We start from the raw sequence: 57,671 nt of genomic DNA, 5'->3' as shown, positions 1-57,671 counted from the left end.
CACGCATCCGGTCGCGAGCGTCGTGCGGGTCGGCGGCCCGTACCAGGGCTACCGGTTCCTGCAGTGCGGGCTGTGCACGACCGAGTGGCACATGGTGCGCACGAAGTGCTCGCACTGCGATTCGACCAAGGGCATCGCGTACCACGGGATCGAGGGCGGCAGCGAAGCCGTCAAGGCCGAGTCGTGCGACGAGTGCAAGACCTATCGCAAGATCGGCTATCAGGAGAAGGACTACGAGTTCGAGCCGCTGGCGGACGATCTCGCCAGTCTCACGCTCGACCTGCTGATGAACGAGGCCGGCTATCAGCGCAGTTCGCCGAACCCGCTGCTGTGGCCGGACGTCGCGCGGGAAGCGGACTGACGGCACGGGCCGGGGGCGGCGCGCGAGCGCCGGCGCCGGCCGACTGCGAAGCATGAGACTGGAGCCACAACGACGTGACCGAACCGGGTGTGAATGAATTGAATGCGGTGCTGGCGCGCGTGCCGTCCGTCGAGCGCGTGCTGTCGTCGGCACCGTTGCAACCGCTGATCGCGGACTATGGCCGCACGCGCGTATTGAACGCCGTGCGCGCCGAACTGGAGCGTTGGCGCACCGCCGCGCAGCACGATCCGGCCGCGGCCGAGCCGCTCGACGAGCCGCGCATCGCCGCCACCCTCGCGCGCACGCTGGCCGCGCAGAGCACGGGCGCCGTGCGTGCCGTGTTCAACCTGACCGGCACCGTGCTGCACACGAATCTCGGGCGCGCGCTGTTGCCCGACGACGCGGTGCGCGCGGTGGTCGACGCGCTCACGCAGCCCGTCAACCTCGAATTCGATCTCGCCACGGGCCGCCGCGGCGATCGCGACGACCTGATCGACGCTTTGCTGTGCGAACTGACGGGTGCGGAAGCCGCGACCGTCGTCAACAACAACGCGGCGGCCGTGCTGCTGACGCTGTCGGCGCTTGCGACGAAGCGGGAAGTCGTCGTGTCGCGCGGCGAGCTGGTCGAGATCGGCGGCGCATTCCGCATTCCCGACATCATGAGCCGCGCCGGCGCGAAGCTGCGCGAGGTCGGCACGACCAATCGCACGCACCTGCGCGACTACGCGGACGCGATCGGCCCGCGCACGGCGCTGCTGATGAAGGTGCACTGCAGCAACTACGCGATCAGCGGCTTCACGAAGGAGGCGACGCTCGCCGAACTCGCGCCGCTCGCGCGCGAGCGCGGCGTGCCGGTCGCCGTCGATCTCGGCAGCGGCACGCTTGCCGACCTGTCGCAATGGGGACTGCCGCATGAGACGACCGTGCAGGAAACCGTCGCCGCCGGGGCAAACGTTGTCACGTTCAGCGGCGACAAGCTGCTCGGCGGCCCGCAGGCCGGTCTGATCGTCGGCGACCGCGCGCTGATCGCGAAGATCAAGAAGCATCCACTCAAGCGCGCGCTGCGCGTCGGCAAGCTGACGCTCGCGGCGCTCGAACCCGTGCTGCGCCTGTACCAGGCGCCCGAATTCCTGCGCGACCGGCTCACGACGCTGCGTCTGCTGACGCGGCCGCAGCGCGAGATCGCCGAAGCGGCCGAGCGCGTGCGCCCGGTATTGCAGGCCGCGCTCGGCAGCGGTTTCGACGTGGTGGTCGAGCCGATGTTCAGCCAGATCGGCAGCGGCGCGCTGCCGGTCGACCAGTTGCCGAGCGCCGGGCTCGTCGTGCGCACGGCGGACGGCAAGCGCGGCGGCCGTGCGCTCGTGCAGCTCGAGAAGCGGCTGCGCGAATGGCCGCGTCCGGTGATCGGCCGCATCGCGGACAACGCGCTGCGGCTCGACCTGCGCTGCCTCGAAGCCGCCGACGAAGCGGCGCTCGTCGCGCAATGCTCGCCGCTGGCGGGGCCCGCTGCATGATCGTCGGGACCGCGGGACACATCGACCACGGCAAGACGACGCTGGTGCGCGCGCTGACGGGCGTCGATACCGACCGCCTGAAGGAAGAGAAGGCGCGCGGGATTTCGATCGAGCTCGGTTACGCGTATACGCCGCTCGACAACGGCGACGTGCTCGGCCTGATCGACGTGCCGGGCCACGAGAAGCTGATTCATACGATGGCGGCGGGCGCGTGCGGGATCGACTTCGCGCTGCTCGTGATTGCCGCCGACGACGGCGTGATGCCGCAGACGCGCGAGCATCTCGCGATCCTGCAATTGCTCGGCGTCACGCATGGTGCCGTCGCGCTGACCAAATGCGATCGCGTCGACGGCGAGCGTGTGGCCGAGGTGCGCGACGAGATCGCCGCGTGGCTGCACGACTCGACGCTGGCCGGCGTGCCGATCTTCGAAACGCAGGCGACGGCAGCGGACGATCCGGGTGTCGCCGCGTTGAAGCGTCACCTGGCCGACGCAGCGATCGCGTGGCGCGCGCGCCGCGACGACGGGCTGTTCCGGCTCGCGGTCGACCGCGTGTTCACGCTCGCGGGGCAGGGCACGGTCGTGACGGGTACCGCGTTCGCGGGCCGCGTCGCGACGGGCGACACGCTCGCGGTCGTGCGTACCGGCGGCGCGGCGCGTGTGCGCAGCATCCATGCGCAGAACCGGCCGGTCGAGATCGGCCGCGCGGGCGAACGGTGCGCGCTGAATCTGGCCGGTGTCGACAAGGCCGACGTCGAGCGCGGCGATACCGTCGCCGATGCGCGGCTCGCCGCGACGTCGCCGCGTCTGGACGTCGAGCTGACGCTGCTCGCGGATGCAGGGCTGTCGCTCACGCACTGGGCGCCGCTGCACGTGCATCTCGGCACGCTGCACCGCGTCGCCCATGTCGCGCTGCTCGACGGCGACACGCTCGCGGCCGGCCAGCGGATGCGCGTGCAACTGGTGTTCGACGAACCGGTGTTCGCGCTGCCGGGCGACCGGTTCATCGTCCGTAATCCGCAGGCGACGCGCACCGTCGGCGGCGGCCGGGTGCTCGATCCGTTCGGGCCGGCCCGCAAGCGTCGTACGCCTGCCCGCCGCGCGTGGCTCGATGCGCTGGCGGCGTGGCTCGACGAAGGGCGTCTCGATGCGCTGCTCGCGCAGGCTCCGCTCGGCATTGCGCGCGCAACGCTCACGCATCTGACGGGCTTCGCGCCGAATGCGCTGGCGTTGCCGGAAGACGCGCGGGCGATCGGGCAGCGCGACGCCGCGTCGAACGACGGCGCGGTGATTTCGCATGCGCACTGGCGCACGCTGCAGACGCGGGCGATCGACACGCTGCGCACGTATCACGAACGCATGCCCGACGAGCAGGGGCTCGACGCCGCGCGCCTGCGGCGGATGGCCGCGCCGCTCGTCGGCGATGCGCTATGGCGCGCGCTCGTCGATGCGCTGGTGGCCGACGGCGAAGTCGCGCGCAGCGGGCCGTGGCTGCATCTGCCGTCGCATTCGGTGAGCCTGGAGCCGCGCGAGGAAGCACTCGCGCGGCAACTGTTGCCGCTGATTCAGGCGGGGCGCTTCGATCCGCCGTGGGTGCGCGACCTGGCGCGCGACACGGGCGCGGCCGAGGACGCGGTGCGCGCGTTGCTGCGCAAGCTCGCGCGGCGCGGCGACGTGCACCAGGTCGTGCGCGACCTGTTCTATCACGCGGACGTCGCGCGCGAGCTGGCGGCGCTGGTCGCGCATCTCGCGCCGTCGCGCGGCGGCGGGCTCGACGCCGCGACATTCCGTGATGCGACGGGGCTCGGCCGCAAGCGTGCGATCCAGATTCTCGAGTTCTTCGACCGGGTTGGGTATACTCGCTTCCACCGCGATCTTCACTACCTGCGGCCTGACAGCGGTTGGGTGGGTATTCAGGCGTAGGCGCTCGTTGTTCTTGGGTTCTTTTCCCACGGAAGGCATTCGTATCCGGTGGTACGGCCGGGCTTCAAACCCGGTTGGGGGTGTCAGACACTCCCGGGTCAGTTCGACTCTGGCTGCCTTCCGCCACTGCGGTTCCCCGCGATCGGCGCGCGCCGCACGGCGCATCGCGTCTTGATCCGCTCGTCTTGAATCGTCCTCGTGGGAACGTCACGCATCTAGCAGCAAGCGGTGACGGCAAGGCGGCGTACGCGTTGCTTGTCACGAACGAGGAAAATCCATCCCTGCTGTCGCGGGTCCGCAGAATTTTTCCGATTCGAATTCCGAAATAAAAGAAGGGTGAATTGCCGTGGGCCCGGCCTGTAAAGCAGGATTATCTTTCGTGGACTGAAGCGGCGCGCGTCGATAATTGAATAAGTGAAGAATATCGCAATCAAAACGCTAATGGTGATTGTGCGATTTCCAGAAACTATCAAACTGATTTTGATCCCGATTCCGATCGGACCGGTTTTGTGACACGGGTTTGCAAGCTTGGCCGGGCGCATTGTCGGACGTCGGGCGGACAGGATGCCAACGCCGTCGCGCCGTGCGTGCCGCGCTGCTCGACCCTTCAACTTTTCCGGAAAACTGTCGACAATGTAAGGCGTTGCATTCCGAAATCGAGAACTGATTATTCCGGTTGCTGTGCGTGGTTTTATTTGGCAGGATTTTCATCACGTTGCCCGGTCCTAAAAAACAAAGCGGTCGATAATTCAATTAACGTAAATGACACGTTCCGGATGAGCGACGGTTTGACGGAAAGACGACAAGAAAAGTGAAGAGGCGGCGAACAGGCGGCATCGTTCGCAATTGATGAATCAATCGCTTGCCCGGCAATGTCGATGCGTCACGCCATCGATCCGGGTGAATCCGACACGGGGCGGTCATGGCGATACTCAAGAACGATTCTTCCGGGGAAGCGTGCCTGCTGCGCGCGTATCACGTGTTCGGCCGCGATGCCGCGCGCTGCGACACGGTCATCCGGGACGCATCGGTGTCCCGGGTCCATGCCCATATCCGCTGGAGCGGCGGTCTGTGGGAACTGCACGATCACAGCAGCAACGGCACGTCGGTATCGGGCGTGCCGTTGCGCGACGGCGAGCACGCGGTGCTGCGGCCCGGCGACGTGATCCGGTTCGGCCAGGCCGGTACCGCGCCGTGGCGCGTCGATGCGCTCGACGATCCGGCCGATACGCTGTGGCCGATACGCGGCGCCGCGCCGCCGATCGTGCTTGCGTCGAGCCAGACCCTGCCTGCCCGTGCCGCGCGGCCGGTCACGATCGTCCGGTCGGCGGCCGGCGAATGGCTGTGCGACGATACGTTGCCGCCACGCACGCTCCATGACGGCGACGAAGTGTCGAGCGGCGACTGCACGTGGTGCGTGACGCTCGTGAGCCGCGGCTCGACGATGATGCTCGCCGCGCCCGCCGATCCCGCCCTGCCGGGGCATCTGCTCGAATTTTTCGTCAGCCGCAACGAAGAGCACGTGCGCATGCTGCTGCACGTGCGCGGCGGCGTGGTCGACCTCGGCGAACGGGCTCATCACTACAGCCTCGTCACGCTTGCGCGTGCCCGCTCGGCCGACATGCAGGCCGGCTACGACGCCGTGTCGCAAGGCTGGATCGACCTCGGCCGGCTGGCGCACATGCTGGGTATCGATCCGTCCCATGTCAACGTGCAGATTCACCGCGCGCGGAGCCAGTTCGCGGCGCTGCCGGGGCTCGACGCGAGCCAGCTCGTCGAGCGCCGGCGCGGCAGCGTCCGCTTCGGCGATTTTCCGTTCCGCATCATGCGCGGCGAGCATCTCGAATGCCAGTCGGTGCCGGGCGTCGCGCTGCGTATCGGCGCACTTCGTCCCGTGTCGGGCCCGGTCGTCCATTACTCGTGAACGCGGGGGAACAGGCCATGTTGCCGACCGTGTCCCGCACGCCCGAATCGCGGCAGCCCGTCGCGCCTTTCGCCGAGCTTGCCGGCAAGCGGCACTACCGGCTCGGCCCGCTGCTTGGCGAAGGCGGCAACGGCGTGGTGTTTCGCGCGACCTGCGGCGAAACGGGGCAGGCGGTCGCGATCAAGCTGATGCGCGACGATGCCGCGCGGACCGCGGCGGAACGCGCGCACCAGCGCGCGCGCTTTCGGCGCGAGACGAGCCTGTGCGAAGCGCTGCGGCACCCGAACATCGTGGCGCTGCTGGACCGGGGGGAAGCGCCGGACGGGCGGCTGTTCGCGGTATTCGAGCTGGTGCAGGGCCTGACCGTGCGCGACCGGCTCGCGGCGCAGGGGCCGCTGTCGGCCGTCGACACCGGGCGCCTGATGACGGAAGTGCTCGACGCGCTCGCGGCCGCGCATCGGCGCGGCATCGTGCATCGGGACCTGAAACCGCAGAACATCGTGATCGCGATCGCCGATGACGGGCCGCACGCGAAGCTGCTCGATTTCGGCATCGGCGCATTGCTGCCCGGCGCCGAAGACGTCGCGCGCCAGACCGCGACGCTGGCGACCGAGGTGCTCGGTTCGCCGTCGTATTGCGCGCCCGAGCAACTGCGCAACGAGCCGCCGACGCCGAGAAGCGACCTCTATGCATGGGGCCTGGTCGTGATCGAATGCCTGACGGGCAATGTCGTCATGCACGGCGCGAGCGTGGCCGACATTCTTTATCAGCAGCTCAGCCCGGTGGATGTCGCGCTCCCGCCGTCGATCGCGTCGCATCCGCTCGGCGCGGTGCTGCGGCGCGCACTGAACAAGAATCCGGAGCAGCGCGCCGCGTCGGCCGACGAACTGGCGCGGCAGTTCCGCGCGCTGAACTTCGCGGCGCTCGTCGGCCAGTTCGACGCCGGCCGTGCAGGCCGGCAGCTGCGCCCGCACCCGTTCGCGCCGCGCGGCGACACGATCGCGGCGGCCGGCGAGTACCGGCAGGTCACCACGCTGTGCTGTTGCGTGGCGATTGCCGGGGAGGGCCGGCAACGCCACGCGGGAGCCGATCATGGCGACCTGCTCGACGGCTACGAGGAGCAATGGCTGACCAAGTGCGCCGACATCGCCATCGGCTACGGCGCGCACGCGGGCGGGCGGCTCGGCGATACGCTGCTGTTCCATTTCGGCTTGCAGGGCGACATCGACCGGCCCGCCCGCCGCGCGGCGCGCGCGGCGCTCGACATGGTGCGGGTGGCCGAGCGCGCGCGGCTGCCGGTACCGGCGACGGCCGGCGGCATCGGCGGCGGCGGTGACGGCTGGCGGGTCGAAGTGGCCGCCGCGATTCACGTCGGGCAGGTGCTCGCGCATGCATCGCACATGTCGGGCGTATCGACGCCCGCCGCGGCATCGCGATTGTTGAGGCTCGCCGGACCCGGGCAGATCCTGGTCAGCGACGATGCGCGGCTCGCGCTCGATCGGCATGCCGACCATCGGCCGACCGCGTTGCGGCTGGCGCGCGCGGGCCTCCTGCCGCAGCCGGTCCATGAATTGCTCGGCGAGCGCCGCGCCGATACGCCGTTCGATTCGCTCGACACCGGTGTGCGGGTACCGATGGTCGGCCGCGCCCACGAGCTCGACGCGCTGTTGCGCCATTGGCAGGAGACGCTCGCGCGATACCGTCGCGCGATGCGCGGCGAGCCTGCGCCGCACGGCGTGCCGCGGCTCGTCGTCGGTGAAGCGGGAATCGGCAAGTCGCGCCTCGTGCACGAGCTGTGCGAGGCCGTGCGGATCCAGGGCCACGCGTTCGCGCATTGCGGGTGCCTGCCGGAACGCGAGAATCATGCGTTGTTTCCGGTCCTGCGGTTCATCGGCGCGCATTGGCATATCGACGCCGACAGTCCGGCCGGCGGCGCGCTCGACGCGATCGACACGATGATCGCGCCGCTCGAGTGCGATCATGCGGCGGCCCGCGCCGCGCTCGCCACCTGGCTGGGGCTGCCGTGCGATGCGAAGGGGTTCCTGTGGTCGAGCGTACGCGAACGGCACGCGCTGTTCGACGTCCTCGAACAGTTGATCGTGTCGCTCGGCAACGGCGCGCCGGTGCTGCTCGTCGTCGAGGACGTCCAGTGGATCGACCGCGCGACCGAGGATTTTCTCGCCTACCTGCAGCGCTCGCCGCGCGCGGCGGCGCTCGCCGTCGTCTTCACGTCGCGCCCCGAGAAGCTTGGCCGGTGGCGCGCCGCGACCGAGCGCCTGGTGCTGCGCCGCCTGCCGCGTGCCGACGCGCAGCGCCTGATGTCGGCGTACCTCGGGCAGGGCGTGCCCGATCCGGCCTGGCTCGACCCGCTTGCCCGCCGCACGGCCGGCATCCCGTTGTTCATCGAGGCCGTCGCGCGCGAGTTGACGACGAGCGGCGCGGACGGCGCGCTCGCGGGGCCGCGGGCAACGGATCCCTTTCCGCTTCCGCTGAGTCTCGGCGGCATGCTCGGTCTCGCGTTCGACCGGATCGACGATGCGCGCGACACCGCGCAGCTCGCCGCGACCATCGGGCTCGAGGTGGATGCGCAATTGCTCGCCGATGCATCGCCGCACGATCGGGCCACGCTCGACGGGCATCTGCGGCTGCTGCTCGAAGAGCGGATCGTGTACGCGCAACATCGGCGCGATCGGGTGTTCTATGCATTCCGCCACGCGTTGATCCGCGACGCGGCCTATGAATCGATGCCGCCCGCCGTGCGGCGCGGCAACCATGCGCGGGTCGGCCGCGCATTGATCGCGGAAGCCGATCGGGGCGCCGGTGCGCACACGTTCGGTGTCGCCGGGCACTTCGCGCGCGCGGGCGCCCTGGCCGACGCGATCGCGCACGGCATCGACGCGGCGCGCCGTGCGCTCGAGGGCGCGCGGTACGACGACGCGATCCGCTACGGGCAAGCCGTGTTCGAATGGCTCGGCAATGCCGACTACGCGCAACGCGAACACGACAGCGCACGCCTCCGCACGACGCTGACGCACGCGACGATGGCACGGTTCGGCTGGGCGGACCCGCAGGTGCGCGAGCATGCCGAGCTGCTGCTGCGGCAGGTGCGGACGCTCGACGACCCGGGGCTCGAGATCAGCGCGCTGTGGACCTTGTCGACCTACTACCACGTCGCGGGCGACCGTCCCACCGTGCGCGGGATCGGCTTGCGGCTCGACGCGCTCGCGACCGAGCGCGGCGATGCCGGCGTTCAGGTCGCGGCGGACGCGATGCGCGGCATGAGCCTGTGGGTCGACGGTCACTATGCGCGCGCCCGCGCCGCGTTCGAGGCGGTGCTCGCGGGCTACGACGTGCGGCGCGACGCGAACCACCGGCGCATCCTCGGGCTCGATACGCGTGCATGGACGATGGCGTCGCTCGCAAGCGTGCGCTGGTGCATGGACGACGATCCGCGGGCCGCGCTCGCGATGGCGCACGACGCGGTGTATTGCGCGACCTGCCTCGACCATTTGCCGACGCTCGGCGTCACGATGATGTACCTCGCGCGCACGTACCAGCTTGCGGGCGATCGCGATGCGGCGCTCGCGCTGTCGGACGCGATTCTGCGCCTGTCGGAGATTCACCGGCTGCGCGCGGTCGAGCACTACGCGGCGATCATTCGCGCGTGGGCGACCGGGGATCGCGCGGGTGTCGTCGAGCATCTCGACGCGCAGCGGCAATCGGGCGGGCGGCTCGGGCTGACCTACTACGCGTCGCTGCTGGCGGAACTGGATGCCGCGCGCGGCGAGTACGGCGCCGCGCTTGCCCGGATCGACGAATGCCTCGCACGGTGCGAATCGACCGGGGAGCGCTATTACGAAGCGCAACTGCTGATGAAGAAATGCGAATACTTGCGCCTGGCCGATCCGCGATGCGGCGGCGTGGCCGCGCTGGACGCGTGCCGGCGCGCAGTCGAAATTGCAACAGCGGCGGGCATGGGCCGCGTCGCCAGGCTCGCCGGAACGCTGTTGCAGTCGTTGCCGTAAGTGGTTCCATTCGTCCATCAGGAGAACAGAGAGATGAGCAAGGATCTTCGACTACCGACGTACGAGCAGTTTCTGGAATACCGCGCAACCGTCATCCGGGCGATCGCGCTGGCGTGGCATTCGCCGGCGTTTCTCGACGAACTCGAGGCCGACCCGATCGAGGCGCTGCGCGAGCATTTCGACTATCACTTTCCGTTCCGGCTCGACCTGAAGGTGCAGCCGAAATCGTCCGAGTGGACGCCGACCGTCAACGGCGACTGGACGGCCGGCCGGAGAAACAAGCTCACGCTGTACCTGCCGCCCGCGCCGGCGGACAAAGCGCAATTCGCGCAGGCGCTGGCCGCCTACAACGCGAACCACATCACCATCATGGAATGACCGCGGGGAAACCGACATGGCCAACAACAACGCGAATCCGACGCTCGAATCGATGCTGGAGTTCCAGAAGGTCTATCTGCGCGCGATCGCGCTCTCGTGGCGGGATCCGGAATTCAAGGACGAGCTGCTGGAGCGGCCGCTGGAGACGCTCGCGAAATACTTCGGTTACCAGTGTCCGTGGATCGTCGACATCGAGGTCGTCAAGACCCATGGCGATCATGGCTGGAAGCGCCATGCCAACGGCGGCGGGAGCTGGCAGCTGCCGCGCAACGTGATGACGGTCGGCATACCGGAGCAGCCGTTGAGCCTCGACGAGGAGGCCGTTGCGCTCGCGGCCTACTGCGACGCCGGGCCGAGTTACCTGTTCACCTGCTGCTGACGCGGCGCGGCCGCGCCGTGTACCGTCGCGCGGCCCCGGCGCCGCGCGACGTTCGTTTCCCCGCCGCATGGAACCCGACGATGCTCGATGACCCTTCGCGCGTGTTGCGCTTCAAGCCGCATTTGCTCGTGCTCGATGCCGGGCCCGAGACCTTGTTCGTCGTCGACGAATTCAAGCGCGTGATGCTGTCCGGCGCGATTTTCGTGCGGATCGCGGCGTGCCTGGGGGCGCGGATGACGATCGCGGAGACCGTGACGTCGCTTGCCGGTGCGTTCGGCGAATGGGACGTGCTCGCGCGTCTCGATCAACTGGTGCGTCGCGGGTACGTGCGCGCGGACCTGCCGCACGACGACGATGCGGCGCGCGGCTTCTTCGAGCGTGCGGGGCTCGACGGCGACGCGGCTTGCACGCACGTCGCGCAACTGCGTGTCGCGATCGAGCGGTTCGGTGTCGACGATACGGCGCTCGGGCGCGCGCTCGACGCAGCCGGCATCGACGTCGTGACGGAGGCCGGGCTGACCGTCGCGATCGCCGATACGCACGATCGCGACGATCTCGCCGCGTGCGCCGCCCGCGTCGCGGCGCGCGGCGGGGCGTTGCTCGTCGTGACGACGGGCGGCGTGCAGACGCTGATCGGACCGTTGCTGGCCGGCGGCGACGCGCTCGCCGACGCGCCGTGCATCGAATGCGTGCGCTACTGGATTCGCATCAACCGGCCCGTCGAAGCGCTGCTCGCGCGCCATCACGGCCGCGACGCGGCGCGTCTGCCGCCGGCGGCGTCGCGTGCGGCGGCCTTTGCCGCGGCGGCGCTCGTGGCGGCGACAGTCGAGCAGATCGCCGTCAACCCCGCGGCGTCGGCACGGGCGCAGACCCATATCGTGGCGCAGCGCATCGACACGCTGGCCGCCGAGCGTCACCGCGTGCTGAAACGTCCGCAATGCCCGTGCTGCGGCAATCCCGGGTGGATGCGCGAACAGGCGGCGCGCGCGCCGCGTCTCGCCGATCATGAACCGCTGGCGCGCTCCGACGGCGGCTACCGCATCGCCGATCCGCAGCAGGTGTTCGCGCGTCATGCCCATCTGGTCTCGCCGGTCAGCGGCGCGATCGCTTACCTGCATCCGATGCCGAAGCGGCACGCGGGCCTGCGCAAGGTCTACGCGTCGGGCTTTCTCGTGTGCCCGGCGGCCGTGCCGGGCAGCAACCGCTTCGACAGGATCTGCGCCGGCAAGGGTCGTACCGACGATCAGGCCCGCGCGAGCGCGCTGTGCGAGGCGCTCGAGCGATTCAGCAGCGTGTACCAGGGGGACGAGGCGACGCTGACGGGAAGCCTCGAAAGCCTGCTCGCCGATCCCGCATGCGACGCCGCCCCGATCCACGTGAACGCCCTTCAGCAGTTCAGCGAACGGCAATTCGACGCGCGCGACGCGATCAACGCGTTGACCCGCGATGTCCGGAAACAGGTGCCGCCGCGCTTCACGGCGCACGACGTCATCGACTGGACGCCGGCCTGGTCGCTCGTGACCGGCCGGCGCCACCTCGTGCCGCTGAGTTACTGCTATGCGGAAACGCCGGACAGCGCGCGGGCGCCGGCCGCGTGCGTGCACAACCCCAACGGCTGCGCGGCGGGCTCGAGCCTCGACGAGGCGATCCTGCAAGGCATGCTCGAATTGATCGAGCGCGATGCGGTCGCGATCTGGTGGTACAACCGGATCGCGCGGCCCGGCATCGAATTGTCGAGTTTCGATGATCCGTATTTCGACGCGCTCGTGCGCGAATACGCGACGCTCGGATGGCGTTTGTGGGCGCTCGACATCACCGCCGACCTCGGGGTGCCGACCGTGGCCGCGCTCGCGGAAAATCCGCAGGACGGGCGCTTCTCGATCGGCTTCGGCTGCCATCCGGACGGCGCCATCGCAGTGAACCGGGCGCTGACCGAAGTCAACCAGTTGCTCGATGTCGCCGCGGATGCGCCGGACCCGTGGGATCGCGGCAAGCTGGCGGACACCGGATTCCTGTATCCGGCGGCCGATTTGCCCCGCACGAGCCGCTCGACGTGGCAGCCGATCGGCGCCGCGTCGCTGCCGGCTGCGATCGCGCAGGGTGTCGGGCGCATCGCGGCGGCCGGCATGGACGTGCTCGTCGTCGACAAGACGCGACCCGACCTCGGCCTGTCCGTCGTGCAGGTGATCGCGCCGGGGCTGTGCCATTTCTGGCCGCGCTTCGGCGCGCAACGGCTCTATTCGGTTCCCGTTCGACTGGGTTGGCGGGGCCAGCCGAGCCGCGAGACGGAGTTGAACGAGGCGCTGCTGTTTCTCTGACGGGCCCGTCGCCGCGGCACGACGGTTCGCCACCGCGTCGACCGCGGCCGCGCGGCGGCCTCGGCCCGCCGGGCCGGATGCCGCCGCGCGCGGTCGCTTTCATGCCGTCGCGCTGCCCGATCGTGTCGCGACGACCGGCCGGCGTCACGCCAGCGCCTGGGCGGGCAGGCGCCGCGCGACGGCCTCGTCGGATTTCAGCGACGCGGCCAGATGCAGCGCGGTCGTCGTCATGCCGCCCAGGCCGACGATCACGAGCAGCGCGAGGAGCGAGATGCCCTCGGTCGCGGCGACCACCGCCTTGACGCCCAGGAAGCGGAACACCTGACCGGTGATCGTGTCGACGAACGCCTCCGCCGCTTCGACGCCATCCAGTTCCTCGCCGCTCTTCACGGCCCACACGATCGTCAGGGCCAGCCGCGCGCAGCCCCACAGATTCACCGTGACCTGATCCACTTCCGCGGGGATCTTGTACTTCTTGCCGGCGATCTTGAGCGCCGCGGCCCGTCCGTACCCGACGACGGTGTTCAACAGCCAGAGCAGGTTGTTGAGCCCCTTGCCGTCGTTGCACGAGAAGCCGCCCGCGTCGCTCGCGATCATCCACGGCACGCTGAAGAACGCGGAGCCGAAGCCCATGAACAGCGAGCCGGTGCCGATCGCCTCGACCTCGACCTCCTCGGTCTGCAGCGCGATCTCGATGGTGTCGAGAATGGTCGCGGCAAAGATGCAGACCGACGCCGATACGCCGAAGAAGACCGCGATGGCCGATTTCTGCTCGGCGCTGACCATCAGCGAAACCTCGGACTTCGGCGCGATTCCGCTCTGCTCGGCGAGCCACTGCGCGGTGAACGACGACTTGAAGCGGGTGACGCTCGCGGCGTCGGGGAACGGCGCTTCATGCTTCACGAGCTTGTACAGCAACGTGCCAGGGATGGCGACGACGTACGAGAACAGGTCGCGCACCTTGAAGCTCAGCGACGAGCCGGTGATCAGCTTGTAAAGCTGCGACACGAACGGGATTTCCCATTCGGTGTCGAACAGGTCCTTGACCGCGCCGATCACGTCGGCGACGAGGTCGAGAATCGTCAGGACCAGGCCCTTGGCCGCGCTCAACGCGAACTGGGTGACGGCCTCCATCACCTTGACGGTGCCGGCGAACAGCAGGTCGAGCACGCGATCGGGCGTGCGGCCGATCTGTTCGAAGTAGGCGGCGGCGTCGTGGAACGCGTTCTTGCCCTGGCCGAACTCGAAGTTGTCGGCGACTGCCTTCAGCTTTTCGCACAGGCCCTGGAGCGGATCGGCGGCGACGGCCAGCGCATCGCCACGGGACAACACGCGCGTCGATTTGTAGTTATCCGAAAAGGCGTTGAGCAGCACGTTGTGGCTGGTCGACTCGCCGATGCGCGGGTCCGGGCGATCGACGTCGTCCGCGTACTGGCCGATCCCGAGCTTCGGGTCGAGTTGCGCGAGGAACGTGTTGACGGCCTTGTCGATCTCCGTCTGCAGGTGGTCGAAACCGGCCGCCACCTGGCCTTTCACCGCCTCGACCGCCAGGAGCAGGTAGTCGAAGGTCGCGTCGAACGTATGGCGGGTCGCCTCCGCCGATCGCTTGATGTCGCCCCACGCGAAGAAGAAGGCCAGCCACTCGTACAGTTCCTTGAAGAACACCTTGAGCTTGTTCCAGATGCCCTCGACGATGTCGAACGCCTGCTGGAAGAGCTTGATGGTCTTGTCGATCAGGTACGTCACGCCGTCGATGAGGAAGTTGAAGACGACCTTGATCTCGTTGACGAGGCGCGTGACCGGATCGACGATGGTCGTCACGACGAATTCCTTCAGGCCGTCGATGATGCGGCCGACGCCGTTCTTGATCGCGTTCCAGATGTCGCCCCAGTCAATGCCGAGAAAGCCGGCATTCGCCAGGGTTTCGTCGCCGGACGACGCGAGCGCGCGGGAGCGCAACAGGTAGGCGCCGGCCTGGTCCGCGGTCAGGTCGTCGTAGTGCACGCCGGTATCGGTGAACGACACCCGCCAGTGCTGGGCGGGCACGTCTTCCGGCACGAGCGCGAACGGGTCGGCCGTGCCACGCGTCGTGTGCCGCAGCCCGACGAGCGAGCGGTTGGCGCCGAGGTAGCGCAGGCTCCGGGCCGACGCGTTGGCCGGCATGCCGAACGACATCGACTGGCGCATGATCTTCGCCACGTTCTCGGCGTTTTCGCGGGTCCGGAAATCCCCGGCCAGCAGGTAGGCGCCGGAGGCGGTCTTCGCGTTCCAGACGGCGTCGGTGTCGACCGCGTGCATCTTCTCCTGCAGCGCGCCGTTCGGCTCCACGGTGACGCCTTCGCCCGGCTGCATGAACTGCGTGCGGACGTGGTAGCTGGGGCTCGCGAGGCTGTTGGTGAAGCGCTCGATCACCACCTTGCCGCCGCCGCCCGACAGCACCGGGATCGTGTAGTCCGGGCTCGCCTGGTAGTAGAGGCCGTTGATGCGCAGCGGCACCATCGACGCGGCATCGATCTGCACCCGGGCGTTGACGGCAAGCTGGCCGGCGTCGTCCAGCACCGTGATCTCGGTGGCATGGGTCGGCACCGACGTCATCTCGCCCGTGCCCTGCAGGCGGATTTCCTCGTTGGTCCACTGGGTCGTCTTCGGGTCCTGCCAGAAGCGGTACAGCCTGCTGTCCGACGACACGGAATACGCTTCCGAGTAGCCGGCGGCGTTGCGGCCGACGGTGAATTTCGTGTTGGGCACCGGGTTGCCGAGTTCGAACAGGCTCGACCAGCTCACCTTGTTGAGCCCGCTGCTGATCTGCCGCGTATGGTAGAGCCGCTGATCCTTGCCGATCGCGAAGACCTCGAGCAGGCCGCCTGCGTTGATGACCGCCCGCAGGCCCGTGACCGGCGCCGCGTTGCTGACCAGCACCCAGTCGTCGAACTGGATGCCCGACGTGCTGTATTTCTTCTCGCGCTTTTGCCAGATGCCGAAGTCGGTATCGACGATGAAGATGTTCAGGCGCTTCTCCTGGTCGGCCACGACGGCGAGGTCGATCGCCTTCTTGTAGCCGAGCGTCGTGAAGTAGGAGAAGCGGAAGTCGCTCTGCGCGAACAGCACGGCGTTGTCCGGACCGATGGCGAATAGCGACTGCTGCACCGGATCGTTCGCGCACATCGCGATGCGCTTGACCGTGGCGTTGTCCGGGCTGCCCTGGCTCTTGCGGATCGGTACCCAGTCGGTCGACCCCCAGGTGCCGTCCGGCCGCAGATAGCTGCTGCCGACTTCGTCGTTGTCGAGCACGACGTTGACGTAGACGTTGCCGAAATTCCGGGTCGACAGCATCTGCTTGAGCGGGCGTTTCGCGCCGGCGGGCTGGCAGTCGGCCTGCGCGTAGCGGCCGTCCTGCCATCGGCTCAGCGTCAGCTTGCCGCTGGCGCCGATGCCGAGGAGATTCGGGTTGTCGTAGTCGTTGCTGCGCGCGAGACAGGGGCTGATCTGGCTCGCGGTGACGCCGAGGTCGGTTTCGGTCCAGCCGGTGTCCGACTGGTTGTCCGCGCGGATCCGGTAGACCTTCTGCGCGGTGCCGGACGAATAGATATCGAGGCGCCCGGCGGCATTGAGGAACGTCGAGATGTCGCTCGCGCCGGTGACCGGGCGGATGATCTCGTAGCTTTCCATCAGACGGGTGCTGACCTGCAGGCCCGATTTCGGATCGGGTGCGTTGCCGTAGAGCGAAGCGGACAGCGACGGTGGGACGGTATGAACGCCAGGCATGGGATCTCTCCAGTGAAAGGGTGGGCGGTGACGGCTAGGGCGTGTCGCGCGTGAGCGTGCGCGCCGTTTGCAACAGGGGCGCTGTCCAGCGCCAGCGCATGTCGGTGGACGAGCAGACCGTGGCCTGGGCGCCGGCGTGGGGGCCGAGCATCCCGGCCAGCTGCGCGGCCGCGCGCGCGAAACCGGCGACGCCGTGCCGGGCGCCGCGGCGCAGCGCATGCACGAGTTCCCACAGGTCGGGGTAAAAGGCGGTCAGCCGCGCGCGATGCGCGGGGTTCTCCGCGACGAACGCGATGGCGTCCAGCACGGTGTCGCGCGCCGCGCGGCAGGCGGCGTGGCCGGCGCCGCCCAGCGAGGTCAGCGCCGTCGCGACGTTCGCGTTCACGCATGCATCCACCGGATTGGGGGCCGCACGGCGGTCGAGCCAGGTCCGGCACGCCCCTTGCGCGATCCACGTATCGGCGGACTCCGGGCGGTAGTGCAGCCGCCACGGATGCAGCACACGCTCCAGCGCGTCGCAGGCCTCGGCCGCGGTGCGCCGTCCGAAGCGGGCAAGCAGCGTCAGCGCGAGCGCGGTATCGTCGGCATCCGCGGGCAGGTCGACGCCCAGCCAGGACGGCATCCGGCCGGGCGGATAGAAATGGAACGCGCCCGGGCAGGTGAGCGAGGCGCAGCTTTCGAGGAAGTCGAGGCCGCGGGCGATCGCGCGATCGGCCGTCCCGGCCGGCAGGCGCGCAAGCGCGTCGAGGATCAGGGCCGTGACGAAGGCGTTCTCGTCCGCGTAGCGCCGGTCGCCGACGGTCACGCGCGACGGGAACGCGCCGCCGGGCGCCTGCGCGGAGAGGAGCGCATCGAGCGCGTGGACCGGGGCGCGGCTCGCGCGGGCGGGCAACGCGGCGCTCATGACGACGTCTCGGGATGGTCCGGCGTCAGTCCGATGGCCACGGTCGCCGGCTGGTCCGATGCCACGACGATGCCGAACATCCCGTGCCGGGTCACGAAGCCGCTCGCGCCGGCCAGCGGTTCGCTGAGCGCGCGATAGAAGTGCGTGTCCCATCCGCGGGCGGCGGCCACGCGCAGCACCGTTTCGCGGATGCGGCCGTCGCCGCCGAACAGGTCGTTGGCGACCGCATACAGCGTGAACGTCGACGCGCCGTCCGGGCCGGCACCGATGCTGACGCCGAAATCGGCCGCCGGCAGCGCGGCCTCGATCGCGCTGCAGCAGGCATCCTGCAGCAGGCCGAGCACTTCGTCTGCGCGGTGCTCGAGTCGTGCCGCCGCCATCAGCAGCGGCACATCCGCGCGGAACAGCCGGCGCGTGCGGAGGTAGAGCTCGGCGCGCCGGCCCGCCGGTTGCCAGCCGGCCATGACGGGCCACGCGCCGCGCCGGACGATGCCCGACAGGTCGCCGAGATGGCGGGTGCCCCAGGCCAGCGCGTGCTCGGCGCCGCGCCCGGGCACCTCCGCATAGAGCTTGAAGCGGGGCTTGCCGTCGCCGTGCCGGCCGCCGATCCATGCGCCGTAGGCGAGCGCCGCGTTGTCCTGGAACGACGCGATCGCCGCGAGGTCCGCGGGTTCGATCGACTCGTCCGACAGGGCGGCGATCGCGGCACCCGCGCGACTCAACCGGCGCGCGGGCGGCGTGTCGGGGCCGGCGGGCTCGACGGTATAGCGCAGTTCCGGGCGGCCGAACGCGATGGAGATTTCCACCGGAAAGCCGCTGCGTCCCAGTTTGCTGTCGTTCCAGGCGGCGGGTTCCGCCGGCGAACGGTCGCGCAGCAGGTGCCGCAGCGCGGCGTCCGGCGCGGGCGCCGCGGCCTGGCGTGCGGGCGTCCCGTGCGAGGACGCCAGCGCCAGCGCTCGCTGCACTGCCGGGTGGAGTTCGGCCATGGGCATGGTGGGCGTTCGTGCGTGAAGGCCGCGCTCAGGACAGCGTCGGCGGCAGCGACAGGCGCGGGTTGTCGCTGGACGTCGGTGCCTTGTGCTGTGGCGACGTGCCGTCGGCCGGATAGTAGGTCGCCGACCATCGGAACGACGGGCCGTAGGTTCCCGATGGCGGCAGGTAGGCCCACCACGCATCGGCGCTGTTGCGGTCGAACGAGATCGTCTGTTCGTTTTCACGTGCGGCATCGCTGCCGGTCCACAGGCTCGCTTCCACGCGCACGTAGCGCTCCCAGGAGACGGACTGCGCCGATACCTGGACCGTCGCGAGCGCGATCTCCGGCCCGGCGGGCGTCAGCTCGAATGGCGATCGGGTCAGCGCGATCGGCTTCGGCCTGCCGCCGCCGTCGGGCGTTGCCGTGCCCGCGAAGCTCAGCACGACCCGCTCCGGCTCGACCGCGGCGACGCGCGTTTCCCAGGTCGGCGCGCTCGGGGTGAGGTTGATCTGCGGCAGGCCGGTCTGGAGTTGCCAGCCGGAGCCCAGTTCGAGCGTCTGGACCGACGTGAGGCGCATCGCGCTGTAGAGCGGCGGCGTGGTCAGCATGCCGGGCGCAAAGACGCGCACCAGCCGCGTGCTGAGCGGATAGGGCACCTCGAAGCGGCCCTGCGGCACGGCCTCGCCCTCGAGGTTCGTCGATCCGCTGGACAGCACATAGGTCAGGCCGGCCACCAGCGGCCGCGCACGATCGTAGTCCTGGCCGGGGCGCAGCAGGACCGACCGTTGCGCGCGGGACAACTCGGCCGTCTTGGGTTGGTTGTCGTACTGCCAGGTCAGCGTCACTTTCTCGACCACGTCGAAGTCGATGGCGTCGCTGGCCAGCAGGATGCGGCCGAAATCGTCGAGCACGATCGACCGCGCGCCGTCGCTCGCGCGGGCCGGCGCGGTCCACGCAGGCGTGCCGTCGGTATAGGTGACCGTCCAGTCGTAGACGAACCATGCCTGTTCCGGCGGCGCGAACGGCAGCGAGAGCGTCACGCTCGGGTGCGTCTTGGCGAGTTCTGCAGTCCTGACCACGCCGTCGTAGCCGGTCACGCGCAACGCGACGGCGGCCACCGCGAATGCGTTGACGTCGGCGGCGGCGATCGAGAAGCGAACGTCGGCCGGCGGCGCGGGGATGATGGCGATGCCTTGCGTGGCCACGCCCGTGCCGGATCGCCGGGTGCCGTCCGTCATCGCGTAGTCGGCGGCCCATTCGACGATGCCCGGGCCGGGCAGCGCGAAGCACCACGCATACGGCCGCTCGCGGGTGAAGGTGTGGGACTGTCCCCCGACGGCGACCTGTACCGAGGACACGGCCGTCCAGTCGAGCGCGTCGAGCAGCGCCGTGACGGAGACGGGTTCGGCGGCGCCGCCGATCGTGGCCTCGGTGCCGACGAAGGGGACCGGAGCGCGCGCGACCTGTTCGCCGGCCTCGTAATCGAGCACCGAGGCGTAGAACGCCTGTCCCGTGTCGGCCGCGGCCACGTCGATCTGCCACGTGCGCCGCGGCGTGTCGGTGTCGAGGACGAGCGTCGCTTGCTGGTAAGCGTTGCGTACCGGATCCTTGAACTCGAGCAGCAGCGTCGCCCGCCGGGGGGCGGGAGGCGATGCGGGGCCGGATTCGGTCGCCAGCTTGACGGTGTAGGTGAGCGTTGTCATGGTCGCGCGCTTGGGTCGGTCGGGAGGGCGGTCAGACCAGGTCGGTCTCGTCGGCCTTGTCGGTCTCGTCGAGGTCGCGGGTCAGGACGTCGCTTGCCGGCAGCCGTACCGAATAGACCGGCTTCGTCCCGCCCTTGGTATCGTGGGGCAGCACCAGCGTGTTGTTGTCGTAACTGCCCTGCGGCCCTTCGACGCCGCGGTTGGTCCCGGCTTCGAAGTAGGTCGTCGCGTACTGGAATTCCGTCGACGCATCGACTTCGCGCGCGAACGTGTAGTAGTAGGGCGACGGGAGGATCGTGGTGCCGTTCGACAGCGTCGTGGGCTTGAAGATGCAGGAGTCGATGTCGGTCTTGCCCGACCCCGACGCGCGGTACATCTGGACTTCGACCTGGATGTACGTCTTCCAGTCGACCAGCGACGGATCGAACGTCACCGTGAAGGGCAACTGGACCGGGAACACGTCCAGTGCGAACGACGGCGTATTGCCGTAGCGCACCTTGCGGACCGCGACGGATTTGCGCGTGTTGTTCTTGTCGCGGTAATAGACCGTGCCGTCGACCTGGACGGTCGAGGTGCTGCGCTTGACGGCCTGGTATTCCCACGTGCCGGTGTAGTAGTCCTCGATCCCCAGTTCGTGGAACTTGTGCGTCTGGCGATCCGGGCTGTCCGGCTGGTCGGTGTAGCCGGTCGTCAGCGAGACGCCGGTGATCGCCGGCAGCGCGATACTACCCCCCGGAATCGTGTCGTTCATGACGGTGACCGTGAAGTCGGCGGGGGCGATCATGCTGTAGACGGTCAGGGTCTGGCTGTTCACCACCGGGTACACCGACTGCGGCTGGTTGACGATGATGTCGCCGTTCGTCAGCACGTAGGTGACCGCATAGCTGTAGTTCGCGCCGCTCGGCTGATAGCTGTGGCTGCGGAACTGCACGGCCTGGGCGTTCTTGGTGACCTTGCGCTGATCGACGAACAGCTTGGAGCCGGCGGTCGGCAGGTACGTGAAGTCGATCAGCACGAAGTCGACGTTGTTGCCCGGTTTTTCCGATGCGAATGCGATGTTCGAGCAGATGAACTCGGCTTGCTGGTAGCCGAGGTCGGTGTTGGAAATCTGGAGCTGGTCGCTGCTGCTCTTGAATGGCGGCGACGTGAAGGCATCGCCGTCTTCGGGCTCGACCTGGTACCAGTACGTGTATTCCGATACGAATTGCTTGTTCGCGCCGAAGAAACCGTTGGATTCGTAATGCCAGGTATTGGCCGTGTCGGCGGTGAATGCGTTGGATTCCGGCTGGCCCTTGCCCGGATAGTCGATCGTCACGGTGACCTTCCTGATGCCCGCGTTCTTCAGGTCGGCCGACATCGTCACGGACACATCCAGCGTGCGGTTGTCGACCGTCTTGTCCAGCCGGCTCCAGACCGTCTTGTCGAAGGTCGGCAGGAAGCCCTGCGGCATGATCGTCCAGTCGATGACCTCGTTTTCCTGGTAGACGCGCTGGAACGAGCCGATCGAGTTGATGCTGAAATCGTCGGCCGCGCTCGCGCCGAGGCGGCGCGCGACATCGTCGGCGGCGGCCTGGACCAGCCCCTCGAGCGTCGTGAACGCCCAGTCGTGGACGCGTTGCCGGAACTCGTCCGACGGCTGGACCGACCACGCCAGGTCGACCTTGCCGGAATCGGACTTCTGCATGTATTCGCGGATCGTGGTGCGCCGTCCGGTCTCGCTGCCCCAGACGTTGCGGTCGATGTGGACGGTCTTCTGGTAGCTGGCGGCGATCGCGCAGTCGTAGGTCACGGTGGCCTTGACGGCCGGCAGCTGGCTCAGCGTCGTGGCGACATACTGGATCGACCAGGTCGACAGGCCGACGCCCGAGTCGAAGATGTCGCGAATCGCCTTGACGTCGGCGGCGGTCTTCAGGTCGATGATGAACGTCGCCGCGTTGCTGCCGAAATTGGACGGCGTGACGTTGAGCTGCGTATCGGGCGCCGTGGACGGAAGCGTCAGCGTCAGGAACGCCTGGGCGTCGTTCCACACGAACTGGCCGAATTCGATGCCCTGGCCCAGGACGTTCTTCACGGCCTGGTAGGCCTCCGGGTCGATCACGAGTTCGGTCGTAAACGTCACCGTGCCGGCCGAGCCGCTGTTCGTCCTGAACTCGGTCAGCGCGAACGCCGGAAGGGTGATGCCGTCGACGGTCTGGGTGGCGAGCTGGGGTTTCGGCACGATGTACCAGAGATTCGTGTTCGCGAAATCGCGATAGACGGTGACGCTCTTCCTGTCGTTGTCGTACTTGATGACTCGGGAGTCCTGAATATTGATCATTTCCATCTCCAGTTGAGAACGCGTGGTGTGTCATGCGAGTCCGGCGGAAATTCGCGCGCGGTGCGGCCCGAATCCCCGCCCCCGGACCGAGGGCCGGGTCGAGGTGCGGGGTTTCCGAACCGCGTTACGCCGGATATGTGCCGGTTCGAGGTCAAACGCTCACGGACCCTTCGGGCGGGCTTCCCGTATCGATGCGCCGAAGGTACAGGTGGAAATTAGGCAGTCTGGTGCGACGGTGCAATTACAGGCAATTACACTTGGCGCGATGGCGTGAGACCGATCGGTGCCGGGCGAGGAACGTGGGCCGCGGGCGGCCGCCTGGTTGGCGCCGGGAACGAACCGGAAGGGGCGCGCCGGGTGGCGCGCGGATCGTTTGTCGGCCCCCGGGCCGAACGGGGCACGATTTTCCCGGTCAAGCGGTCGCGACCGGTAAAACTTGATCGGTAAATGTCCGGACGCGCAGTGAATTATTTTCCGGCTATAGTGAAACCACTGAGGGTAGACGCGGCGCCTTTTGCCGATGCCGTTCAGGTCACGACTGTAGACGGGTGCTGTATGAAAAATAAAACCGACAAGATCACCGGACCGATCTGGGGCGTAGCAGCAGGATTGCTTCTTGCTGGGGCAGGATTGAGTCTGGGCATTCTCCCGGCGTCGCTGCGCGGCGCGGGAAGCGCAAACGACTTCATGGCGTCCGGCATCGCGATGCTCGGCATCTTTCTCGTCGTTTATTCCACGCACGAATTGCGAAGACAGCGCACGCACTGAGCGTTCGCGCGCCGCCGATCCACGAACGACGACCCGAGCGGGGCGACCGCACGCTCGCGCGCGGTGCGCTTACGCCTTGCGGATTTCGTGGTTGTAGACGAGTTCGACGATTCGCTTCGTCGGAATACTGGCGCGCAGCCCGTCGACACCGTCGATCGGAAACCACTTGCATTTCTCGATCTCGTTGCTCGCTTGCGGCGTCTGGTCCGGGCCGACTTCCGCGAAGAACACGTGATGGATCTTCGCGAGCCCGGTGAACTGCATCGAATACGTCAGGTCCTGGCCGGTCATGCCGGTTTCTTCGCACAGCTCGCGATGCGCGGCCTCGAGCGGCGTTTCCCCGCGTTTGATGGTGCCGCCGGGCAAGGCCCAGCGCGACGCCGTGCGCGCGACGAGCAGCACGCGCGCGTCGCGGTAGCAGACGATGGTCGCGCGTTCCTTGACCTGGACGGTCGTTGCCGCGGGGGCGTTGTTGGGGGCGGGGACTTGGGGCATATCGTGATTCTAACCAGCACGAATCGATCGACCAAGGTGGCCTGACCGGGTTTGACTTTTGATTGTCCTGGCCGGCGCGCCCAGGCGCCGTCGGGGCCATGCCGCGCCGGCTACCCGGCTGCGGCTCAAGCATCGGGTGCCGCGCGTGCTGCAACCGGCCAGGCCGCAAGTCATCCCGACCGGTTCCACGTCAGCGCTTCGGCAGAGCGGGCGGCCGGACGTCGCGTTCGGCGCGTCGAGGTTCGCGCGCAGCGGCGCCGCCTGTCAGGCACGCCGCGTCGCCCTGCGGCGCGTCCGGTCATTTCTTTTCCGGCAGGAACCAGTTCATCACGAGCGCGCAGATGCCGCCCGTCGCCACACCCGATTCCAGCACGTTCTTCAGCGCGTGCGGCAGGCTGTTGAGGATGTCCGGCACCTGCGACACGCCGAGGCCGAGCGCCAGCGACACCGCGATGATCAGCAGCGCGCGACGATCGAGCTGGACACCCGCGAGGATGTTGATGCCCGAGGCGGCCACCGCGCCGAACATCACCATCGCCGCGCCGCCGAGCACGGGCTCCGGCACGGCCTGCAGCACGCCGGCGACGACCGGGAACAGGCCGAGCACCACGAGCATCCCCGCGATCCAGATGCCGACGTGGCGGCTCGCGACGCCGGTGATCTGGATCACGCCGTTGTTCTGCGCGAACACCGAGCTCGGGAACGTGTTGAACACGCCGGCCAGCAGCGAGTTCGCGCCGTTGACGAGCACGCCGCCCTTGATGCGCTGCATCCACACCGGGCCTTCGACCGGCTCGCTCGAGATTTTGCTGGTGGCCGTGACGTCGCCGATCGCCTCGAGCGACGTGACGAGATAGATGATCAGCATCGGCACGAACAGCGACCACGAGAAGCCGATGCCGAAGTGCAGCGGCGTCGGCACCTGGAACAGCGCGGCCTGGTGCATGCCCGTGAAGTCGAGGCGGCCGAGGAACGCGGCCGCGAGGTAGCCGATCACGAGCGCGATGACGAGCGCGGTACTGCGTACCCAGACGACCGGCACGCGGTTCAGCAGGATGATCGTGCCGAGCACGAGCCCCGACAGCGTCAGGTTCTCCGCGCTCGCGAACGTGCCCTTGGCCATCGCGCCGTAGCCGCCGCCCATGCTGATGAGGCCGACCTTGATCAGCGTGAGGCCGATCAGCAGCACGACGATGCCGGTGACGAGCGGCGTGATCAGGCGCTTCACGAACGGCAGGATGCGCGACACGCCCATCTCGACGAACGAACCGGCGATCACGACGCCGAAGATCGCGGCCATCACGGTCTCGACCGGCGTGCCTTGCTTGACCATCAGGCTGCCGCCCGCGATCAACGGGCCGACGAAGTTGAAGCTGGTGCCCTGGACGATCAGCAGGCCGGCGCCCAGCGGGCCGAAGCGCTTGCACTGGACGAAGGTGGCGATGCCGGAAATCACCAGCGACATCGACACGATCAGGGTCGTATCGCGGCTGGGCACGCCGAGCGCTTGGCAGATCAGCAGGCCGGGCGTGACGATCGGCACGATGATCGCCAGCAGGTGTTGTAGCGCGGCGACGAACGCGACCATCGGCGCCGGCCGGTCGTTCGGGCCGTAGACGAGGTCGCGGGCCGCATCGGCGGCGTCGGCGCCGTGGGCGACGGGTTGGGCGGAGGAGGCGGGTTGCATGGCGAGCGGGCCGGACAAGGTGGAAAGTGCGGCATTTTAGCCGAAGGCCCCGCCCGCGCCGCCGGCGCGCGCTGCGCTGGTGGCGATTCGGCGGAGCGAGGAAAGGGGCTGGATCGGCGCCGGGCGGTCAGCGGGTTGGCCGCGCGTCAGCCGGCCTTGCGGGTGCCGGCGCCGCGCGCCGTCGCGCGCGGCGCCCGGGAATCCGGATACGCACGCTGGCAGACCGCGATGACCGCGTCGCGCAGACGGCGCTGCACCGGGTCGCCGTGCATGCGCGGATGCCACAGCGCGGACACGAGGATGGCCGGCAGGCGAACCGGGATCTCGAAGCTGCGCAGCCCGAGGGCATCCGTGAGCCCCGGCGAGAAGGCGTTGCCGAGACACGAGCGCGGCACGAGCGCGATCAGGTCGGTGCTGGCCGCGACGCGCATCGCGTCGGGGTAGCCGGGCACCACGACGTGCACGGGCGGGCCCGAGCCGGTTCGATCGGCCGAATCGCCGGCCGGCCCGCTGAAATCGCCGAGCTGGGCCGAGATGACGTGACGGCAGGCCGCGTAGCGCGCCGGCGTGATCCGGGCCGACGCGAACAGCGGGTGCCCGGCGCGCGCCACCGCGACGTGCCAGTCGTGAAAGAGCATGCGCGTGTGCAGTTCGGGCGCATCGTCGCCGCGCTTGCCGATTTCCAGGTCGACCGTGCCGTCGCGCAGCGCCTGCGGATCGCGGTCCGGCTTCGCTACGAAGCGGATACGCACGTGCGGGGCGATTTCGCCGAGCGCGGCGACCACCGGGCCGGACAGCATTTCCATGAACGACGCGGCCGCCCGAATGGTGAACGTCGCCGCGAGCGTCGCCATGTCGACGTCGGCCGTGGCCGGCCGCAGCACGGCGCGTGCGTCGCTCGCGAGCGCATGCACGCGATCGCGCAACGCGGCCGCGTGCGGCGTCGGCACGAGCCTGCGCCCGGCGCGGACGAGCAACGGGTCGCCGGTGGCCAGCCGCAGCCGCGTGAGCGTGCGGCTCATCGCGGACGTGCTCAGGCCAAGGCGGCGCGCGGCGCCGGTCACGCTGCTTTCCGACAGCAGCGCGTCGAGGGCGGTGACGAGGTTCAGGTCGATGTCTTCCATCCGGACAGGATACGCGCGTTGCGCGGCTGACATGGCGTTGGATGCAACGATGGATTGCATCCAGTGCGTCTGGCGCCTGCTGTAATGCCTGCCTATAGTGGGCGCATGACGCAATCCGGCAAAGGCGGACCCCATGCAATCGACCGAATCGAATCGAAACATCCCCGCGATCCTGCTCGTCGCGGCGTCGCGCGGCCTTGGGCTGGCGATGGCGGAAGCATTCCTGGACAAGGGCTGGAACGTGACGGGCACCGTGCGCGAAGGATCGGGACGCACGAAGCTGCACGACCTCGCGGGCCGGTACGACGGCCGGCTCGACATCGAGATGCTCGACATCTGCGAGCCCGCGCAACTGGCCGCGCTCCGCGAGCGCCTGTCAGGCCGGCGCTTCGACATGCTGTTCGTGAATGCCGGGACGACCAACGACCCGGGTGAAACGATTGGTGAAGTGACGACCGACGAATTCGTGCGCGTGATGATCACGAATGCGCTGGCGCCGATGCGTACGATCGAGACATTTCAGGATCTCGTGACCGACGACGGCCTGATCGGTGCGATGTCGTCGGGGCAGGGCAGTGTCGCGAACAACGTCAGCGGGATGCGAGAGGTGTATCGCGGCAGCAAGGCGGCGCTGAACCAGTTCATGCGCAGCTTCGCGGCGCGCCAGGCCGACACGCGGCGTGCGCTGGCGCTGATGGCGCCCGGATGGGTGCGCACCGAGCTCGGCGGGCCCGAGGCGCGCCTGACCATCGACGAGAGCGTGCCGAGCCTCGTCGACGTGCTGCTGGCGAAGCGGGCGCGGCCGGGGCTCGAATACCTCGACTATCTGGGGCGCACGGTGCCGTGGTAGCCGCCGTGGCGTCGGCGGGCGGAAAGGGCGGCCGGTTGCGATCCGGCTTGCGTTGAAAGCGTCGCGGAACCCGACGGTTTCAGCGCCCGGTCGCGGTACTGCGAACGCATGGCCGATTGAATACAATGCGACGACGAGCCAGTGATACGGTGCCGCGTCTTCGCGTTCGACGCATTGCGCGCGTCCCGTCACGGCAGGTTTCCGCAAACACGGAGCGCAGCATGAGCCAACCCTACCTGCAGGTCATCGCGCACTTCTTCGCGTCTCCCGGCAATGGCGGCCGCGTGGTCGAACTGCTCGCGGAACTCGCGACGGCGACGCGCGCCGAGCCGATGAATCTCGACTACGAATATTTCCGGTCGCCGGAGAATCCCGACCACATCGTGATCCTCGAGCGCTACCGCGAGGCGGACGGCCTCGACGTACATCGGGAAACGCCGCATTTCCAGCGGATCGGGATCGGTGCGATCTTTCCGTTGCTCGATCGCCGCGAAGTGTCGCGCTTCATGGTGCAGCCGGACACCGGCACGGCGACGCTACCGGGAGGCACCCGATGAATCCGTTTCAATTCCGTACCGTTCCGACGCAGATCGTCGAATTCGGCGCCGCGCGCCGGCTCGGCGCGCTGTTGCGCGAACGCTTTCCGGCGCTCGCGCGGCTGTGCGTCGTCACCGATGCGTTCCTGCATCGCAGCGGCGTGCTCGCGCCCGCGCTGGAGAGCCTCGCCGCGCACGGCTGGCAGGTGACCGTGATCGACGACGTGATCGCCGATCCGCCCGAGCACGTGGTGCTCGAAGCGACCGAGCGCGCCGTCGCGGCCGATGCCGAGATCGTGCTCGGCCTGGGCGGCGGGTCATCGATGGACGTCGCGAAGCTGATCGCGGTGCTCGCGCCGCGGCAGCAGGCGCTGGCCGACATGTACGGCGTCGACAAGGTCACGAGCGCGCGGCTGCCGCTCGTGCAGATGCCGACGACGGCCGGCACCGGCTCCGAGGTCACGGCCGTGTCGATCGTGACGGTCGGTGAGGCGCGCAAGATGGGTGTCGTATCGCCGCACCTGTTCGCGGACGTCGCGATCCTCGACGCGGAACTCACGCTCGGCCTGCCGCGTGCGGCCACCGCCGCGACCGGCATCGACGCGATGGTACATGCGATCGAGGCGTATACGTCCGCGCGGCTGAAGAATCCGGTGTCCGACATGCTGGCGACGCACGCGCTCACGCTGCTGTCGCGCAACCTGCTCGCGGCATGCGACGACGGCCGCAACCGGCACGCGCGCGAGGCGATGCTGGTCGGTGCGATGTTCGCGGGGCAGGCATTCGCGAACGCGCCGGTCGCGGCCGTGCATGCGCTGGCCTATCCGGTCGGCGGCATTTTCCACGTGCCGCACGGGCTGTCGAATGCACTGGTGTTGCCGCATGTGCTGCGCTTCAATGCGCCGGCCGCCGCGCCGCTGTACGCGGAACTCGCGGCGATCGTCGCGCCGTCGGCGACCGGCAGCGACGAAGCGCGCACGCATGCGCTGATCGCCGAGATCGACCGGCTGATCGTCGCGACGGGCATTCCGCGCACGCTGCGCGAAGTCGGCATCGGCGAGCGCGACCTGCCGCGCATGGCGTCGGATGCGATGCTGCAGACGCGCCTGCTCGTGAACAATCCGCGCGAGGTGACGGAGACCGACGCGCTGGAGATCTACCGGCAGGCGTGGTGACGCGGCGCGCGGCCGCCCGGCAGGTTCAGGCGCGCGACGCGTCGGCGCCGGCCGCCACCACGTACGCCGACGCCTGCTTCGTGCCGTCCGGCCGCGTCTGCAGGTACACGCCCTGGATCTCCGGCTCGAAGCCCGGCAGCGCGTTGATCCCGGCTTCGAGCGCCCGGAAGTAGTCGAGTGCCGGGCCGCCCCAGGCTTCGCCGGGCACCACGCAGAAGATGCCGGGCGGATAGGGCAGCGCGCCTTCGGTCGCGATCCGGCCTTCGATGCGCTCGAGCGTGACGAGCTCGACGTTGTTGCGGATCAGCTCGGCGTTCGCGGCCTGCGGCTGCATCACCTGCTTCGGAAACTGCGCGCGCCGGAACATCTGCTTCTGCAGGTGCTTCATGTCGTGGCTGCGGTAGAAGTCGTGCATGCGCTGGCACAGCTGCCGCAGGCGCATGGTGCCGTACAGCTCCGGATAGGCTTCGCACAGCGACGGAATCGCTTCGCGCAGCGGCGTGTCCTGGTCGAGATGGCGTTCGAACTGCGCGAGGTGCGCGACCAGATGCTGCAGCTTGCCGAAACTTTCCGACGGCGTGAGCAGGAACAGGATCGTGTACAGGTCGGCTTTCTCGGGCACGACGCCGTGCTCGCGCAGGTAGCGCGCGAGGATCGGCGCCGGTGCACCGAACGGCGCGTACTCGTGCGTGTCGCGATCGATGCCGGGCGTCGTCAGCAGCAGCTTGCATGGATCGACGAAGTACTGGTCGTCCGCATAACCTTCGAAGCCGTGCCACGTGTCGGACGGGTGGAAGCGGAAGAAGCGCAGGTCGTCGACGATCTGCTCGGTCGGGTAGTCGGCCCACGGGCGGCCGTCGATCTGTTGCGGAACGAACGGACGGATCTGGCGGCAGGTCTTCATCAGCAGCTTGCGCGTATCGACACCGTGTGCGACGCAGTCGCGCCACAGACGCTTGCCGGCCGGGCCCGCGTGCATCTGCGCGTTGACGTCGAGCGCCGCGAACATCGGGTAGAACGGGCTCGTCGACGCGTGGATCATGTACGCGTTGTTGAAGCGGCGGTGATCGCAGAAGCGCTTCTGGCCTTCGATGTGGCTGTCCTTCTTGTGGATTTGCGACGTTTGCGAGAAGCCGGCCTGCTGCTTGTGCACCGACTGAGTGACGAAGATGCCGGGATCGTCGGGGCCGAGCGTCAGCATCAGCGGCGAGCAGTCCTGCATCATCGGGATGAACTGCTCGTAGCCGACCCACGCCGAATCGAACAAGATGTAGTCGCACAGATGGCCGATCCGGTCGACGATCTCGCGGGCGTTGTAGATCGTGCCGTCGTAGGTGCCGAGCTGGATCACCGCCAGCCGGAACGGGCGCGGCAGGTCCGCGCGCTCGGGCGCGACGTCGCGGATCGCGTCGCGAATGCGCGCTTCGTCGAGCGCCGCGCTGTCGACGCCGCCGATGAGGCCCCACGCGTTGCGCGCGGTTTCGAGGTACACCGGCCGCGCGCCGGACAGCACCAGCGCGCCGAGGTGCACCGACTTGTGATTGTTGCGGTCGAACAGCACGAGATCGTCCGGCGCGAGCAACGCGCTCGTGACGACCTTGTTCGACGTCGACGTGCCGTTCAGCACGAACCAGGTCTTGTCCGCGTTGTAGATCCGCGCGGCATTGCGCTGCGCTTCCAGCGCCGGGCCTTCGTGGATCAGCAGGTCGCCGAGCCGGACGTCCGCGTTGCAGAGGTCCGAGCGAAAGATCGTTTCGCCGAAGAAGTCGAAGAACATCCGGCCGAGCGGATGACTGGAGAAGAACTGGCCGCCCTGGTGGCCCGGGCAGTCGAACTCCACGTAGCCGCGCTGCACGTATTCGCGCATGACCTTGAAGAACGGCGGCAGCAGGTTCTCGCTGTAGATGTCGGCGGCGGCGGAAATCTGCCGGCCGTAGTAGTGGCGGCCGCCGTGCCGGAGCTGGATCACGCCGCTCGCGCGCGGCAGCACCGACGGCGGCACTTCCTGGTCGGGCTCGACCGCGACGAAGAACGGAATCGCGAAACCGGTTCTTTCGACGGTATTCAGCACCTTTTGTGCCGAATCAATTCCGACGACGACTGCCGCGATATTCGTGAAATCGGTCTGGAATACGTCGACCTGTTCGTGCGTGGTGAGGAAGGCGCCAATCAGCGCCGGCTCGACTGCGATTTTCAACAGGCTCACGCAAACTCTCCCGTAAATGTGCGGAAGCGGGAGCCGTATTCGCACCGGCACGTCGCTCTGATCCGACATGCGCCGCAGCCGATTGAAACGCTCCCGCGAATGCCGAAGGCCGAATGCGCGCTGCGCGATGGAGCCTTGCGCGGCGCGGCACGGCCGCGATCGGGCCGTGCCCGGTGCAGCCGATCGTAGCAACAAAAGCGTGCGAATTCAATCGACCGGAATCGACAATGTCATTCAAGGATGAGAAGGATCAAATAATCGGGAATTGCCGTGCTGCATTGCACATAAAAATGATTCAATTATGAAATCCGTTTTGAAAGGCGCCGATGGTTTTACCGAATCGTCAGCTTTTCACCGAAAGGCATCTATGGCATAGTCGGCTCCGAATTGGATGGCGAATCAAACCGGAATTGCGAGCGTCTCACGCCGCGGACCGTGGCCTGCTGTTCGCGTGCTCGTGAGATGAACAACACAACAATCGAAGCATCGGAACCGCGAGGGCAACATCATGAATACTTCTGCCGGTGGCATTCGTCGGCTCGGCATGCGCGCGCTGCTGGTCGACGACGAGATCACGCAGGAAACGGCGACCGGGCGAGCGGTTCGCACGCTGAGCGCGGAGCTCGCGCAACGCGACATCGACGTGCTCACGGCGTCCTCCGCCGACGATGCGATCATGCTGATCCGTTCCGATCCGTCGATCCAGTGCGTGCTGCTCGACTGGGATCTCGGCGTGGACGGCCACGGGCCGTCCGAGGCCGTGGTCGACGCGGTCCGGCAGCGCAACGGCAACGTGCCGATCTTCCTGCTGGCCGACCGCAGCGTGGCATCGTCGGTGCCGTCCGCGGTGATGGGGCAGGTCGACGATTTCGTGTGGCTGCTCGAGGATACGGCCGACTTCATCGGCGGCCGCATCCACGCGGCGATCGAACGCTATCGCGCGAACGTGCTGCCGCCGATGTTCGGCGCGCTCGCGAAGTTCTCGCGGGTCTATGAGTATTCGTGGCATACGCCCGGCCATACGGGCGGCACGGGCTTCCTGAAATCGCCGGTCGGCCGTGCGTTCTTCGAATACTTCGGCGAATCGCTGTTCCGCTCGGACCTGTCGATCTCGGTCGGCGAACTCGGCTCGCTGCTCGATCACTCGGGCCCGATCGGCGAAAGCGAACGCTACGCGGCGCGCGTGTTCGGCGCGCATCGCACGTATCACGTGACGAACGGCTCGTCGACGTCGAACCGCATCATCCTGATGGCGAGCGTGAGCCGCGACCAGATCGCGCTGTGCGACCGCAACTGTCACAAGTCGGCGGAGCACGCGATGACGATGTCGGGCGCGATCCCGACCTACCTCGTGCCGACACGCAACCGCTACGGGATCATCGGGCCGATCGCATCCGAGCGTCTCACGCAGACGGCGATCCGCGAGGCGATCGCGTCGAACCCGCTCACGGCCGGGCTGGCCGATCGCCAGCCGAAGCACGCGATCATCACGAACTCGACGTACGACGGGCTCTGCTACAACGTCACGCGCGTGGAAGAACTGCTCGGCGCGAGCGTCGACCGGTTGCATTTCGACGAAGCCTGGTACGGTTACGCGCGTTTCAACCCGATCTACCGCGACCGCCATGCGATGCACGGCGACCCGCGCGACCATCATGCCGACCGGCCCACGGTGTTCGCGACACAGTCGACGCACAAGCTGCTGACCGCATTGTCGCAGGCGTCGTACATCCACGTGCGCGACGGCCGCAGCCCGATTCCGCATGGCCAGTTCAACGAAACATTCATGATGCACGCGTCGACGTCGCCGAACTACGCGATCATCGCGTCGAACGACGTCGCGGCGGCGATGATGGACGGCCCCGGCGGCGCGGCGCTGACGCACGAATCGATCGAGGAAGCCGTCGCGTTCCGGCAGATGATCGCGCGGATGAACAACGAATTCGGCGCGAAGGGCGACTGGTTCTTCGAATGCTGGCAGCCCGACACGGTACTCGAGGCGCGTACGGGCCGTACGCTGCCGTTCCACGACGCGCCGGCCGAGCTGCTCGCGAGCGACCCGTCATGCTGGGTGCTGCGCCCCGGTGCGCAATGGCACGGCTTCGGCAACATCGAGGACGGCTACTGCATGCTCGATCCGATCAAGGTGTCGATCGTCACGCCGGGCGTCGCACCGGCCGGCGGCCTGATGCCGGTCGGCATCCCGGCGAGCGTCGTGACCGCGTATCTCGACGCGCGCGGGATCGTCGTCGAGAAGACGACCGACTTCACGATCCTGTTCCTGTTCTCGATCGGCATCACGAAGGGCAAGTGGGGCTCGCTCGTCAGCGCGCTGTGCGATTTCAAGCGCGACTACGACGCGAACCTGCCGCTCGACATGGCGATTCCGTCGCTCGCGAAGGAGCATGGCGCGCGCTACGCGGGCATGGGGCTGAAGGACCTGGCCGACACGATGTTCGCGGCGATGGAACAGCTCGGCACGACCCGGCTGATGTCGGAAGCGTTCTCGATCCTGCCGAAGCCGGAGATGAGCCCGGTGCGCGCGTACGAGCATCTCGTGCAGGGCCGCGTCGAGCAGGTCACGCTCGACGAACTGGCCGGGCGCACCGTCGCCACCGGCGTCGTGCCGTATCCGCCGGGCATTCCGCTCTTGATGCCGGGCGAGAACGCGGGGCCGGCAGGCGGCCCGGTGCTCGGCTACCTGAAGGCGCTCGAGGCGTACGACCGGCGTTTCCCGGGTTTTGCGCACGACACGCATGGCGTGGAAGTCGAGGACGGCACGTACCGCGTGTACTGCCTGACCGCGTGAGCGCCCGAACGAACGAGCGACCGGCCGCGCGGCGGCCCCACATCGAAGGATCGACATCATGGAAAACGCAGCGCGCATGACCGACGCGGCCCCGGCGGCCGTGCAGAAGAACCGGATGAACGTCTGGCAGCTGACCATTCTCACGGCGGTCAACATGATGGGCTCCGGCATCATCCTGCTGCCGTCGAAGCTCGCGCAGGTCGGCACGATCTCGCTGCTGTCGTGGATCGTCACGGCCGGCGGCTCGCTCGCGCTGGCCTACGCGTTCGCGCGCTGCGGGATGCTGAGCCGCAAGCCGGGCGGGATGGGCGGCTACGCGGAGTACGCGTTCGGCAAGGCCGGCAACTACATGGCGAACTACACGTACGGGCTGTCGCTCGTGATCGCCAACGTCGCGATCGGCGTCACGGCGGTCGGCTACGGCACCGTGCTGTTCGATGCGACGCTGTCGCCACTGCAGACGGGCCTGTGGACGATCTTCCTGCTCGTGCTCACGACGGTCGCGAACTTCGGCGGCTCGCGCATCACCGGCCGGATCGGCTCGGTGACCGTGTGGGGCGTGATCATTCCGGTCGTCGTCGTGTCGCTGATCGGCTGGTTCTGGTTCAGCGGCGCGACCTGGGGCGCGGCATGGAACCCGGGCAACCTGCCGTTCGGGCCGGCCGTCGGCAGCTCGATCGCGGTGACGCTGTGGGCTTTCCTCGGGCTCGAATCGGCGTGCGCGAACTCGGACGCCGTCGAGAATCCGGAGCGCAACGTGCCGATCGCCGTGCTCGGCGGCACGATTGCGTCGGCGATCTTCTACATCGTGTCGACCAACGTGATCGCGGGCATCGTGCCCAACGCGATCCTCGCGAAGTCGAACGCGCCGTTCGGCATCGCCTTCGCGACGATGTTCACGCCGACCGTCGGCACGATCGTCACCGCGCTGATGGTGATCGCGTGCATCGGCTCGCTGCTCGGCTGGCAGTTCACGGTCGCGCAGGTGTTCAAGAGCTCGGCGGACGTCGGCTACTTCCTGCCGGTGTTCGCGAAGGCGACGCGCACGGGCACGCCGATCGTCGGCATGGTGATCCTGCTCGTCGCGCAGGTCGTGCTGGCGCTGATGACGATCAGCCCGGAACTGAGCAGCCAGTTCCAGAAGATCGTCGATCTCGCGGTCGTGACGAACCTCGTGCCCTACGTGATGTCGATGGCCGCGCTGATCACCATCCAGAAGGTCGCGAAGGTGCCGCCCGGCAAGGCGCTGGTGACGAACGTGATCGCGATGGTCGCCACCGCGTACAGCTTCTATGCGCTGTTCAGCTCGGGCGAGCAGGCGCTGATGCTCGGCGGCCTGTGCGTGTTCCTGGGCTGGACGCTGTTCGGTTTCGTCAGCGCGCGCTTCTACCAGATGGAGGTCGACGCGCACGTGAAGGAGCCGGGGAAGTCGCTGCAGGCGTGAGCGCGGCCGCCGGCGGCCGGTGACGGCTACCGGTGGTGCTGCGTGAGCCGCGGCGGGAGTGCCTGCTTCAGCAGGTCGACGACCGCGCGCACGCGCGGCGGCAGCGGCCGCTGCGCGTGCACGAGCACGTTGAGCGCGAAGTCGGGAACGGCGTATTGCGGCAGGAGCCGGACCAGCCGGCCGTGCGCGAGCGCGTCGGCGCACGCCGGCTGCTGGACCACGCCGATGCCGCCGCCCGCCGCGATCGTGTCGAACATCGGGCGCCAGTGGCTCGTGGTCATGACCGTCCGGATCCGCGCGTATTCGACCGCGCTGCCGTCACACTGCAGCGGCACCTGTTCGTTCGCGAACACGCCTTTCACGCGGATGAACGGGTGGTGCGCGAGATCGGCCTTCGTTTCGATCGGGCCGTGCCGGTCCAGATACGACGGCGCGGCGACGAGCTCGCGGCCGACCGCGCCGAGCGCGTACGCGACGAACCCGCCGTCGCCCAGCTGGCCGACCCGGATCGAAATATCGACGCCCTCGGTGACCGGATCGACGATTTCGTCGTTCAGCACCAGGTCGATATGCAGCTTCGGATAGGCGGTGCGAATCTGCATCAGCACACCCGGCATCACGACCTCGCCGAAGCATTGCGGCGCCGCGAGCCGGATCGTGCCGTCGAGCGCGTTTTCCGTCTTCGATACCGATGCGACCGCCATTTCGGCCGCTTCGAGCAGCGCCTTGCTGCGTTCGTAGAAGAGGCGGCCTTCCTCCGTGCAGGCGAGGGTGCGTGCACTGCGCATCAGCAGCCGCGTGCCGAGATGCTTTTCGAGTTTTTCGATGCGTTCGCTGACGGCCGGCTGGCCCATGTCGAGATCCCGCGCCGCGCCGGACATCGTGCCGCGCTCCACGACCCTGACGTAGATGCGCATCGTCGCCAACAAATCCATGAAGTCGCGCCTTTTGTCTTCCGGTTCGATTCCTGCCGATCGACGGATGGTACCAAAGCAGCGGCGGTGCGGCGGTGTGCGTGGCGCCGATAGTGACTATCGGCAAGAGGGCGGCCGGTGCCGAAGCCGCGTGCGTTCGGCGGCGTCGTGAGCGAAAATCGGCTTTCTTGCGCGCGACCGACAGGAGAGCACGACATGACGCAACCGACCGAAGCGATACGCACGCACTGCGTCGCATGGCAGATCGAGCGGACGTGGCAGGCGTGCGAATGGTGCCGGCTCGCCGAATCGCACTCGGGCATCGACCTGTCGGGTTCGGTGTCGGGCGCGGTCGACGGCACGCCGTTTCGCGTCGACTACGCGATCGCATGCGGCGCCGACTGGCTCACGCGCTCGGCCCGCGTGACACGCTGGGCCGGCACGACGCGGCAGCAGTGGGACATTGCCTGCGATGCCGGCCAATGGACGATCGACGGCGTCGAGGCGCCGGCGCTTGCCGGTGCGACCGATATCGACCTCGGTTTCAGCCCGTCGACCAATACGCTGCCGATCCGGCGGCTCGCGCTCGCCGTCGGCGAAGCGGCCGTGATCCGCACGGCGTGGCTGCGCTTTCCGGATGTCGACCTGGTGCGCGGCGAGCAGCGCTACACGCGCACGGCAGCGCGGCGCTATCGCTACGAGAGCGGCACGTATGCGGCCGATATCGCGGTCGACGACGCGGGCCTCGTCACCGACTACGACGAATGGCGCCGCATCGGCGCCACGGCCGCGCCGTGACGCGTCAGCGTGCGCTGGCGACCGACAGCTTGCCCGGAATCAGCTTCAGCGTGCTGAACGTGTCGGCGATGTTCTGCTGATACGCGACCGTCGCATCGGTGATGGGCTGCACGCCGTAGCCGGCGCGCTTGAGCGCGATTTCGAGCGTCGGCGCGTCGAGGCCGACGAGCGGCGACAGTTGCGTGGCGACCTCGGGCACGTGATCGCGGGCCCAGCGGTCGACCGCGTCGACTTCGTCGAGCAGCGTGCGCAGCACCTGCGGGTGGGCGGCCGCATACTTGCGCGCGGCGAGGTAGTACTGCGTGTTGCGCACGAGCCCGTCGCCGTTCGCGACCACGCGCGCGCCGAGCTGCCGCTCGGCGGCGGCGAAGTACGGATCCCAGATCACCCACGCATCGACACTGCGCTGCACGAACGCGGCACGTGCGTCGGCGGGCGTCAGGTAGATCGGCTGGATGTCCGCATACGTGAGGCCCGCGCGTTCGAGCGCCTTCACGAGCAGGTAGTGGACGTTCGAGCCCTTGTTGAACGCGACTTTCTTGCCGCGCAGTTGCGCGACGGTGCGAATCGGCGAATCGGGCAGCACGATGATCGCCTCGCCCTGCGGCGCGGGCGGCTCGTTGCCGATATAGACGAAATCGACGCCGCCCGCCTGCGCGAAGATCGGCGGCGTTTCGCCGACCGTGCCGACGTCGATCGCACCGGCGTTCAGTCCTTCGAGCAGTTGCGGGCCGGCCGGGAACTCGAGCCATTGCACGGCGACGCCCTGGCTCGCCAGACGCTTCTCGAGCGTGCCGCGTGCCTTGAGCACGACGAAGTTGCCGTACTTCTGGAAGCCGATGCGCAGCCGCGTGCCGGTGTCGTCGGCGAGCGCGGGCCGGGCCGCGAGCGGGCCGAGCGCGAGCCCGGCCAGACCGGCGGCCGCGCCGTGCAGCCAGCGGCGGCGGCGCGGGTTCGCCGGGGTCGTTTCAATGTCTGCGAGCGGGGTGTCGTTCATTGGGTCATCCTGCGTGCGGGTTCACGGGCCGCGCGCGAGGACGGCGCGGCCGGCGCACGGCAGGGCCGGATGCGGGCGATGCACGCAACGGGCCCGGCCCGCGCCGGATTCAGGACGATACGGCGGCACCGGCCGGTGGCCAACCAACGAATGCGTATATGCAAATCAGCGGCGCGGCGGTGTTCAATCGGTGCCGGCGGCGCTTTCCTCGATCGCGTCGACCCGGTCCGGATAGAACGCGAGGTGCCCGCGAATCGCCTCGACGGCCGGGTACGGCTGCTCGTAGGTCCAGACCGCGTTGATCGAGCGTTCGCCGCCCGCCGGAATCGAGTAGTACGCGCAGTCGCCCTTGTACGGGCAATAGGTCGCATGGTCGGTGCGTTGCAGCAGCGACAGGTCGGCGTCCTCGCGCGGCAGATAGAGCACGGCCGGGTAGCTGGCCTCGCGCAGTACCAGCGCGCGGCGCGTATCGGCGACGACCTTGCCGGCCACCTTGACCACCACGCGCCGCGCATGGGGTTCGACCGTGATCGGATGATCGGGGCCCGGCGATTTCACGGGGCGGGCGGGCGTATCGGGGCTGATCGACATCGTGGGTCCTCCATGACGCGGCGGTGCGGCGGCGCCGGGCGGATCCCGGCGCGCCGGTGCCGGCGTTAACCAGCCGATACGATGCGCTCATTCCGGAAAGTCTGCAGGGGGCCGGAAGGCGGCGGCGCGAAAGGCCGCCGGATCGCGCGCCGGCGCTCGCGTGGACGTTTTCATGCACGGGCAGCGGGATGCGTCGGCAACGATAAGCAACGCCGAATTAATTGGTAAGCGATCGGCGGGAGGCGCGCGAAGATCGGCGGTCGTCATTCGCATGACAGCCATCCTTTCTTTCCGTCACCATGAAGAACGCTTACGTTTCGTCAGCCACGCGTCGTGCGCGTGGCGTCCCGCATGCCGTTGCCGCGCTTCGCTGCATCGCCGCGTCGCTGTTGCTCGCCGGCGCCGCGACACCGGCGCTGGCCGCGCCGACCGGCAAGACGCTCGTGTACTGCACCGAAGGCAGCCCGGCCGGCTTCGATCCGGGCCAGCACACGACGAGCACCGATTTCGACGCGAGCACGTACACGATCTACAACGGGCTCGTGCAGTTCAAGCGCGGCACGCTCGATATCGAACCGTCGCTCGCGACGAGCTGGGACGTCTCGCCCGACCAGCGCACGATCACGTTCCATTTGCGGCGCGGCGTGAAATTCCAGACGACCGCATGGTTCAAGCCGACGCGGCCGTTCCAGGCCGACGATGTCGTATTCACGTTCCGCCGCATGCTCGATCCGGACGATTCGTTCCGCAAGGCCTACCCGGTCAGCTTCCCGTATTTCAGCGATCTCGGGTTCGACCATAACGTCGAGCGCATCGACAAGATCGACGACTATACGGTGCGCTTCACGCTGAAGACGCCCGATGTCGTGTTCGTGCGCAACCTCGCGATGGCGTTCGCGTCGGTGCTGTCGGCCGAATATGCGTCGCAGCTTGCCGCGCGCCATCGCGAATCCGACATCAACCAGTTCCCGGTCGGCACCGGGCCGTTCCTGCTGCGCACGTACCAGAAGGATGCGCTGATCCGCTACGACGCGAATCCCGATTACTGGAAGCCGGACGACGTGAAGCTCGCGCGCCTCGTGTTCGCGATCACGCCCGATCCGGCCGCGCGCCTGCAGAAGCTGGTGGCCGGCGAGTGCCAGGTATCGGCATTCCCGCGTCCGGCCGATCTCGAGACGGTGCGGCGCGACCCGAAGCTGACGCTGTTCTCGGGCGTGGGGTTCAACGTCGGCTTCGTCGCGTACAACACTCAGCATCCGCCGCTCGATCGCGTCGACGTGCGGCGCGCGCTCGACATCGCGATCGACAAGACGGCGATCGTGAAGACCGTGTTCAACGGCGATGCGACGATCGCGACGAACCCGATGCCGCCCGCGCAATGGTCGTACAACCCGCGCCTGAAGGACGCGCCGCGCGATCCGGCCGCCGCGAAGGCGCTGCTCGCGCAGGCCGGCTTCCCGAACGGTTTCGACCTGACGCTGTGGGCGATGCCGGTGCAGCGCCCGTACAACCCGAATGCGCAGCTGATGGCGCAGCTGATCCAGCAGGACTGGGCGAAGATCGGCGTGCGCGCGAAGATCGTCAGCTACGAGTGGGGCGAATACAACCGCCGCGCGAAGCACGACGGCCAGCACGACGCGATCCTGTACGGCTGGTCGGGCGACAACGGCGACCCGGACAACTGGCTCGGCACGCTGCTCGGCTGCGACGCGGTGCACGGCAGCAACCTCGCGAAGTGGTGCAATCAGGATTTCGAAAAGCTCGTGAGCGCGGCACGCTCGAATGCGGATGTCGCGAAACGCACGTCGCTGTACGAGCAGGCGCAGGTCGTGTTCAAGGATCAGGTACCGTTCACGCCGATCGCGACGTCGATCGTGTCGTTGCCGATCTCGCGGCGCGTCCACGGGTTGACGTTCTCGCCGCTAGGCGGGCACCGGTTCGACGGCGTGTGGCTCGATTGATCGGGAAGCGGCCGGCGCGCGCGAGCGCACCGGTGCCGGAAGCGGACGGTCGAATCCGGCGGGTCAGTTGAGTGCGACGGCCGCGGCCGTTTCGACCGGCGAGCCTTCGAGCGCGACCGACGGCCGGCCGTCGGGGCCGACCGGCACGTCGCCGGTCAGCGTCGTGCGGTAGAGCTGCCGGTCGAAGTCGAGATCGAAGATGTCGACAGGCGCCAGATGCGCGGTCGCGCGGTTGTCCCAGAACGCGATGCTGCGCGGTTCCCACTTGAAGCGGATCGTGAATTCCGGCCGCGTCACGTGTTCCCACAGCAGTTCGAGCAGCGCCTGGCTCTCGCGCGGCGTCAGCCCGACGATCGATTTCAGGAAGCTCGGGCTGACGTACAGCGCGCGCTCGCCGGTCTCCGGATGCACGCGCACGAGCGGATGCTCGGTCACGAGCGGGCGGCGTTCGACGGCCTCGTCGAACGCGCCGGTGGCGCGCGCACCGGCCGGCGGCGTGAAGCGGTGAATGCCGCGCAAGCCGTCGACGAAGCCGCGCAACGGCGCGGACAGCGTCTCGTACGCGCGGACCAGGTTCGTCCAGTGCGTGTCGCCGCCGTACGGCGGGATCGTCACGCCGCGCAGGATCGACGCCCACGGCGGATTCACGGCGGCCGTCACGTCCGTGTGCCAGCCCGTCCACGGCCGGCGCACCGGTTCGCCTTCGAAGCGGGTCGCCTTGCGATGTTTCGCGATCGAATAGACGGCAGGGTGGCCGTCGACATGCCCGAATACCGGGTGGCCGACCGTCGGGTCGCCGAACTGCGCGGAGAACGCGACGTGCTGCTCGTGCGTGAGGAATTGTTCGCGAAAGAAGATGACGCGCCATTTCAGCAGCGCGGCGCGGATCGCGGCGATCTGCGGCGTGGTCAACGGCTGGGTGAGGTCGACGCCGCGGATTTCCGCGCCGATATGGGCGGACAGCGGAATCACGTCGACCGGCTGGGCGGCGGGTTCGAGTAGGGCGCTCATGCGACGCTCCTGACGGAAGTGAACGGGGCGGAGGGCCGACATCGTTGCGCGTGCAAGTGTCGGTGCGGTGACGGGACGCTCATGATCGGATCTTCGGTGGGAAACGGTGCGGCGGCGCGCGGCGCAGGCCGCCGCCGCGGGAGACGGGCGTTACTGCAGCGTGGCGCCCGGCCCTTTCAGCACGACGCTCTGGCGGCCGTCGATGCCGACCGGCACGTCGCCGTGAACGGTCGCGCGGCGCACGACGCGGCGCGCATCGCCGTAGTCGTTGATCGCGTAGTGCTGCGTCGCACGGTTGTCCCAGATCGCGACGTCGCCTTCCTGCCAGTTCCAGCGCACGGTGTTCTCGAGACGCGTCACGTGCTCGTGGAATACCTGCAGCAGGTGCGCGGAATCCTGCGACGACAGCCCCTTGAGCCGCTGGACGAAGTGGCCGAGCACGAGCGTGCGCTCGCCGGTTTCCGGATGCACGCGCACGACCGGGTGCTCGGTTTCATAGACGGTCGACGTGAACACTTCGCGGTAGCGCTTCAGTTGCGTGTCGTCGGCATGGACATGCGTCGACGCGTAGTCGTATGCGTTGGTGTGCAGCGCCCACAGCGTGTCGGCGAGCGCGCGCAGCGGGTCGGGGAGATGCGCGTACGCGGCGGCCGTATTGGCCCAGACGGTATCGCCGCCGAACGGCGGAATCACGACCGCGCGCAGGATCGAGATCTTCGGGTACGCATCGACGAATGTCACGTCGGTGTGCCACGAATTCGCGCGTGCGCCGTGTGCCGAATCGAGTTCGAGCAGATGGGCGCTGCCGTCGACGGACGGCACGGTCGGGTGCGCGACGGTGTCGCCGAAACGGCGCGCGAACGCTTCCTGCGCCGTGTCGTCGAGATGGTGCTGGCCGCGGAAGAACAGCACCTTGTGGCGCAGCAGCGCGGCCTGGACCGCATCGAACGTCGCGTCGTCGAGCGTGGCCGACAGCCGGACGCCGGAGATTTCGGCGCCGATCCGGCCGGCGACCTGGCGAAGCTGAAGCGGAACGGCGGCCGTGCGCGGCGCGGCGTGCGAAACAGGCGAAGACGGTTGTGCGGCGTGCTGGACTTCGGACATCGTGAGTCTCCTGGAGTCGGGTCGGTCGAGTCTCCATTCAAGCAGGGACTGCGCGGAACCGGAACCGATGAATCGTCACAACCTTAGTGTTCCTGCTGCGATGAACGATATGCGCTGCCAAGCGATCCGTTCGGGTCACGCGGTTACCATGCGAGCCGCCATTCGCCGATCCGGTGCGGGCGCGGCGTGTCGACGGGCTTGCCGCCCGTGCCGTCGCGGTGCGGTGGTTCGTGTTCGTCGAAATCGGCGAGCACGGTGTCGCGCAACCGCGCGAATTCCGGCGAATCGCGCCGGCGCGGCCGCGGCAGCGCGACATCGACGATGCGTTCGATGCGGCCCGGGCGCGGCGCCATCGTGACGACGCGGTCGCCGAGATAGACGGCTTCGTCGACGTCGTGCGTGACGAGCATCATCGTGATGCGCTCCTGTTCCCAGATGCGCAGCAGTTCGTTCTGCATCCGCGCACGCGTCTGCGCGTCGAGCGCGCCGAACGGCTCGTCGAGCAGCAGCACGCGCGGGCGGTTCACGAGGCCGCGCGCGATCGCGACGCGTTGCGCCATCCCGCCCGACAACTGGTTCGGGAAGGCGCGCTCGAAGCCGTTCAGCCCGACGAGCGCGACGTGTTCCGCGACCGCGCGCCGCTTCGCGGCCGCGTCGAGCGGTGCGTTGCGCAGCGCGGCGGCAATGTTCTGCTCGACGGTCAGCCACGGGAACAGCCGGTGGTCCTGGAACACGATCCCGCGCTGCAGCGACGTGTCGCGCACGTATTCGTCGCCGGCGCGGATCTCGCCGGCATAGTCGGTGTCGAGCCCGGCAACCAGCCGCAGCAGGGTCGACTTGCCGCAGCCGCTCGCGCCGACGATCGTGACGAACTCGCCGGCGCGTACGTGCAGCGAGACGTCGTCGAGCACGGCGAGCGTCGTGCCGCGTTGTGTGTAGTGCTTGCTCACATGGAGGATGTCGAGCGAATCGGAGGCGAGCGTCGTCATGGCGGGGCGATGAGAGGGGTGACGGACAGGGGACGGAATATCAGCGCGGCAGGTCGCCGCGGCGGGCCAGCACCTTGCGCTCGATCGCCCGCGCGATCGCGTTCAGCGCCCAGCCGGTGATCCCGACGACGATGATCCCGAACAGCACGAGATCCATGCGGAACTGCTCGCTGCCGTCGATCAGCGTGTTGCCGATGCCGGCGCCCGCGACCAGCAGGTATTCGGCGCCGAGCGTCGCGAGCCACGAATAGATCAGGCCGAGATACAGGCCGGTGAAGATCGACGGCAGCGCGGCCGGCAGGATCACGTGGCGAATGAGCTGGAGCCGCGAGTAGCGCAGCGCACGGGCGACGTCGACATACGCGCGCGGCACCGCGTGAATGCCGTCGCACGTGTGCGCGGCGACGGGCAGCAGCGCGGCGAGCGACAGGAACACGACCTTGGCGACGTCGCCCAGGCCGAACCAGACGGAAATCAGCGGAATCCATGCGAACAGCGAGATCTGCTTGAACGTGTCGAAGCTCGGGCCGATCATTCGTGCGGTGACGCGCGACAGCCCGAGCGCGGCGCCGAGCAGCAGGCCGCCCGCCGCGCCGATCGCGAAGCCGCACGCTTCGCGCGCGAGCGATGCGGACAATGCGCGGCCGAGCGCGCCGCTCGTGGCCTGCACCCATGCGGTGCGCAGCACGTCGGACGGGCTAACGAGCAGCCCGCTTTTCACGAGATGCGCGGAAGCGATCGCCCACCAGAGCGCGATCGCCACGAGCGGCAGCACGATGCCGCGCCAGTCGGGCGCGTGCAGGCGGCGCACGGGCGTCGGCGTATCGTCCGGCGCGAATGCCGGGGGAGCGGGGTGCGGCACGGGTGACTCTCCTTCGATTGGGCGGGCGGGCTCAACCGCGAAACGCGGACGGCACGCCGCGGCGCAGGCGCGCCTCGAGCGCGTCGAGCAGCCGGTTGATCAGCAGGCCGACCGCGCCGACCACGACCACGGCCGCCATCACGAGATCGAGCTGGAACAGTTGGCGCCCGTACACGATCAGGTAGCCGAGCCCTTCCGACGAGGCGACGAGCTCGACGACGACGAGCGCGAGCCACGACTTCGTGAACGCGAGCCGCACGCCGGTCGCGAGCGTCGGGATCGCGGCCGGCAGCACGACATGGACGATGCGTTGGCGGCGCGTGTAGCCGAACACGCGTGCGACTTCGTCGAGCGCGGGCGGTGTCTGGCGGAAACCCTGCAACGTGCTCAGCGTGACGGGGACGAGTGCCGCATGCGCGATCAGCAGGTATTTGAGCGGCTCGCCGACGCCGACGAGCAGCAGCAGGAACGGCAACCAACCGAGCACCGGAATCTGCACGAGCGCGTTGAAGCTCGGCAATACGTAAGCTTCCAGCGTACGGGACAGCCCGAGCGCGACGCCGATCGACAAACCGAGCAGCGTGCCGGCCGCGAAGCCGACCAGCACGCGTTGCAGGCTGATCAGCGTGTGGCGCGCGAGATCGCCGCTCGTCACGAGGTCGGAGAGCGATTCGTACACGCGTTCGGGCGGCGGCAGGATTTGCGGCGCGATCCAGCCGCGCGCGCTGCCGACGGTCCACAGCACGAACAACAGTGCGGGCAGCACCCACGGGGCGAGCTGCCATGCGAGCCGCTTCACGAATGCCGCGCGGTGCGGCGGCGCGGCGAGCGCTTGAGGCTCGGATCTCAGGGCGGGAAACGCGGTGTCGCTCATCGGCGCAGGTCCGGGTCAGGAAAGCGGTTTGCCGGCGGCGTCGTAACGTGGCCAGTAGTTTTCGAGCTTCAGCGTGCGCAGCGCGTTGTCGAGATACTTCGGCTCGAACCAGCCGTCGACGTCGACCGGCTGCCGGATCAGCTTCAGGTTCAGCGCATCCTGCGCGACGGCCTTGTAGCGTGCGATGACGAACGGATCGATCAGCGGGGACAGCCGGTCCTTCAGGCGCTGGTTCGCAAAGTCGGCTTGCCACGACGTGTACGGCACGCCGCTTTTCGTCCACAGCTTGAACAGCGCATCGCGGTTCGCCTCGTCGGACGACCATTGCGCGCCTTTCACGTACGCGGTGACGACGCGCTGCACGATGTCCGGGTGCGCGCGCTCGAAATCGTCGAGCACGAGCAGGTGGGTCTGCCGCGTCAACTGCGGGCCGTCGTTCTGCGATTCGTAGATGATCTTCGCGAGCCCCGCGTCGCGCAGCTTGTACAGCTGGTAGTCGCCGACCGCCGCATCGATGCCTTTCGACGCGAGCGCGGCGAGCGAGCTGGCGGAATCGAGGTTGATCACGCGCAGGTCGCGTTCGCCGAGGCCGTTCTTCGCGAGCGCGTTGTCGGCGACGAGCTGCAGGTTGGTGCCGCGGAAGATCGACACGCGGCGCTCTTTGAGGTCCTTGATCGAACGGATCGTCGAGTCGGGCGGCACCGCGATCTTGATGCCCGAGCGCACGCTGGCCGCGAGCAGCAGGTGCGTCTTGATCCCGTTCGAGCGGGCGAGCACGGCAGGCAGGTCGCCCTGGTACGCGAAGTCGAGCGCCTTGTTGGCGATCGCCTCGTTGACGGCCGGCCCCGCGCCCTTGAAGAACAGCCACTGCACCTTGATGCCGTCGGCGGCGAATTCCTTTTCGACGAGTTGCTGCAACTGCACGGTGGCGGCGCTCGATCCGCCGAAGGTCGGCGGATCGCCGGTGCCTTGCTGGGCGACGCCGATGCGGATGGTCGTGGGCTTGTCGGCATGCGCGGCGGCAGCCGGCAACGTAATGAGGGACGCGATCAGCAGCGATCGCAGCAGGCGCAGTGGGAGCATGAATCGATCGGTCAGGAGTACGTTGGAGAGGCGGCGACACGTGTCGGTCCGTCGAATCATTCTCGATGACGGGACGGGGGCGGACAAGAAACGATTTGAACTATGCTTATCGCGGGACGATGCAGGACGAAACCATGTCGCGCATGGCACGCAGTCGTTGCGGCTGCGTGCACGACGGCGGGGAGGTCGTCCGACTCGACGGTCGTACGGAGGGGGGCACGCAAGTCCGGAAGCCGACACGCGCGCCGTGCCCGGCCGGGACATGCCGCGGCCCCGTCGAAAACCGTCAAGCAGACACGTTGCGAATCGCGATCGACGCGACGTCGACGCGCCGCGGCAGGATCGCGTCCGCCGCCGCGCGGTCGGCGACGCGCTGCAGCACGTCGATGTCGGCGCCGCTGAGGCTGCGCTGCGCGAGCGCCGCGCGGTGCGCGATGTCGGCGGCTGCGTCGGGCGGCAGGCGCGTGAGCGACGCATAGACGTTCGCATAGTCGGCCGGGTGCGCCAGCGCCCATTGGCCCGCGCGGGCCAGCCGGGCGAGCACGTCCGCGAGCGCCGCGCGTTTCGCGGCGTCGTTCAGCGTCTCGATCGGCGACGTGAGGAACGCGAGCCCCGAATTGATGCCGCTGCCGTCCCGGACGACGCGCGCGCCGCGTCGTACCGCATGCCCGTAGTACGGGTCGAAGGTCGCCCAGATGGGGATCCGTTTCGCCTCGAACGCGGCGAATGCGTCGACGGGCAGCACGAAGCGCACGTCGACGTCGCGCGGCGCAAGGCCGTGTTCGCGCAGTGCGCCATACAACTGGTATTGGGAAATGCTGCCGCGCGCCGACGACACGACGACGGTCTGCCCTTTCAGGTCGGCGACGGCGCGAACCGGCGAATCGGGCTGCACGACGATGCCGAGCGACGCCGGCGAGCCGACGCGCGTCGCGACGATCCGCAGCGACGGATCGCCGAGCGCGGCTGTCAGCACCGGCAGGTCGCCGGCCGGCGCGAGATCGATCGCGCCCGCGCGCTGGGCCTCGAACAGCGGTGCGGCGCCCTGGAAATTGGCCCAGCGGAACCGGTAGGGCGTGCCGTCGAGCACGCGCGCGGCCTCGGCCAGCGCGCGCAGGCCGCCGGCCTGGTCGCCGAGCACGAGCGTGACGCCCGACAGGTCGGCGCCGGTCGCATGGGCCGGCAGTGCGATACCGCCGGAGAGCGGGGCGGCGGCGAGCGCGGCAAGGCGCTGCAGCACGCGGCGGCGCGCTGCGGTGGAAGAGGGATTCATCGGCGGCATGTCCTGGGTGATCCGCGCTCGTGCGGCGCGGCTGCCGGGCAGGTTACGGAATCGGTTTCCGGCCGACAAATATCGAATCGTGCAATGCATATTCGCGCGGCGACTGCCGGGCCGGCCTCGACGCGTGCGGGCGCCGTTCTCAGGCGGCGTTCGAGCCGGCCGGCACGACCGTGCGCAGGAACGCGCGCACGGCCGGCGCCTTTTCGAAGCGCCGGTGCGCGAGCGCCAGCTCCGACACGATCGGCTTGCCGGCGATCGGCCGGTACACGACGCCCGGCAGCGACACGCAGCCGGCGAGCGCATCGGGAATCACCGCGACCCAGCTGTTCACGGACACACAGGCGAGCACGGCGAGCAAGCCGCCCGGCCGCGCGGCGATCAGCGGTGCGAATCGGCCGCGGCGCGCGACGTCGAGCGTGCCGCGCTCCTGTTCCGGCACCGCGAAGCGCGCGCCGGCGAGGTCGGCCGCCCGCACGGTCGACGCTTCCGCGTAGCGCGAATCGGCCGGCACGGCCGCGACGAACACGTCGCGCTGCAGCGTGACGATCCGCAGGCCGCCGGGCAACGGCAGCGGCGGGCGCACGTACGCGAGGTCGAGCCGGCCCGTGTCGAGCTGGTTCGCGACGTCGTCCATCGGCACTTCGCGCAGGTTCAGCTCGATGCGCGGGTGCGCGGCGCGGAACGCGCCGACCGTGCGCTGCAGCGTGCCCGAATAGACGGCGGACGACACGTAGCCGATCTCGATCCGGCCGAGTTCGCCGCGCTCGGCCAGCGCGGCGAGTTCGCGGCCGCGCTGCAGGTGTTCGCATGCGGCGCGTGCTTCGGCGAGATAGGCCTCGCCGGCGGCGCTCAGCGTGACCGCGCGGCGCGACCGGTGAAAGAGCCGCACGCCGAGCACGCGTTCGGCTTCCTGGATCTGCCGCGTGAGCGCGGGCGGCGCCATGTCGAGCGCTTCGGCCGCGCGGGCGAAATGCAGGTGCTGCGCGACGCTCAGGAACGCGCGCACGTGACGGAATTCGAGCCGGTCCATGATTGCAATTTTCGTCAATAAAACAGTATTTGAGTGTCAATGACAGGCAATACCGGGCAAGCCTAGCATACGGCTTGTCCATCCTGCTCCGGAGTTGCCGATGTCCCAGTCCTCACCCGCGTCGCGCGCGGCCGCGGCTGCCGCCCCGCATGCGGGCGCCCGCCTGCCGGCCGCCGCGACGCTCACGGTCGCGTCGGCGACCTGTTCGCTGATCGTGCTCGACACGAACGTCGTCGCCGTATCGCTGCCGAGCATCGCGCGCAGCTTTCATGCGAGCTTCGCCGACATCGAATGGGTCGTGAGTGCGTACATGACCGCGTTCGCCGCGTGCCTGCTGCCGGCCGGCGGGCTCGCCGACCGCTTCGGGCGCAAGCGGATGCTCTTCGCGGGGCTCGCGCTCTTTTGTCTCGCGTCGCTCGGCTGCGGCGTCGCGCCGTCGGCCGGCTGGCTGATCGCCGCGCGCGCGGTGAAGGGCGGCGGCGCCGCGCTGCTGCTGACGGCCGCGCTCGCGGTGATCGCGAACCGTTTTCCGGACGGGCGCGAACGGGCGCGTGCGTGGGCGATCTGGGGCATGTGCATGGGGATCGCGACGGCGATCGCGCCGCTCGTCGGCGGTGCGATCACGCAATGGATCGGGTGGCGCTGGGTGTTCCTGCTGAACCTGCCGGTCTGTGTGCTGCTGGCGGCCGGTGCACGCGTCGCGATCGACGAGTCGAGGGATCCGCACGCGAAACGCGTGGACGCGGCCGGCAGCCTGCTGTTCGGCGCGGCGCTCGCGTGCGCGATCGCGGCGCTGATCGGCGCGCCGGCGCACGGCTGGCTGTCGGCCGCGACGCTCGGCCGGCTCGCGCTTGCCGCTGCGCTGCTGGCGGCGTTCATCGGCGCGGAGCGCTGGCAGGCGCGGCCGATGATCGATCTCGCGCTGTTCCGCCAGCCGCGTTTCGTCGGCGCGGTGCTCGCGATGTTCGGTTATGCGGCTTGCGCGCAGGTGATGATGACGTTCCTGCCGCTGTACCTGCAGAACGCGTTCGGGATGTCGGCGATCGACGCGGGGCTCGGGATGCTGCCGTTCGCGTTGGCGATGATCGCCGGCCCGTCGCTCGGCGCGGCGCTTGCCGCACGCGTGTCGTCGGGCGGCGTGCTGGCGGGCGGGCTCGCGCTGATCGGCGCGGGCAACCTCGTCACCGCGGCGCTGACGGCCAGCGGCGACTACCGGCTCGTCGCGCTCGGCATGTTCGTGACGGGCTGCGGCGCCGGCATCATGAACGGCGACACGCAGAAGGCGATCATGGCGTGCGTCCCGGCGGACCGCACGGGCATGGCGTCGGGCATCAGCACGACGACGCGCTTCACGGCGATCGTGACGGCCGTCGGCGTGCTCGGTGCGGTGCTGACAGCGAGCACGCACGCGCGGCTCGACGCGCTGCTGAGCGCCGCGCCCGGCCTGCGTGCATTCGCCGATGCGCCGTTCATGTCGAGCCTGCTCGCCGGCGACCTGGCGCAGGCACTCGGCCGCGTGCCGCCGTCGGCCGTGGGCATACTCGCCAAGGCGGCGCCCGTCGGGTTCGCGAGCGGGTTCGCCGCTGCGCTCACCGCGAGCGGCGTGCTGGCATTCGGCGTGGCCGTCGTTGCATACAAGTTGCTTGCGCAACCGATGCGCGACGGTGCATGACGCCGCACGGGGCGCGCTGCCCGGTGCCTCGTCAGTGCTTCAGCGCATCGCGGCTGGTTTCCGCGTCGTGCAGCGCACGCGTTGCGTCGCGCAGCTTGCGCTGCTTGTCGGCGAGCTTGCGCTGCGCCTTCGCGAGCTTGCCCGCGTCATCGCGCGTTTCCGCTTGTCGCACCGCGGCTTCCGCCTCGTGCGCCTCGTCGCGTGCCTTCGCGAGATCGCGCTGCTCGTCGCGTACCTTGCGTTCGGCGCGCGCAAGCTGGCCGGCGTCCGTGCAGTTCGCACCGATCGCATCAAGCGCGGCTTGCTGGCGCATGGCCTGTTGCGTATTGCCGTGCAGTTTCGCGTAGTCGATCTGCGTCTGCAGCGCGCGGATGCGCGTTGCACAGTCCTGCGTGTCGGCCGTCGCGGGCGGGCTGGCGAGCGTTGCAAGCGCAAGCGTGATGGCGGTCAGGGGGCCTTTCATCGGGGATTCCTCGGTATGTTGCCGGCGGCAGCGCATGCGGCCGGCGGTGTGCGAGACGACGCATGGCCGTTCATCGGTCCGCATTGTGCAAGGCGGACCCGGGCGGGTAAATAGGATCAGTCTGACATGCGATCGACAGCGCGCGGCGCGGGCACCATCGATGCGACGACGTGAGGTATGCGTCAATGGCGTCAGTGCGATTTCGTCGTGAGACGCGCATGACGCGCGACACGCGCGACGAACGGCTGCCGCTCGGTACGGCAGCGCGTGGTCCGGCGTGCGCGCGGCCGTCGCGGCGGTTCGGACTCGGATGACGCGAGCGGTGCTGGCAAACCGGCGGCCGCGACCGCCGCGACCGCCGCGACCGCCGGCAGCATCGCTTCAGCCTCGAGCCATGCGTGCGTCGCCTCCGCGATCAGCCCGCGCAGCCAGCTCACGCCCTCGGCGCACGATCCCGCTTCGTTCCACGTCATCCGGTACACGATGTCCGGCGGTTCGGCCGGCAGCGCGATCGCGGCGAGCGGCAGCAGCTTCGCATAGTGCCGCGCGAGCCGGTACGTGGTCGTGAGGATCATATCGGTGCGGACGAGCGCGTGCGCGGCAAGCTCGAAGTGCGGCAGCGTGACGACGATCCGCCGTTGCAGGCCCACGCGTTCGAGCTGCCGGTCGATCGCGCCGGACGCTTCGAGCCACGACGGCGTCGGGCACAGCTGCGGCGCCGCCACGAAGTCGGCGGCCGTCATCGCGCCGCGCCGCGCGAGCGGATGCGTCGCGCGCATCAGGCACACGACGCGGTCGTCGAACAGGTCGTCCTGCCGGAAGCGCGACCGGCGTGCGGGGCGGTTGTCGATCACGACGTCGAGCTCGCCGTCGGCCAGCGCACGCTCGTCGTCGAAACCGTCGCCAAGCGGATGGAAGACGAGTTGCGCGTTCGGCGCGCGCTCGCGGAACAGCGCGACGAGCTTCGGCACGAACAGCACGTTCAGGTAGTCGGGGCAGCCGATCCGGTAGGTGCGCACCGACGTGCGTGCGTCGAACGTCGGCTGCTGGATGCGGATGAAGTCGATCACGCGCAGTGCGTTGCGCAGCGGCTCGATCAGCCGCGCTCCGAACTCGGTCGGCACCATCCCGTAGCGGCTGCGTACCAGCAGCGGATCGCCGAGCAGCGTGCGCAGGCGCTTGAGCGCGGCGCTCGTCGCCGGCTGCGACATGTTCAGGCGCACGGCCGCACGCGACACGGTGCGCTCGGTCAGCAGCACGAGCAGGATGCGCATCAGCCGCGCATCGAGCACGTCGAGCGCGCCCGTGGCGTCGGCCGCGTCGCGCGGCAGGGTGGTCGGGTCTAGCGGGTCCCGCATGCCGATCCGTCTCCCGGCGATACCGTGACCGCGCGCGACGCGACTGCCGGCCGGCGGCCTGGTGTCATTTTGCGAAGGCTCCCGGCCAGCCGACGATCCGCTTCGGGCGCGGCGGCGCGTACGTGCGGACCTTCGACGTCTTCAGCTTCAGGCGGACCAGCGACTCGGCGAGCGCGACCGCGGCCGATACGCCGTCGACGACCGGCACGCCCGTGCATTCCTCGATCTGCCGGTCGAGGCCGGCCATCCCGCCGCAACCGAGACAGATCACTTCCGCGCGGTCGTCCTGCACCGCGCGCTGCGCCTGGCCGACGATCGACTCGATCGCGCGGGCCGGGTTCTCCTCGAGTTCGAGCACCGCGAGGCCGCTGGCACGCACCGACGCGCAGCGCGCATCGAGCCCGGCCAGCTTCAGGCGATCCTCGATCAGCGGCACCGTGCGGTCGAGCGTCGTGACGACCGAGTAGCGATGGCCGAGCAGCATCGCGACGCTCGCGGCCGCTTCGGTGATGTCGACGACGGGCACCGTCAGCAGCTCCTGCAGGCCTTCGCGGCCGTGTTCGCCGTAGCCGGCCTGGATCACCGCGTCGTACGGTTCGTCGTAGCTCGACACGCGGTCCATCACGGCGATCGCCGCGAGGTAGCTCTCGAAGTTGCCTTCGATCGATTCCGCGCCGAAGCGCGGCGTGAGCCCGACGATCTCCGTGCCGGGCGATGCGACGGCCCGCGCCTGCGCGGCGATCGCGTCGGTGATCGACTCGGTCGTGTTGACGTTGACTACCAGGATTCTCATCGGTGGCTCCGTGTGCGTGTGTGTCAGTGTTGCGCGCAGTCGACCGCGATGGGTTCGCCCGAGCGCTCCTCGTATTGCCGTTTGCGATCGGCCAGCAGCCAGTACACGCTGCCCGCGATCGCCGCGCCGAGCAGCCAGGAGAACGGTGTCATCGCACTGAAGGCCGGCACGACCGCGAGCGTGATCGAGATCAGCGCGGACGGCACGAGCGCCGCGAGCGCCTTGCGGTTCACGCCGCGCGTGTAGAAGTAGGCGCCGGTCGGCGCTTCGGTGTAGAGGTCGGGCACGTTCACGCGCTGCTTGCGCACGAGCCAGTAGTCGACCGTGATGATCCCGTACAGCGGGCCGAGCAGCGCGCCGAGGCCCGACAGGAAGTAGACGATCACGATCGGGCTGTTGTACAGGTTCCATGGCAGGATCAGCACCGCGATCGTCGCGCTGATCAGGCCCGCGCGGCGGAACGACAGGCGGTGCGGCGCGAGGCTCGTGAGCACGAAGGCCGGTGCGACGAAGTTCGCCATGATGTTCACCGCGACCGTCACGATCAGGAAGGCGAGGCAGCCGAGTACCAGGAACAGCTTGTTCGGCACCGTCGCGATGATCTCCGTCGGGCTGTGGATGATGTGGCCGTTCAGCTTGAACTGCGCGCCGGCCAGCACGAAGCTGATCGTCGCGAACACGAGGATGTTGACCGGCAGGCCCCAGAAGTTGCCGACGCGCACCGTCTTCGCGCTCGGCGACGAACGGGCGAAATCGCAGAAGTTGAGCACCAGCGTGCCGTAGATCGCGAGCCACAGCGAGCCGCCCGCGAAGATTTCCGTCCACATCTTCACGCCCGTCATCGGCTTGCCGATCGACATCGCGAGATGGCCGCCCGTGCGGCTGAACATCCACGCGGCGAGCGACAGCGTCGTGACGAGGATCACCGGGCCCGCGAGCCCCTCGTACTTGCGGACCATTTCCATCCCGTACGTGAGGATGCCGATCTGCACGAGCCAGATCGCGACGAACGTGATCCAGCCGAGCGTCGACAGCCCGAGGATCGCATTCTGGTCGAACGCGGCGAGGCCGGGCCAGATCGCGGTAAGCAGCACGCGCAGCACGACGGACGCGAGATAGGTCTGGATGCCGAACCACGCGATCGCGATCACCGCGCGGATCATCGCGGGCAGCAACGCGCCGTAGATGCCGAAGCTCATCCGGCTGACCACCGGGAACGGCACGCCGGTCTTCTGGCCCATGTAGCCGGTGAGATTCATGAAGCAGTACACGAGCACCGCGCCGATCGCGAGCGACGCGAGCATCTGCCAGCCCGACAGGCCGAGCGCGAACAGCCCGATCGCGAACGAGTAGTTCGCGATGTTGTGCACGTCGTTGGTCCACAGCGCAAAGATGCTGTAGCGGCCCCACGTCCGGCCTTCGGCCCGGGTCGGCGCGAGGTCGGGATTGTGCAGCCGCGGGCTCAGCGCGGGGTCGCGCGCGGCCGGATCGGTTCGATGCGATGCGTCGTCCGCGCCGAGCACGATGCCCGGGCGGTGGGTGGCTTCCAGTTGCACGCCGTTGTCTCCTTCCATGTGCGGGGCGCGAAACCGGTGGCGTGGGTACGCCGTGCCGGCCCGGGCCGCCGTGGACGTTATGTCTCGGATTTGTTCGCGAGTATGGAAGGCGGTCGCGACGATGGGAAATTAAATATTCGGCTGGGTGTCATTTGAAAAATGAATGGAGCGCGCGCGGCCGCGGCGGCCGGGCGGCGGCACGCAAATTGCGGGTCAGCGGGTTCCATCCACATCGACATCAGCGGAGGTGTCATGCAGCGATATTCATTTCGTCACGTATCGCGAGCCGTCTTCGCCGGCATCCTGATTGCGGGCCTGGCGGCGGGCGCGGGCTGCCAGAAGAAGGGCGACAACGGCGGCGGGGCCAGTTCGGACGCCGGCGCGACGGGCGGCATGTCGGCCGCGCCGTCCACCGTGCCGTCGGGCACGCCGAGCAGCGGAGCGGCCGGCAGCAGCGGCGCGAGCCTGCCGGGCGCGGCATCCGCGCCGGGCGGCGCCAGCGGCGGCTGACGAGCGCTTGACCGGACGGGCGGCGCGCCGGCTGCGTGCGGGTGTGCCGTCCGCTTTTTTGCGTGCGGCGCCCGGCGGCGTGCGTGCGCGTGGCCGGCCGCATGAAAGATTTGCAAGGACGGTTGTAGCGCTTTCCGGACCGGCGGCGACGGCATGACGCCGGCGCTGGCGGGCCGGGCAAGGAGGTGCGATGCAGAACGCGGAATCAAACCCGACCCCGGAAAAGCAACGGGAACAGATCGAGAAGAGCCCGGTGAAGACGCCGGCGGCGGGCGACATGCCGGATGCCGCGACCCAGGCCGCGCAGGTGGCGCGGCATCCGATGACGCCGGAGGCGATCGCCGGGAAAATGCCGACCGGCCTGCCGCCGATCGACGTCGACGCGCATGCGGTCGACAGCGGCGATCCCGTGCGCCGGGCCGCCGGCCGGATCGTCACGCTCGACAACGCGAACATGGCGATGACCGACAACACGGTCGATGTCGACGGCAAGGGCATGGAGGCGCGCACCGGTGCGTCGGAACTTCAGGACAACGTGATTTACTCGAACGCGTCGCTGGACGACGCAGTCGAGACGCCGGACGAAGGGCTCGCCGGGATCGAGAGCCGGCCGTCCGGCAACCTGCCGCAGATCGCGACGCGGCCGGGCTGGCGCGTGCGCCATGTTGGCGATGTCGATGTCGAACACGGCGACGGTACGCGCGCCGAGCACGTGATCCGTCTCGAGCGCGTCGACTGATGCGCGGGGCGCGGTCGCGGCGGCCGCCGCGACCGTCGGCGGTCCTTACTGCGGACCGAGCTCCTGCGCGGACGTATCGGCGTCGTTGCCCTGCGCGACGAGCACGTGAATGTCGTTCGGCGTCACGTCGCCGACCCCGCCCGAGGGAATCGTCAGCAGCAGCCAGTCGGCATTGTTGTTGATGGTCACCGGTGCGGTCTTGAGGATCGGCGACTTGCTGCCGGCCGTCGTGACGATCACCTGGTAGCTGCCGCCGTTCAGGTAGGTCGAATCCTGCGTCGTGGCCGGCACCGCGTTCTGGTAGGCTGCGCCCGCCATCGTCGGGCTTTGCGTCGTGATGTCGGTGCCCGGCGGGACGACGTACACGTCGACGTTCTGCGCGTTCGGCGACGCGTTGAAGCTGCGCACGCGCGCCTTGTCCGACAGCAGGCCCTTGTCGTACGGATCGTCGATCACGGAGATCAGCGACGTCGTGCTCGGCAGCGCGATCGTCGTGTAGTGATGGCCGTTCGACGCGCCGAACGATTGCGCGGCGATGGTCGTCGTCGTGCCCGAGACGTCGTAGCTCGCGTTTTGCGTACCGGAGTCGATGTCGTGATAGCGCGTCACGCCCTTGTAGGCGACGCCCGCCTGGTCGATCTTCGCATTCAGGTAGTAGTCGAGATTCGGGCCGGCCGGCACCGCGTTGATGAAGCGCGCCTGCGGCTTCGAGATGCCGAGTTCGGTGCCGGCGTCGTCGCCGCCACACGCCGCAAGCACGGAAACGATTGAGCACAGGGCCGCTACCGTTCGTATTGATTTCATGTTGTCCTCTCGTTCAGGGAACCTGCTGACGATGCGGGACCGCCGCGCGAAGCGTCGCGCGGTGCGCAGCGCCGGTTGAGGGAAGGATGTCGACCGCCGGGAAGGCGGACGCGGGGATGGCGCAAGCGATGTGCCTGTGCGGGGAATCCCGCTGGATGACGGCGGGGGCGCACGCCGGTGCGGCGGCGTGCGCGGGAGGGGCGGGGGGGGCGGGGCGGGTCGCGCGGCCGGCGCGGTTGTAAAAAAGACAGCGTCGCGCGGGCGACGCGATGCGTCAGCGGTTCACGAGCCTGGCCGGATACGCGAGCGCGAGTGCGCAGCCGACCACCATGCACGCGGCGAAGCCATACAGCCCCGCGCTCTGGGAATGGAACGTGTCGCGCAGCCAGCCGATGAAGTACGTGCTGCCGAACCCGCCGAGGTTCGCGATCGAGCACGCGAATGCGATCCCGCCGGCAGCGGCGGAGCCCTTCAGGAACGTCGACGGCAGTGCCCAGACGACCGGCATCGCGGCCGCCGCGCCCGCGTTGATCAGCGAGAACAGCAGCACCGTTCCGAGCGTGCCGTGCGGCGACGAGGCTGCGACCGCCAGTGCGAAGGCCGACACCATGAACGGCACGACGATATGCCAGCGGCGTTCGCGCACACGATCGGAGCTTGCGCCGCAGTACAGCGTGGCGAGCACGGCGGCGGCATTCGGGAT

Annotated in this window: 45 protein-coding genes and 1 tRNA gene (2 of these 46 only partly in view); 20 read left to right on the top strand and 26 right to left on the bottom strand. The window is 68.7% G+C overall.

The annotated features are described in order from the left end of the window. From fdhE to AC0KUR_RS01180, 9 genes are all read left to right on the top strand, one after another. Positions 1-361, top strand: partial view of a formate dehydrogenase accessory protein FdhE gene (gene fdhE / locus AC0KUR_RS01220; protein ID WP_197423874.1) — the final stretch only. Its footprint begins 575 nt before the window's first position; the window shows 361 of its 936 coding nt (coding positions 576-936); the start codon falls outside the window, past its left edge; it ends in the stop codon at positions 359-361. A gap of 74 nt (positions 362-435) precedes the next feature. Continuing rightward, complete coding sequence (gene selA, locus AC0KUR_RS01215) at positions 436-1,875, top strand: L-seryl-tRNA(Sec) selenium transferase (RefSeq protein ID WP_473375228.1); 1,440 nt, start codon at positions 436-438, stop codon at positions 1,873-1,875. Then, positions 1,872-3,797 (top strand): selenocysteine-specific translation elongation factor, encoded by a 1,926-nt coding sequence (gene selB, locus AC0KUR_RS01210; RefSeq protein WP_473375227.1) that lies wholly within the window; start codon positions 1,872-1,874, stop codon positions 3,795-3,797. Before selA ends, selB begins: the two co-directional genes overlap by 4 nt. A gap of 30 nt (positions 3,798-3,827) precedes the next feature. Beyond that, a tRNA-Sec gene (locus tag AC0KUR_RS01205) sits at positions 3,828-3,923 on the top strand. 796 nt (positions 3,924-4,719) lie between these two features. Next, positions 4,720-5,721 (top strand): FHA domain-containing protein, encoded by a 1,002-nt coding sequence (locus AC0KUR_RS01200; protein ID WP_473375226.1) that lies wholly within the window; start codon positions 4,720-4,722, stop codon positions 5,719-5,721. 17 nt (positions 5,722-5,738) lie between these two features. After that, a complete protein-coding gene (locus AC0KUR_RS01195) occupies positions 5,739-9,746 on the top strand; it encodes a TOMM system kinase/cyclase fusion protein (RefSeq protein ID WP_473375225.1) in 4,008 nt (1,335 codons plus the stop codon). A gap of 33 nt (positions 9,747-9,779) precedes the next feature. Beyond that, positions 9,780-10,124: a BMA_0021/BMA_0022 family TOMM bacteriocin gene (locus AC0KUR_RS01190; protein ID WP_049029779.1), complete on the top strand. Its 345-nt coding sequence runs from the start codon at positions 9,780-9,782 to the stop codon at positions 10,122-10,124. A 16-nt stretch (positions 10,125-10,140) separates the two neighbouring features. Further along, the gene (locus AC0KUR_RS01185; protein WP_473375224.1) at positions 10,141-10,503 is read left to right on the top strand and encodes a BMA_0021/BMA_0022 family TOMM bacteriocin; all 363 of its coding nucleotides are present in this window, start codon (positions 10,141-10,143) and stop codon (positions 10,501-10,503) included. An 80-nt stretch (positions 10,504-10,583) separates the two neighbouring features. Continuing rightward, entirely contained in the window at positions 10,584-12,821 is a 2,238-nt protein-coding gene (locus AC0KUR_RS01180) for a TOMM precursor leader peptide-binding protein (RefSeq protein WP_473375223.1), read from the top strand. Between the two features lie 144 nt (positions 12,822-12,965). Here AC0KUR_RS01180 and AC0KUR_RS01175 read toward each other — a convergent pair whose 3' ends face one another. The 5 genes from AC0KUR_RS01175 to AC0KUR_RS01155 are packed head-to-tail and all read right to left on the bottom strand — an operon-like array spanning position 12,966 to position 22,483. Next, complete coding sequence (locus AC0KUR_RS01175) at positions 12,966-16,586, bottom strand: DUF8189 domain-containing protein (protein WP_059558316.1); 3,621 nt, start codon at positions 16,584-16,586, stop codon at positions 12,966-12,968. A gap of 34 nt (positions 16,587-16,620) precedes the next feature. Then, a complete protein-coding gene (locus AC0KUR_RS01170) occupies positions 16,621-17,490 on the bottom strand; it encodes a prenyltransferase/squalene oxidase repeat-containing protein (RefSeq protein WP_473375222.1) in 870 nt (289 codons plus the stop codon). Next, positions 17,487-18,482, bottom strand: a complete 996-nt coding sequence (locus AC0KUR_RS01165) for a hypothetical protein (RefSeq protein ID WP_124609796.1) — start codon at positions 18,480-18,482, stop codon at positions 17,487-17,489. Before AC0KUR_RS01165 ends, AC0KUR_RS01170 begins: the two co-directional genes overlap by 4 nt. Positions 18,483-18,510: 28 nt before the next feature. Then, the gene (locus tag AC0KUR_RS01160; protein WP_473375221.1) at positions 18,511-20,166 is read right to left on the bottom strand and encodes a hypothetical protein; all 1,656 of its coding nucleotides are present in this window, start codon (positions 20,164-20,166) and stop codon (positions 18,511-18,513) included. Between the two features lie 31 nt (positions 20,167-20,197). Then, positions 20,198-22,483 (bottom strand): hypothetical protein, encoded by a 2,286-nt coding sequence (locus tag AC0KUR_RS01155; protein WP_154233692.1) that lies wholly within the window; start codon positions 22,481-22,483, stop codon positions 20,198-20,200. Between the two features lie 555 nt (positions 22,484-23,038). On the opposite strand from AC0KUR_RS01155, the gene AC0KUR_RS01150 reads away from it, so the two are divergent. Further along, entirely contained in the window at positions 23,039-23,251 is a 213-nt protein-coding gene (locus tag AC0KUR_RS01150) for a hypothetical protein (RefSeq protein ID WP_034185851.1), read from the top strand. A gap of 69 nt (positions 23,252-23,320) precedes the next feature. Here AC0KUR_RS01150 and AC0KUR_RS01145 read toward each other — a convergent pair whose 3' ends face one another. From AC0KUR_RS01145 to AC0KUR_RS01135, 3 genes are all read right to left on the bottom strand, one after another. Further along, positions 23,321-23,746 (bottom strand): NUDIX hydrolase, encoded by a 426-nt coding sequence (locus AC0KUR_RS01145; RefSeq protein WP_034185852.1) that lies wholly within the window; start codon positions 23,744-23,746, stop codon positions 23,321-23,323. A 298-nt stretch (positions 23,747-24,044) separates the two neighbouring features. Continuing rightward, complete coding sequence (locus tag AC0KUR_RS01140) at positions 24,045-25,433, bottom strand: nucleobase:cation symporter-2 family protein (RefSeq protein ID WP_473375220.1); 1,389 nt, start codon at positions 25,431-25,433, stop codon at positions 24,045-24,047. Positions 25,434-25,579: 146 nt separating this feature from the next. Continuing rightward, positions 25,580-26,557 carry a LysR substrate-binding domain-containing protein gene (locus AC0KUR_RS01135; protein WP_059558303.1) on the bottom strand — a complete coding sequence of 326 codons (978 nt, stop codon included), beginning with the start codon at positions 26,555-26,557 and terminating at the stop codon, positions 25,580-25,582. A 133-nt stretch (positions 26,558-26,690) separates the two neighbouring features. Here AC0KUR_RS01135 and AC0KUR_RS01130 point away from each other — a divergent pair, with 133 nt between their 5' ends. The 3 genes from AC0KUR_RS01130 (at position 26,691) to AC0KUR_RS01120 (ending at position 29,118) form a co-directional block, all read left to right on the top strand. Next, a complete protein-coding gene (locus AC0KUR_RS01130) occupies positions 26,691-27,407 on the top strand; it encodes an SDR family oxidoreductase (RefSeq protein WP_473375219.1) in 717 nt (238 codons plus the stop codon). 221 nt (positions 27,408-27,628) lie between these two features. Beyond that, entirely contained in the window at positions 27,629-27,964 is a 336-nt protein-coding gene (locus tag AC0KUR_RS01125) for a putative quinol monooxygenase (protein ID WP_473375218.1), read from the top strand. Then, on the top strand, positions 27,961-29,118 hold the full coding sequence (locus AC0KUR_RS01120; RefSeq protein ID WP_367189177.1) for an iron-containing alcohol dehydrogenase: 1,158 nt from the start codon (positions 27,961-27,963) through the stop codon (positions 29,116-29,118). The genes AC0KUR_RS01125 and AC0KUR_RS01120 overlap by 4 nt, the downstream gene beginning before the upstream one ends. Before the next feature lie 25 nt (positions 29,119-29,143). Here AC0KUR_RS01120 and AC0KUR_RS01115 read toward each other — a convergent pair whose 3' ends face one another. Then, on the bottom strand, positions 29,144-31,324 hold the full coding sequence (locus AC0KUR_RS01115; protein ID WP_049031173.1) for an ornithine decarboxylase: 2,181 nt from the start codon (positions 31,322-31,324) through the stop codon (positions 29,144-29,146). A gap of 508 nt (positions 31,325-31,832) precedes the next feature. Here AC0KUR_RS01115 and AC0KUR_RS01110 point away from each other — a divergent pair. Further along, positions 31,833-34,133 (top strand): Orn/Lys/Arg family decarboxylase, encoded by a 2,301-nt coding sequence (locus AC0KUR_RS01110; RefSeq protein ID WP_473375217.1) that lies wholly within the window; start codon positions 31,833-31,835, stop codon positions 34,131-34,133. A gap of 58 nt (positions 34,134-34,191) precedes the next feature. Continuing rightward, positions 34,192-35,577, top strand: a complete 1,386-nt coding sequence (gene potE / locus AC0KUR_RS01105) for a putrescine-ornithine antiporter (protein WP_034185860.1) — start codon at positions 34,192-34,194, stop codon at positions 35,575-35,577. A 26-nt stretch (positions 35,578-35,603) separates the two neighbouring features. Here potE and AC0KUR_RS01100 read toward each other — a convergent pair whose 3' ends face one another. After that, positions 35,604-36,512, bottom strand: a complete 909-nt coding sequence (locus AC0KUR_RS01100; protein WP_473375216.1) for a LysR family transcriptional regulator — start codon at positions 36,510-36,512, stop codon at positions 35,604-35,606. A 195-nt stretch (positions 36,513-36,707) separates the two neighbouring features. Between AC0KUR_RS01100 and AC0KUR_RS01095 the strand changes: the two genes are divergently transcribed. Next, positions 36,708-37,289 (top strand): putative glycolipid-binding domain-containing protein, encoded by a 582-nt coding sequence (locus AC0KUR_RS01095; protein ID WP_473375215.1) that lies wholly within the window; start codon positions 36,708-36,710, stop codon positions 37,287-37,289. Positions 37,290-37,293: 4 nt separating this feature from the next. Here AC0KUR_RS01095 and AC0KUR_RS01090 read toward each other — a convergent pair whose 3' ends face one another. Together AC0KUR_RS01090 and AC0KUR_RS01085 are read right to left on the bottom strand one after the other, a co-directional pair. Continuing rightward, positions 37,294-38,286: a sulfonate ABC transporter substrate-binding protein gene (locus AC0KUR_RS01090; RefSeq protein WP_034185863.1), complete on the bottom strand. Its 993-nt coding sequence runs from the start codon at positions 38,284-38,286 to the stop codon at positions 37,294-37,296. Positions 38,287-38,469: 183 nt separating this feature from the next. Beyond that, positions 38,470-38,877: a DUF427 domain-containing protein gene (locus tag AC0KUR_RS01085; RefSeq protein WP_034185864.1), complete on the bottom strand. Its 408-nt coding sequence runs from the start codon at positions 38,875-38,877 to the stop codon at positions 38,470-38,472. Between the two features lie 299 nt (positions 38,878-39,176). Between AC0KUR_RS01085 and AC0KUR_RS01080 the strand changes: the two genes are divergently transcribed. After that, positions 39,177-40,838: an ABC transporter substrate-binding protein gene (locus tag AC0KUR_RS01080; RefSeq protein ID WP_473375214.1), complete on the top strand. Its 1,662-nt coding sequence runs from the start codon at positions 39,177-39,179 to the stop codon at positions 40,836-40,838. Between the two features lie 63 nt (positions 40,839-40,901). On the opposite strand, the gene AC0KUR_RS01075 is transcribed toward AC0KUR_RS01080, so the two are convergent. From AC0KUR_RS01075 to AC0KUR_RS01040, 8 genes are all read right to left on the bottom strand, one after another. Further along, complete coding sequence (locus AC0KUR_RS01075; RefSeq protein WP_034185866.1) at positions 40,902-41,849, bottom strand: TauD/TfdA dioxygenase family protein; 948 nt, start codon at positions 41,847-41,849, stop codon at positions 40,902-40,904. Positions 41,850-41,999: 150 nt separating this feature from the next. Then, positions 42,000-42,953 (bottom strand): TauD/TfdA dioxygenase family protein, encoded by a 954-nt coding sequence (locus AC0KUR_RS01070; protein WP_034185867.1) that lies wholly within the window; start codon positions 42,951-42,953, stop codon positions 42,000-42,002. 143 nt (positions 42,954-43,096) lie between these two features. Further along, complete coding sequence (locus AC0KUR_RS01065; protein ID WP_034185868.1) at positions 43,097-43,942, bottom strand: ABC transporter ATP-binding protein; 846 nt, start codon at positions 43,940-43,942, stop codon at positions 43,097-43,099. A gap of 40 nt (positions 43,943-43,982) precedes the next feature. Beyond that, positions 43,983-44,804, bottom strand: coding sequence for an ABC transporter permease (locus tag AC0KUR_RS01060; RefSeq protein WP_034185869.1), 822 nt, complete (start codon positions 44,802-44,804; stop codon positions 43,983-43,985). Positions 44,805-44,835: 31 nt separating this feature from the next. After that, positions 44,836-45,678 (bottom strand): ABC transporter permease, encoded by an 843-nt coding sequence (locus AC0KUR_RS01055; RefSeq protein ID WP_034185870.1) that lies wholly within the window; start codon positions 45,676-45,678, stop codon positions 44,836-44,838. A 15-nt stretch (positions 45,679-45,693) separates the two neighbouring features. Further along, complete coding sequence (locus tag AC0KUR_RS01050) at positions 45,694-46,761, bottom strand: ABC transporter substrate-binding protein (RefSeq protein WP_069705064.1); 1,068 nt, start codon at positions 46,759-46,761, stop codon at positions 45,694-45,696. Between the two features lie 286 nt (positions 46,762-47,047). Continuing rightward, entirely contained in the window at positions 47,048-48,034 is a 987-nt protein-coding gene (locus AC0KUR_RS01045) for an ABC transporter substrate-binding protein (protein WP_034185989.1), read from the bottom strand. A 148-nt stretch (positions 48,035-48,182) separates the two neighbouring features. Then, positions 48,183-49,073: a LysR family transcriptional regulator gene (locus tag AC0KUR_RS01040; RefSeq protein WP_473375213.1), complete on the bottom strand. Its 891-nt coding sequence runs from the start codon at positions 49,071-49,073 to the stop codon at positions 48,183-48,185. 100 nt (positions 49,074-49,173) lie between these two features. On the opposite strand from AC0KUR_RS01040, the gene AC0KUR_RS01035 reads away from it, so the two are divergent. Beyond that, complete coding sequence (locus AC0KUR_RS01035; RefSeq protein ID WP_473375212.1) at positions 49,174-50,745, top strand: MFS transporter; 1,572 nt, start codon at positions 49,174-49,176, stop codon at positions 50,743-50,745. Between the two features lie 31 nt (positions 50,746-50,776). Here AC0KUR_RS01035 and AC0KUR_RS01030 read toward each other — a convergent pair whose 3' ends face one another. The 4 genes from AC0KUR_RS01030 to AC0KUR_RS01015 all read right to left on the bottom strand — a co-directional run bounded on the left by AC0KUR_RS01030 (position 50,777) and on the right by AC0KUR_RS01015 (position 54,933). Then, complete coding sequence (locus AC0KUR_RS01030; RefSeq protein WP_034185874.1) at positions 50,777-51,208, bottom strand: DUF1090 family protein; 432 nt, start codon at positions 51,206-51,208, stop codon at positions 50,777-50,779. Between the two features lie 191 nt (positions 51,209-51,399). After that, on the bottom strand, positions 51,400-52,566 hold the full coding sequence (locus tag AC0KUR_RS01025; RefSeq protein ID WP_473375211.1) for a LysR family transcriptional regulator: 1,167 nt from the start codon (positions 52,564-52,566) through the stop codon (positions 51,400-51,402). 64 nt (positions 52,567-52,630) lie between these two features. Next, a complete protein-coding gene (locus tag AC0KUR_RS01020; protein ID WP_059558278.1) occupies positions 52,631-53,359 on the bottom strand; it encodes an aspartate/glutamate racemase family protein in 729 nt (242 codons plus the stop codon). Positions 53,360-53,382: 23 nt separating this feature from the next. After that, positions 53,383-54,933, bottom strand: a complete 1,551-nt coding sequence (locus AC0KUR_RS01015; protein WP_473375210.1) for an NCS1 family nucleobase:cation symporter-1 — start codon at positions 54,931-54,933, stop codon at positions 53,383-53,385. 234 nt (positions 54,934-55,167) lie between these two features. On the opposite strand from AC0KUR_RS01015, the gene AC0KUR_RS01010 reads away from it, so the two are divergent. Both AC0KUR_RS01010 and AC0KUR_RS01005 read left to right on the top strand, forming a co-directional pair. Beyond that, complete coding sequence (locus AC0KUR_RS01010) at positions 55,168-55,425, top strand: hypothetical protein (protein WP_473375209.1); 258 nt, start codon at positions 55,168-55,170, stop codon at positions 55,423-55,425. A 190-nt stretch (positions 55,426-55,615) separates the two neighbouring features. Continuing rightward, the gene (locus AC0KUR_RS01005; RefSeq protein ID WP_034185879.1) at positions 55,616-56,164 is read left to right on the top strand and encodes a DUF3005 domain-containing protein; all 549 of its coding nucleotides are present in this window, start codon (positions 55,616-55,618) and stop codon (positions 56,162-56,164) included. A 45-nt stretch (positions 56,165-56,209) separates the two neighbouring features. Here AC0KUR_RS01005 and AC0KUR_RS01000 read toward each other — a convergent pair whose 3' ends face one another. Together AC0KUR_RS01000 and AC0KUR_RS00995 are read right to left on the bottom strand one after the other, a co-directional pair. Next, positions 56,210-56,968: a DUF4397 domain-containing protein gene (locus tag AC0KUR_RS01000; RefSeq protein WP_034185880.1), complete on the bottom strand. Its 759-nt coding sequence runs from the start codon at positions 56,966-56,968 to the stop codon at positions 56,210-56,212. Between the two features lie 274 nt (positions 56,969-57,242). Then, positions 57,243-57,671 carry the end of an MFS transporter gene (locus AC0KUR_RS00995; protein WP_473375208.1) on the bottom strand. Its footprint extends 879 nt past the window's final position, so 429 of the gene's 1,308 nt are visible here — the last part of the coding sequence; its start codon lies off the right edge, out of view — the gene reads right to left on this strand; its stop codon occupies positions 57,243-57,245.

It is taken from the genome of Burkholderia sp. YHN3-13, from assembly GCF_055810675.1.
Note: the sequence above shows the minus strand (reverse complement) of the source record. Positions and strands in the feature narration are given on the sequence as shown.

Coding starts and splice junctions, on each gene's coding strand:
- selB (WP_473375227.1), top strand. CDS start 1,872: ATGATCGTCGGGACCGCGGGACACATCGACCACGGCAAGACGACGCTG.
- AC0KUR_RS01200 (WP_473375226.1), top strand. CDS start 4,720: ATGGCGATACTCAAGAACGATTCTTCCGGGGAAGCGTGCCTGCTGCGC.
- AC0KUR_RS01195 (WP_473375225.1), top strand. CDS start 5,739: ATGTTGCCGACCGTGTCCCGCACGCCCGAATCGCGGCAGCCCGTCGCG.
- AC0KUR_RS01190 (WP_049029779.1), top strand. CDS start 9,780: ATGAGCAAGGATCTTCGACTACCGACGTACGAGCAGTTTCTGGAATAC.
- AC0KUR_RS01185 (WP_473375224.1), top strand. CDS start 10,141: ATGGCCAACAACAACGCGAATCCGACGCTCGAATCGATGCTGGAGTTC.
- AC0KUR_RS01180 (WP_473375223.1), top strand. CDS start 10,584: ATGCTCGATGACCCTTCGCGCGTGTTGCGCTTCAAGCCGCATTTGCTC.
- AC0KUR_RS01175 (WP_059558316.1), bottom strand. CDS start 16,586: ATGCCTGGCGTTCATACCGTCCCACCGTCGCTGTCCGCTTCGCTCTAC.
- AC0KUR_RS01170 (WP_473375222.1), bottom strand. CDS start 17,490: ATGAGCGCCGCGTTGCCCGCCCGCGCGAGCCGCGCCCCGGTCCACGCG.
- AC0KUR_RS01165 (WP_124609796.1), bottom strand. CDS start 18,482: ATGCCCATGGCCGAACTCCACCCGGCAGTGCAGCGAGCGCTGGCGCTG.
- AC0KUR_RS01160 (WP_473375221.1), bottom strand. CDS start 20,166: ATGACAACGCTCACCTACACCGTCAAGCTGGCGACCGAATCCGGCCCC.
- AC0KUR_RS01155 (WP_154233692.1), bottom strand. CDS start 22,483: ATGATCAATATTCAGGACTCCCGAGTCATCAAGTACGACAACGACAGG.
- AC0KUR_RS01150 (WP_034185851.1), top strand. CDS start 23,039: ATGAAAAATAAAACCGACAAGATCACCGGACCGATCTGGGGCGTAGCA.
- AC0KUR_RS01145 (WP_034185852.1), bottom strand. CDS start 23,746: ATGCCCCAAGTCCCCGCCCCCAACAACGCCCCCGCGGCAACGACCGTC.
- AC0KUR_RS01140 (WP_473375220.1), bottom strand. CDS start 25,433: ATGCAACCCGCCTCCTCCGCCCAACCCGTCGCCCACGGCGCCGACGCC.
- AC0KUR_RS01135 (WP_059558303.1), bottom strand. CDS start 26,557: ATGGAAGACATCGACCTGAACCTCGTCACCGCCCTCGACGCGCTGCTG.
- AC0KUR_RS01130 (WP_473375219.1), top strand. CDS start 26,691: ATGCAATCGACCGAATCGAATCGAAACATCCCCGCGATCCTGCTCGTC.
- AC0KUR_RS01125 (WP_473375218.1), top strand. CDS start 27,629: ATGAGCCAACCCTACCTGCAGGTCATCGCGCACTTCTTCGCGTCTCCC.
- AC0KUR_RS01120 (WP_367189177.1), top strand. CDS start 27,961: ATGAATCCGTTTCAATTCCGTACCGTTCCGACGCAGATCGTCGAATTC.
- AC0KUR_RS01110 (WP_473375217.1), top strand. CDS start 31,833: ATGAATACTTCTGCCGGTGGCATTCGTCGGCTCGGCATGCGCGCGCTG.
- potE (WP_034185860.1), top strand. CDS start 34,192: ATGGAAAACGCAGCGCGCATGACCGACGCGGCCCCGGCGGCCGTGCAG.
- AC0KUR_RS01100 (WP_473375216.1), bottom strand. CDS start 36,512: ATGGATTTGTTGGCGACGATGCGCATCTACGTCAGGGTCGTGGAGCGC.
- AC0KUR_RS01095 (WP_473375215.1), top strand. CDS start 36,708: ATGACGCAACCGACCGAAGCGATACGCACGCACTGCGTCGCATGGCAG.
- AC0KUR_RS01090 (WP_034185863.1), bottom strand. CDS start 38,286: ATGAACGACACCCCGCTCGCAGACATTGAAACGACCCCGGCGAACCCG.
- AC0KUR_RS01085 (WP_034185864.1), bottom strand. CDS start 38,877: ATGTCGATCAGCCCCGATACGCCCGCCCGCCCCGTGAAATCGCCGGGC.
- AC0KUR_RS01080 (WP_473375214.1), top strand. CDS start 39,177: ATGAAGAACGCTTACGTTTCGTCAGCCACGCGTCGTGCGCGTGGCGTC.
- AC0KUR_RS01075 (WP_034185866.1), bottom strand. CDS start 41,849: ATGAGCGCCCTACTCGAACCCGCCGCCCAGCCGGTCGACGTGATTCCG.
- AC0KUR_RS01070 (WP_034185867.1), bottom strand. CDS start 42,953: ATGTCCGAAGTCCAGCACGCCGCACAACCGTCTTCGCCTGTTTCGCAC.
- AC0KUR_RS01065 (WP_034185868.1), bottom strand. CDS start 43,942: ATGACGACGCTCGCCTCCGATTCGCTCGACATCCTCCATGTGAGCAAG.
- AC0KUR_RS01055 (WP_034185870.1), bottom strand. CDS start 45,678: ATGAGCGACACCGCGTTTCCCGCCCTGAGATCCGAGCCTCAAGCGCTC.
- AC0KUR_RS01050 (WP_069705064.1), bottom strand. CDS start 46,761: ATGCTCCCACTGCGCCTGCTGCGATCGCTGCTGATCGCGTCCCTCATT.
- AC0KUR_RS01045 (WP_034185989.1), bottom strand. CDS start 48,034: ATGAATCCCTCTTCCACCGCAGCGCGCCGCCGCGTGCTGCAGCGCCTT.
- AC0KUR_RS01040 (WP_473375213.1), bottom strand. CDS start 49,073: ATGGACCGGCTCGAATTCCGTCACGTGCGCGCGTTCCTGAGCGTCGCG.
- AC0KUR_RS01035 (WP_473375212.1), top strand. CDS start 49,174: ATGTCCCAGTCCTCACCCGCGTCGCGCGCGGCCGCGGCTGCCGCCCCG.
- AC0KUR_RS01030 (WP_034185874.1), bottom strand. CDS start 51,208: ATGAAAGGCCCCCTGACCGCCATCACGCTTGCGCTTGCAACGCTCGCC.
- AC0KUR_RS01025 (WP_473375211.1), bottom strand. CDS start 52,566: ATGCGGGACCCGCTAGACCCGACCACCCTGCCGCGCGACGCGGCCGAC.
- AC0KUR_RS01020 (WP_059558278.1), bottom strand. CDS start 53,359: ATGAGAATCCTGGTAGTCAACGTCAACACGACCGAGTCGATCACCGAC.
- AC0KUR_RS01015 (WP_473375210.1), bottom strand. CDS start 54,933: ATGGAAGGAGACAACGGCGTGCAACTGGAAGCCACCCACCGCCCGGGC.
- AC0KUR_RS01010 (WP_473375209.1), top strand. CDS start 55,168: ATGCAGCGATATTCATTTCGTCACGTATCGCGAGCCGTCTTCGCCGGC.
- AC0KUR_RS01005 (WP_034185879.1), top strand. CDS start 55,616: ATGCAGAACGCGGAATCAAACCCGACCCCGGAAAAGCAACGGGAACAG.
- AC0KUR_RS01000 (WP_034185880.1), bottom strand. CDS start 56,968: ATGAAATCAATACGAACGGTAGCGGCCCTGTGCTCAATCGTTTCCGTG.